Origin of the sequence: Alteromonas sp. K632G (assembly GCF_017653625.1) — a bacterium.
Taxonomy (GTDB): domain Bacteria; phylum Pseudomonadota; class Gammaproteobacteria; order Enterobacterales; family Alteromonadaceae; genus Alteromonas; species Alteromonas naphthalenivorans.
In genome coordinates this window covers 97,005-143,391 of record NZ_JAGGDM010000014.1, presented here as the reverse complement: position 1 = coordinate 143,391, position 46,387 = coordinate 97,005, and the positions used below count along the sequence as shown (strand labels likewise).

General features: G+C 44.2%; 38 protein-coding genes, 3 tRNA genes and 1 pseudogene. 21 read left to right on the top strand and 21 right to left on the bottom strand.

The window, feature by feature from the left end; all coding sequences use genetic code 11:
- A partial coding sequence (locus tag J5X92_RS14595) for a cytochrome b/b6 domain-containing protein (protein WP_208806009.1) occupies positions 1-470 on the top strand: 470 nt, incomplete at its 5' end.
- Between the two features lie 88 nt (positions 471-558).
- Here J5X92_RS14595 and J5X92_RS14590 read toward each other — a convergent pair.
- Positions 559-1,473 (bottom strand): LysR family transcriptional regulator, encoded by a 915-nt coding sequence (locus J5X92_RS14590; protein WP_126873968.1) that lies wholly within the window; start codon positions 1,471-1,473, stop codon positions 559-561.
- Between the two features lie 110 nt (positions 1,474-1,583).
- Between J5X92_RS14590 and J5X92_RS14585 the strand changes: the two genes are divergently transcribed.
- The 3 genes from J5X92_RS14585 to J5X92_RS14575 all read left to right on the top strand — a co-directional run bounded on the left by J5X92_RS14585 (position 1,584) and on the right by J5X92_RS14575 (position 4,444).
- On the top strand, positions 1,584-2,579 hold the full coding sequence (locus tag J5X92_RS14585; protein WP_126873967.1) for a zinc-dependent alcohol dehydrogenase family protein: 996 nt from the start codon (positions 1,584-1,586) through the stop codon (positions 2,577-2,579).
- Positions 2,580-2,913: 334 nt separating this feature from the next.
- Complete coding sequence (locus J5X92_RS14580; RefSeq protein WP_208806008.1) at positions 2,914-3,924, top strand: NAD(P)-dependent alcohol dehydrogenase; 1,011 nt, start codon at positions 2,914-2,916, stop codon at positions 3,922-3,924.
- A gap of 97 nt (positions 3,925-4,021) precedes the next feature.
- Positions 4,022-4,444: a CBS domain-containing protein gene (locus tag J5X92_RS14575; RefSeq protein ID WP_126873965.1), complete on the top strand. Its 423-nt coding sequence runs from the start codon at positions 4,022-4,024 to the stop codon at positions 4,442-4,444.
- A gap of 111 nt (positions 4,445-4,555) precedes the next feature.
- On the opposite strand, the gene J5X92_RS14570 is transcribed toward J5X92_RS14575, so the two are convergent.
- Together J5X92_RS14570 and J5X92_RS14565 are read right to left on the bottom strand one after the other, a co-directional pair.
- Entirely contained in the window at positions 4,556-7,600 is a 3,045-nt protein-coding gene (locus J5X92_RS14570) for an efflux RND transporter permease subunit (protein WP_208806007.1), read from the bottom strand.
- A 3-nt stretch (positions 7,601-7,603) separates the two neighbouring features.
- Positions 7,604-8,677 carry an efflux RND transporter periplasmic adaptor subunit gene (locus J5X92_RS14565; RefSeq protein ID WP_013784835.1) on the bottom strand — a complete coding sequence of 358 codons (1,074 nt, stop codon included), beginning with the start codon at positions 8,675-8,677 and terminating at the stop codon, positions 7,604-7,606.
- Positions 8,678-8,833: 156 nt separating this feature from the next.
- Here J5X92_RS14565 and J5X92_RS14560 point away from each other — a divergent pair, with 156 nt between their 5' ends.
- Entirely contained in the window at positions 8,834-9,451 is a 618-nt protein-coding gene (locus J5X92_RS14560) for a TetR/AcrR family transcriptional regulator (protein WP_208806006.1), read from the top strand.
- A gap of 132 nt (positions 9,452-9,583) precedes the next feature.
- On the opposite strand, the pseudogene J5X92_RS14555 reads toward J5X92_RS14560, so the two are convergent.
- The 6 genes and pseudogenes from J5X92_RS14555 to J5X92_RS14530 all read right to left on the bottom strand — a co-directional run bounded on the left by J5X92_RS14555 (position 9,584) and on the right by J5X92_RS14530 (position 18,704).
- Positions 9,584-12,739: pseudogene (locus J5X92_RS14555) on the bottom strand (efflux RND transporter permease subunit).
- A gap of 10 nt (positions 12,740-12,749) precedes the next feature.
- Positions 12,750-13,904, bottom strand: coding sequence for an efflux RND transporter periplasmic adaptor subunit (locus J5X92_RS14550; RefSeq protein WP_126873961.1), 1,155 nt, complete (start codon positions 13,902-13,904; stop codon positions 12,750-12,752).
- A gap of 167 nt (positions 13,905-14,071) precedes the next feature.
- Positions 14,072-15,181 (bottom strand): GGDEF domain-containing protein, encoded by a 1,110-nt coding sequence (locus J5X92_RS14545; protein ID WP_126873960.1) that lies wholly within the window; start codon positions 15,179-15,181, stop codon positions 14,072-14,074.
- Between the two features lie 10 nt (positions 15,182-15,191).
- Positions 15,192-15,806, bottom strand: a complete 615-nt coding sequence (locus J5X92_RS14540; protein WP_013784830.1) for an ABC-type transport auxiliary lipoprotein family protein — start codon at positions 15,804-15,806, stop codon at positions 15,192-15,194.
- A gap of 124 nt (positions 15,807-15,930) precedes the next feature.
- Positions 15,931-17,565 carry an intermembrane transport protein PqiB gene (gene pqiB, locus J5X92_RS14535; protein ID WP_013784829.1) on the bottom strand — a complete coding sequence of 545 codons (1,635 nt, stop codon included), beginning with the start codon at positions 17,563-17,565 and terminating at the stop codon, positions 15,931-15,933.
- On the bottom strand, positions 17,562-18,704 hold the full coding sequence (locus J5X92_RS14530; protein ID WP_083820155.1) for a paraquat-inducible protein A: 1,143 nt from the start codon (positions 18,702-18,704) through the stop codon (positions 17,562-17,564). The genes pqiB and J5X92_RS14530 overlap by 4 nt, the downstream gene beginning before the upstream one ends.
- A 202-nt stretch (positions 18,705-18,906) precedes the next feature.
- Between J5X92_RS14530 and J5X92_RS14525 the strand changes: the two genes are divergently transcribed.
- Complete coding sequence (locus J5X92_RS14525; RefSeq protein WP_013784827.1) at positions 18,907-20,037, top strand: hypothetical protein; 1,131 nt, start codon at positions 18,907-18,909, stop codon at positions 20,035-20,037.
- 98 nt (positions 20,038-20,135) lie between these two features.
- Here the strand turns inward: J5X92_RS14525 and asnS are convergent, their stop codons facing one another.
- Complete coding sequence (asnS, locus tag J5X92_RS14520; protein ID WP_013784826.1) at positions 20,136-21,533, bottom strand: asparagine--tRNA ligase; 1,398 nt, start codon at positions 21,531-21,533, stop codon at positions 20,136-20,138.
- A 292-nt stretch (positions 21,534-21,825) separates the two neighbouring features.
- Here asnS and J5X92_RS14515 point away from each other — a divergent pair, with 292 nt between their 5' ends.
- Positions 21,826-22,221: a hypothetical protein gene (locus J5X92_RS14515; protein ID WP_013784825.1), complete on the top strand. Its 396-nt coding sequence runs from the start codon at positions 21,826-21,828 to the stop codon at positions 22,219-22,221.
- Here J5X92_RS14515 and J5X92_RS14510 read toward each other — a convergent pair.
- A complete protein-coding gene (locus J5X92_RS14510) occupies positions 22,214-23,182 on the bottom strand; it encodes a calcium/sodium antiporter (RefSeq protein ID WP_208806005.1) in 969 nt (322 codons plus the stop codon). The two genes, J5X92_RS14515 and J5X92_RS14510, sit on opposite strands and share 8 nt — an antisense overlap.
- Before the next feature lie 387 nt (positions 23,183-23,569).
- Between J5X92_RS14510 and J5X92_RS14505 the strand changes: the two genes are divergently transcribed.
- Both J5X92_RS14505 and J5X92_RS14500 read left to right on the top strand, forming a co-directional pair.
- Positions 23,570-25,069: a RimK family protein gene (locus J5X92_RS14505; protein WP_208806004.1), complete on the top strand. Its 1,500-nt coding sequence runs from the start codon at positions 23,570-23,572 to the stop codon at positions 25,067-25,069.
- Between the two features lie 2 nt (positions 25,070-25,071).
- Positions 25,072-26,283: a GNAT family N-acetyltransferase/peptidase C39 family protein gene (locus J5X92_RS14500; RefSeq protein WP_208806003.1), complete on the top strand. Its 1,212-nt coding sequence runs from the start codon at positions 25,072-25,074 to the stop codon at positions 26,281-26,283.
- A 197-nt stretch (positions 26,284-26,480) separates the two neighbouring features.
- Here the strand turns inward: J5X92_RS14500 and J5X92_RS14495 are convergent, their stop codons facing one another.
- The 3 genes from J5X92_RS14495 to bioA all read right to left on the bottom strand — a co-directional run bounded on the left by J5X92_RS14495 (position 26,481) and on the right by bioA (position 28,854).
- A complete protein-coding gene (locus J5X92_RS14495) occupies positions 26,481-26,762 on the bottom strand; it encodes a hypothetical protein (protein WP_013784821.1) in 282 nt (93 codons plus the stop codon).
- 173 nt (positions 26,763-26,935) lie between these two features.
- A complete protein-coding gene (locus J5X92_RS14490) occupies positions 26,936-27,457 on the bottom strand; it encodes a DUF2937 family protein (protein WP_208806002.1) in 522 nt (173 codons plus the stop codon).
- A gap of 119 nt (positions 27,458-27,576) precedes the next feature.
- Positions 27,577-28,854 carry an adenosylmethionine--8-amino-7-oxononanoate transaminase gene (gene bioA / locus J5X92_RS14485; RefSeq protein ID WP_208806001.1) on the bottom strand — a complete coding sequence of 426 codons (1,278 nt, stop codon included), beginning with the start codon at positions 28,852-28,854 and terminating at the stop codon, positions 27,577-27,579.
- A 98-nt stretch (positions 28,855-28,952) separates the two neighbouring features.
- Here bioA and bioB point away from each other — a divergent pair, with 98 nt between their 5' ends.
- Genes bioB through bioD form a run of 4 tightly spaced genes read left to right on the top strand, consistent with a single transcriptional unit; the run spans position 28,953 to position 33,020 of the window.
- Complete coding sequence (gene bioB, locus J5X92_RS14480) at positions 28,953-30,071, top strand: biotin synthase BioB (protein WP_013784818.1); 1,119 nt, start codon at positions 28,953-28,955, stop codon at positions 30,069-30,071.
- A complete protein-coding gene (locus J5X92_RS14475) occupies positions 30,071-31,456 on the top strand; it encodes an 8-amino-7-oxononanoate synthase (protein ID WP_208806000.1) in 1,386 nt (461 codons plus the stop codon). The genes bioB and J5X92_RS14475 overlap by 1 nt, the downstream gene beginning before the upstream one ends.
- Positions 31,453-32,352 carry a methyltransferase domain-containing protein gene (locus tag J5X92_RS14470; RefSeq protein WP_208805999.1) on the top strand — a complete coding sequence of 300 codons (900 nt, stop codon included), beginning with the start codon at positions 31,453-31,455 and terminating at the stop codon, positions 32,350-32,352. The genes J5X92_RS14475 and J5X92_RS14470 overlap by 4 nt, the downstream gene beginning before the upstream one ends.
- Entirely contained in the window at positions 32,349-33,020 is a 672-nt protein-coding gene (gene bioD / locus J5X92_RS14465) for a dethiobiotin synthase (RefSeq protein ID WP_013784815.1), read from the top strand. Before J5X92_RS14470 ends, bioD begins: the two co-directional genes overlap by 4 nt.
- Here the strand turns inward: bioD and pepE are convergent.
- Positions 32,991-33,713: a dipeptidase PepE gene (pepE, locus tag J5X92_RS14460; protein WP_126873951.1), complete on the bottom strand. Its 723-nt coding sequence runs from the start codon at positions 33,711-33,713 to the stop codon at positions 32,991-32,993. The genes bioD and pepE overlap by 30 nt on opposite strands.
- Positions 33,714-33,807: 94 nt before the next feature.
- Here pepE and J5X92_RS14455 point away from each other — a divergent pair, with 94 nt between their 5' ends.
- The 4 genes from J5X92_RS14455 to J5X92_RS14440 all read left to right on the top strand — a co-directional run bounded on the left by J5X92_RS14455 (position 33,808) and on the right by J5X92_RS14440 (position 37,442).
- Positions 33,808-34,275: a low molecular weight protein-tyrosine-phosphatase gene (locus J5X92_RS14455; protein ID WP_208805998.1), complete on the top strand. Its 468-nt coding sequence runs from the start codon at positions 33,808-33,810 to the stop codon at positions 34,273-34,275.
- Between the two features lie 2 nt (positions 34,276-34,277).
- Positions 34,278-35,246 carry an iron chelate uptake ABC transporter family permease subunit gene (locus J5X92_RS14450; protein ID WP_126873949.1) on the top strand — a complete coding sequence of 323 codons (969 nt, stop codon included), beginning with the start codon at positions 34,278-34,280 and terminating at the stop codon, positions 35,244-35,246.
- Positions 35,243-36,016: an ATP-binding cassette domain-containing protein gene (locus tag J5X92_RS14445; RefSeq protein WP_013784811.1), complete on the top strand. Its 774-nt coding sequence runs from the start codon at positions 35,243-35,245 to the stop codon at positions 36,014-36,016. Before J5X92_RS14450 ends, J5X92_RS14445 begins: the two co-directional genes overlap by 4 nt.
- Positions 36,017-36,098: 82 nt before the next feature.
- A complete protein-coding gene (locus J5X92_RS14440) occupies positions 36,099-37,442 on the top strand; it encodes a 3-deoxy-7-phosphoheptulonate synthase class II (protein ID WP_013784810.1) in 1,344 nt (447 codons plus the stop codon).
- A 96-nt stretch (positions 37,443-37,538) separates the two neighbouring features.
- Here the strand turns inward: J5X92_RS14440 and J5X92_RS14435 are convergent, their stop codons facing one another.
- From J5X92_RS14435 to J5X92_RS14425, 3 genes are all read right to left on the bottom strand, one after another.
- Positions 37,539-37,862 (bottom strand): hypothetical protein, encoded by a 324-nt coding sequence (locus tag J5X92_RS14435; protein WP_126873948.1) that lies wholly within the window; start codon positions 37,860-37,862, stop codon positions 37,539-37,541.
- A 2-nt stretch (positions 37,863-37,864) separates the two neighbouring features.
- Entirely contained in the window at positions 37,865-38,080 is a 216-nt protein-coding gene (locus J5X92_RS14430) for a DUF3820 family protein (protein WP_013784808.1), read from the bottom strand.
- 174 nt (positions 38,081-38,254) lie between these two features.
- Positions 38,255-40,057: an ABC transporter ATP-binding protein/permease gene (locus J5X92_RS14425; RefSeq protein WP_013784807.1), complete on the bottom strand. Its 1,803-nt coding sequence runs from the start codon at positions 40,055-40,057 to the stop codon at positions 38,255-38,257.
- Between the two features lie 300 nt (positions 40,058-40,357).
- On the opposite strand from J5X92_RS14425, the gene moaA reads away from it, so the two are divergent.
- Together moaA and J5X92_RS14415 are read left to right on the top strand one after the other, a co-directional pair.
- Positions 40,358-41,326, top strand: a complete 969-nt coding sequence (gene moaA, locus J5X92_RS14420) for a GTP 3',8-cyclase MoaA (protein WP_013784806.1) — start codon at positions 40,358-40,360, stop codon at positions 41,324-41,326.
- A gap of 77 nt (positions 41,327-41,403) precedes the next feature.
- On the top strand, positions 41,404-41,931 hold the full coding sequence (locus J5X92_RS14415; RefSeq protein ID WP_041452953.1) for a GNAT family N-acetyltransferase: 528 nt from the start codon (positions 41,404-41,406) through the stop codon (positions 41,929-41,931).
- Here J5X92_RS14415 and J5X92_RS14410 read toward each other — a convergent pair.
- The 3 genes from J5X92_RS14410 to J5X92_RS14400 all read right to left on the bottom strand — a co-directional run bounded on the left by J5X92_RS14410 (position 41,919) and on the right by J5X92_RS14400 (position 44,290).
- Entirely contained in the window at positions 41,919-43,544 is a 1,626-nt protein-coding gene (locus tag J5X92_RS14410; RefSeq protein ID WP_126873947.1) for a response regulator, read from the bottom strand. The two genes, J5X92_RS14415 and J5X92_RS14410, sit on opposite strands and share 13 nt — an antisense overlap.
- Before the next feature lie 483 nt (positions 43,545-44,027).
- A tRNA-Val gene (locus J5X92_RS14405) sits at positions 44,028-44,103 on the bottom strand.
- A 111-nt stretch (positions 44,104-44,214) separates the two neighbouring features.
- Positions 44,215-44,290: transfer RNA gene (locus tag J5X92_RS14400), tRNA-Val, on the bottom strand.
- A 313-nt stretch (positions 44,291-44,603) separates the two neighbouring features.
- On the opposite strand from J5X92_RS14400, the gene gltX reads away from it, so the two are divergent.
- Both gltX and J5X92_RS14390 read left to right on the top strand, forming a co-directional pair.
- Complete coding sequence (gene gltX, locus J5X92_RS14395; RefSeq protein ID WP_126873946.1) at positions 44,604-46,013, top strand: glutamate--tRNA ligase; 1,410 nt, start codon at positions 44,604-44,606, stop codon at positions 46,011-46,013.
- 85 nt (positions 46,014-46,098) lie between these two features.
- Positions 46,099-46,174: transfer RNA gene (locus tag J5X92_RS14390), tRNA-Ala, on the top strand.
- Positions 46,175-46,387: the final 213 nt, after the last annotated feature.

Here is a 46,387-nt window from a genome sequence, read left to right as displayed (position 1 = left end):
TTTTACTTTTGGCGAAGCAAATTATAACTCTTTACCATGCTGCTCAAAAACCAATCACGAAAGATCAACACGCCTTAGCATTAGCTAGGGTGGCATGGCGAATGAAAAATGGTTGGCCTACAGCGGCAGGGGATTACTCTGCGTTAGTACACGGCGTAGCTAAAGTGATTCATTGGGTACTTATTCTTAGCACGCTGCTAATGCCAATATCAGGGCTTATGACTTCGGTACTGGGTGGCCACGGTTTATCTGTGTTTGGATTAGAGGTATTCGCACAAAATTTCAGTGTAGAAGACCCTGAAAAAACGTTGCCAATAAACTACGAGCTTTCAAAACTCGGCGGCACTGTGCATCATTATTTAGGCTATGTATTGATTGGTGCTGTTGTACTTCACGTTGCCGGTGCGTTAAAACACCACATTATGGACAAAGACGGCACGTTACGACGTATGTTAGGCAAAAGTATTTAGTTAGTAAAATTTAAGACTAACGGCTTCGAATAGACAAAAAACCACAGTTTACTTGCTGTGGTTTTTTTATGACTTTTCTATGCTTTTTTTAAAGACCCGCTTCTCTTAACACTTTATCCCAGTAGGGTTCACCACTATACCGCTCTTTTAAAAAGTCGATAAAGGCGCGCACTTTGGGCGCTAATAAACGGTTGCTTGGATATACAGCCCACAGTGCACACTCAGCGGTTAGGGGGTAATCTTTTAAGACTTGAACCAATTGACCACTTTCAAGATATGGGTAGCTACACCAGGTGGCCGTGAGGGTTAAGCCGTTGCCACCAATAGCAGCGTCGCGTACTGCTTCACCATTATCCATACGAATTCGCGTTTTAGGTTTTATCGATACTACGCCCTGCGGTGTGTCGAATTCCCATGTTTCCAAACCCATAAGATTTACAGCAGCATGTTGAGGTATGTCTTGTGGGGTTTTCGGCGCACCATATTTCTTAATATAGTCTGGTGACGCTACAATAATTCGCTTGTCATCGGCCAGTTTCCTAGCATGCAGATTAGAGTCTTTTAGCACCGCGTCACGAATTGCTACATCAAACCCGCCTTCTATCAGATCTAAAATACTGTCGCTGAATCGAAAGTCGACATTTAGCTGAGGGTAAGAGGCTAAGAATTCTTCCATAGCGGGTACTAAGTGTAGGCGACCAAAAGAGGCTGGAGCGGTTACTCGCAATGTGCCCTGTGGCGTTTGTGAGCCAACCCCAACGGCGGCTTGAGCGATCTCAATACTCGATAGCACCTCTTCCGCATGAGGTAAGAATAGTTTTCCTTCATCGGTTAACGACACTTTTCGCGTGGTTCGGTGAATAAGCCGCACACCCAAATTTTCTTCCAATTTATTAATGTGAGCGCTAGCCACGGCCGGTGAAACATTCAGTTCACGCCCAGCAACACTGATGTTATTGGTATTGGCGATACGTACAAAAAGCTTAAGGTGATCGATGTTCATAATGGATTATCAATAAAATCTATAAACTGTATGTGTTTATAACCTAATTATCATATGCCTGGCTAGTGTCTATTATTAGTCTCGAACTTAACGCAACGAGGCTAACTCACATGAAAGCAATGGTTATTAACGAATTTGGCGGACCTGAAGTATTTACTGCGGCTGAAATAGATGCCCCACGACTTAAAGCGGGCCACGTCATTGTGCGTATTGCAGCAACTAGCGTAAACACTGTAGACACCATGATCCGTGAAATAGGTCAAGACCTACCATTTTCCCCTAAACTTCCAGGCGGTGTTTTAGGGATGGATTTCGCCGGAACAATCGAATCTGTAGGCGAAGGCGTAGAAGACTTTAATGTAGGTGATGAAGTTTACGGTTGCGCGGGTGGATTAGCTGACTTGCAAGGTACATTAACTGAGCTCATTCTAGCGGATGTGCGTTTGATTGCGCCAAAACCTAAATCTCTATCTATGCGTGCAGCGGCAGCGCTACCTTTAGTGGGGATCACCGCTTATGAAGGATTAACCCGCGCACAAACTGCAAAAGGTCAAACGGTGTTGGTCCATGGCGGCGCTGGCGGTGTAGGTCACCTTGCTATCCAAATGGCCCGTCACTTTGGTGCAACCGTTTTTGCTACAGGTGGCTCAGATGAGCAAGCCGCGCTTATTGAGAAGCTGGGTGCTACTTATATTGATTATCGCTCAGAAAAAGTGGCTGATTATGTTGCTAAGCACACCGATGGCGCAGGTTTCGATGTGATTTATGATTCTGTGGGTGGCGGCAATTTACAGAACTCTTTTGAAGCAGCAAAACTATGCGGTCAAGTGGCGACTACTGTTTCATTGATTGAAACTGATTTGAGCCCTGTGCACTTCAGAGGTTTGAGCTTACATGTGGTATTCATGCTGATCCCTATGATCCACGACTACAAGCGTGAAAGTCATGGCGCTATATTACGCGCTATAACCGACATTGTTGATGCAGGTGCATTAACCCCAATCCTGGATAGCGAGGTGTATACCCTTGATCAAGTAAGTGATGCACATGCGCGCTTAGCAAGCGGCAAAGCCATGGGCAAAATCGTTATCGATGTAGCCTCTTAAATTTTCGAGCACAAGCTGTTGAATACGTTCTTGAACAAGCTCTTGAAATAACGACTTGTGCTAACTTTTAGATTTGTACTGTTTACTTTCCCTAAGCGCTACCCTTTGCGCACTTTTACCCTTGGTGATAGCCGTTATGCTCGCCAAGGGGCTTTTATTTTTTCTCTCGCCTTTAATTAATCGTCAATATCCTTATCTCTGTATTAAACCATAGAGCATATTTACTTATGTTCGCATGTTGCGTTGCGAGTTTTTTAGCGCTATTGGTATTTTGTACTCGCAATTGTAAACATCCCCTAAACTATCTTCACTTGCTAATCAGGAAGGAAATTTTATGAAAGTAATGCGTTTGAAAGACAACAGTGAAGGATTAGCATCACTTTACTGCGCAGACGAAGCAGAGCCAACCGTCGTCGGCAACGATGAAATTAAAGTAAGGATCCATGCTAGCTCTCTAAATTATCATGATTACAGTGTAGCGACGGGTGCTATTCCCACAGAGGGCGATCGTATTCCTATGTCTGACGGCGCTGGCGTAGTGGTAGGAGTTGGGGAAGGCGTTACACAATTTGCCCCAGGAGACCATGTGGTTTCTACCTTTTTCCCTGATTGGTTAAGTGGCGCACCTACGGTAGGTGATTTTAGTCGCACACCTGGCGACGGTATTGACGGTTATGCCAGAGAAGTCGTGGTAAAACCGCAGCAGTGGTTTACTAAAGCACCGAGCGGGTGGTCTCATGAAGAAGCGGCTACTATTACTACGGCAGGATTAACAGCTTGGCGAGCATTAGTCGTAGAAGGCGGCTTAAAAGCAGGCGACACGGTTCTGTTGTTAGGCACCGGCGGTGTTTCTATCTATGCGCTTCAAATAGCCAAAGCAATGGGAGCGAAAGTGGCTATTACCTCAAGCTCTGATGAAAAGTTAGAGAAAGCAAAAGCCCTAGGAGCAGATTTTACGGTTAACTATAAAACAGATGAAAAGTGGGGCAAAACCGTTGCCAAATGGACGGGCGGAACAGGGGTTGATCATGTGGTAGAGGTGGGCGGCCCTGCCACACTAGGGCAATCTATTCATGCATGTAGAGTAGGGGGAAGTATTGTACTTATTGGGGTGTTAACCGGTATTAAAGGTGATATTCCAACAGCTACCCTTATGCGCAAACAAATTAGGTTAACTGGGATTATTGTGGGTAGCAATAAAGAGCAATGGGACTTTGTCAGTGCCTTGGAATGTATGAACTTCAAACCTGTGGTTGATACAACATTTGCTCTAGAAAGGCTACCGGATGCGTTTGCTTTTGAGGCGTCGGGTAAACACTTTGGTAAAATTTGTGTGAGTCTTTAAATCAAAAAGTGGGGGCAGCAACATTGCACGCTGCGCCCTTATTGAGCACTATAGGAATGGTTAGGCCTAACGTAAAAATAAGAGTAAAAGGAATACCATGAGTTTGTCCCATATCATGTCTACTCGTGTAGTCAGTGTACATATGGATGATAGTTTAGAGTTGATACAGACTTTGTTCGCCGAAACCGGGTTTCATCATTTGGTGGTAGTGCATCAGAATCAACTTCAAGGCATCATTTCAGACCGCGACGTCTTAAAAGCGACTAGCCCTTTTGCCAATACGGTTAATGAACGCTTTCGCGATAGAGCAACACTGGAAAAAAAAGCGCATCAGATTATGACGCGAAACGTGTTTACTCTTTCTCCAAACGATTCAATTGTTAGCGCCATTTCCCTGTTCAATGAAAATAAGATTTCCTGTATCCCCATCATTGATGAGAAACGATGCCCGGTTGGCATTGTCTCTTGGCGAGATGTTATGCGATTTATGGAAGCGAGGGTGAATGCTAAGAAAGGTTAGAGGCTATTGGTAGAAGTTGTGAAAACCATATAATCAGCGATGCTAACATCAATAAAAAAGGTGCGTATAAACGCACCTTTTTTGATTCTTTCCTAGTTTACAGTAAACAAACTAACTGGCTTTTCGATAGCTTACTTTGAACAAAATGCTATAGAGAACAGGCACTGCAATAAGCGTTAGAATGGTGGCAAAGGTTAGTCCGCCCATAATCGTCACTGCCATATCTGCAAAGAAGGCATCGAATAACAGTGGCGCCATACCTAAAATAGTGGTTAATGCAGCCAACGTTACAGGACGCAAACGGCTTAGCGTTGCTTCTACTATTGCCTTTTTAATTTCTAGCCCTTCTTCAATTTGTAAATCTATCTCTTCAATAAGTACGATGGCATTTTTAATCAACATACCAAATAAACTCAAGAACCCAAGAAGTGACATAAAGCCAAATGGCATATTGGTAGACAGAAGCCCTGTCACTACACCAACTATCGCCATAGGCACCACTAACCAAATGATCAGCGGCTGACGAGCGTGTCCAAATAGCAGTACAGAAATAATGAACATCACTAAGAAACCCACAGGTAAACCTGCACCAAGCGCCGCTTGTGCATCGCTAGAGCTTTCAAACTCACCACCCCATTCAAGGGCATACCCGGCAGGAATGTCCATCGCTTCAATTTGAGGGCGAATACGGGCAAATGCTTTCGCGGCAGTTTCATTGTCGCCTGGCTCAGCCTCTACGGTGATGGTACGCAATCTATCTCTACGATGAATACGTAGCTCTTCTGTCACTATATCTAAACCGCTCGATACCTGGGTAAAAGGCACGTACTGACGTTGCTGAGAAGACCATACTTGGCTCTCTCGGACTGATTGAATGGCGGTGTCATCGGGATGCCCCATTTTTGCCACAATACTGTAAGCATAATCACCGTCTTGCACACTGCCTAAACGCAACCCGCTACTAGCATACTGCACCGTTTGACTGAAGTCTGAGTGAGACACGCCCGCAATACCGGCATTGTAATTATCGTACTGGGTATTAATAGCCACGCCTTTTTCACGCCAATTGTGGCGAATATCTTTAATATTGCCATCAGCGAACATCAAGCCTTTCGCTTCTTCGGCGAGGGTACGTAACACTTCTGCATCAGGGCCTGAGAAGCGTGCTTCAAGCTTAGCGCCAGAACCTGGACCAAACTGCATACGCTCTTGGTAGAAGTTAGCATCAAGGTCAATATTATCGAGCAAGCCGGAAAGCTTTTCTTGAACGGCAGGAATATTCTCTAACTCATTAACCCGTACCATGAAAAATCCATAGTTTTCATTGGCACTTTTGGGCGCGTATGTAAGCGTGAAACGATCTGCTCCTTGACCAATAATGGTGGTGACAGCCGTTACATTTTCTTGCGCTAAAATACGTTGCTCAGCTTCTTTAATGATTTTTTCGGTAGCGCGAATATCACGATCTTGTGGGCCCCAATAATGCACAAAGAAAAGCGGTGCATTTGAGGGCGGGAAAAAGCCTTGTTTTACCATACCGAAACTGCCGTAGGCCACCACGGTAATGACCACCAGTACGGCAATGGTCACCCATCGTAATTTTAATGCCCCGGTGAGGGTTTTGGTGAACCAGCGCTGCAACACAGTAGGTTCATCGCCATCGGTTTGCTTCACGCCTTTACGAAACACTAATTCGCCAAGCACTGGCACTAAGGTAACGGCTAGTACCCAGCTCATCATTAAAGAAACTAATACAACAGCAAATAAGGAATATAAAAATTCACCGGTAGCATCATCAGATAACCCAATTCCCGAGAAGGCCGCGATACCTATTACTGTTGCACCTAATAAAGGCCATTGTGTTCGCTTCACAATAAAGCTTGCCGCATCTTTGGCCGACGCGCCGGTAGCCATTCGCAGCATCATGCCTTCGGCCACTACAATCGCGTTATCTACTAACATTCCCATGGCGATAACCATAGCGCCAAGGGATATGCGTTGAAGCTGAATATCCATAAGCCACATGATAAGAATAGTGCCAAGTACGGTAACTAACAGTACTGCGCCTACCACTACGCCAGAGCGCCAACCCATGAATAGGCACAACGTCAGAGTAACGACGACTACCGACATCACAAGGTTTGAAATAAAGCCATCGACCGACTCATCAACCACCGAGGCTTGGTCGTAAATGGGGGTAAGGGTAATCCCCACAGGAAGGGTATTAAGTAGGTGATCCACTTTGGCATTTACCCGGTTGCCAACATCAACAATGTTCACGTTAGAAAGTGCTGAAACCGATACGGTTAATGCTTCTTCGCCATTATAACGAATAAGTTGTGACTGGATATCTGCAGGCTCTAATTTAAGCGTGGCGACATCGGAAACGCGAATAGAGCGATTGGTACCTGGAATAACTAACGAAAGGTTAGATATTTCTTTAATTTTATCTGGTGCCCGCTCTACGATTAATCGTACATTCTTTTCATCTACCAACACTCTTCCACCATTAAAAGGGCGCAAGTTATCTTCAAACAGCGAGGTTAAATCAGGAAAGGAAATACCTAATCCGGCAAGCTGATAAGGATTCACGTAGGCAACTATCTGTTCGGTTTGCACACCACTTACCGTGACTTTTGCTACCCCATCTGTGGTTAATAAGTCTCTGCGAATTAAGCGCGCAAATTCCCGTAATTCACTGATGGTAAAGTCGGGGGCGCTCAAAGCGTAGTAAAGGCCGTAAACGTCACCAAAGTCATCAAAAACTACAGGGTCTTGTGCACCTGTCGGCAAGGATGTAGCGGCGTCTCGTAAACGTTTCCTAAGTTCATCCCAAATTTGTGGAAGTTCAGTACTGTCATAGTTGCTTTTAACTTCGACAGTAATTTCAGATAAGGCTGGCGAAGAGATTGATGTGAGTTCTTTTAGTTGCGGCATTTGCTGTATAGCAATTTCTAATGGTTCGGTAATTTCCTGTTCCACTTTCTCTGCGCCAGCGCCAGCGTAGCTGGTGTAAACCTTCACCTGTTTAATCGTGAATTCGGGGTCTTCCAAACGACCAATATTGGTCATTGCAATAATACCGCCCAACAGCAGTATTACTACCATTAGCCATACATTTACAGGTTTATCAATTGAATAACGAGCGATATCCATAACTTACTTTTCTCCCTCGTAAGGAAGCACCTTCATGTCTGCTCGCATTTTAGTTGCGCCTGCTGCAACCACCTTTTCACCCAGCGCTAATGAACCACTTAGTACTGCGAAATCTTCGTGAATGTGTTCAACAGTAACGCTAACTTTGTTCACTAATTTGCTGCTTTCGTTATATACCCAAACCCCAAAGCCTGAGGCTTTGTCACCCACTAACGATTGCACTGGAACAACGACACCGTCAGGAAATGGTGAACCTTGTAAGCTCACTTTCACAACCGCGCGAGCGCCTGGCGTAAGAGGTAAATCTGCACGTGGCTCCATAGCAAAAACGACTTCATAAGTTTGCGAGACAGGGTCGGGCTGAGTGTTGTGCTCTACATAATTAACTGGATACCACTGTGTTTCTTCTGTCGTTAACGATGCACTAGCTTGCTCTATTCCACGATTAAGGTTCGCGGTGAGTAGCCTTTCAGGCACGTTAATATTGAAGTAAATTTTAGAGACATCTTGTAACCGAGCAATAGGCGTTCCTGCGGCTACAAAGCTATTATTTTCAACAAGACGCTGAGACACCTTGGCATCGAAAGGGGCATATAATTGGGTGTAACTTAAATCCTGCTTTGCCGTTTTTAGTTCTATTTCAGCTAATTCGTAGGTGGTCTTTGCCGTATCAAGAGTACTCTGCGCAACCAGTTTCTGCGCATACATTTTTTCAATACGATCTAATTCGCGTTTAGACTGTTCCAAGCGAGTACGTTGTTCATCAACACGGCGCTCGAAAGGCTGTCGGTCAATCGTAGCTAACAGCTTTCCTTCTTCAATGTCATTACCAGTGGTTAAATCGGTTTGTACTAACCGACCTGACACTTCAAAACTAAGATCTACCGTTTTCACTGCAGAAACCACTGCCGGAAAGGTAAATTCATCAAATGCAGGAACCGTGCTCACCTCGGCAAGTTTCACATAGCGGGGGGCTACCGTTTTATTTTGTATGTCATCCTCTGATGTACAGCCAGCAAGGGTAAGAACAGACAAGGCAGTAAACGCAACAAGGTGACGAATTCGCGAAATGGGCATAGGAAATTATCGATCCGTATTTGTGGTGAATACAGTATAGACGACTATATTCACCTATAATTAAAGTAAACTGTGCGGTGCATTTTAGAGATCATGCATTGAAAAGTAAACTGCGCAGTGTAAAATGACCGCATATTATTTTTAGACAGTAAAATTATGACTAGTGCTACACGTACCCGAAGTGATGTTAAGCGAGATGCTATTATTCAAGCAGCGAAGCAAGCATTTCAGGAATTTGGCGTTAACGGAACCAGCATGGATAAGCTGGCTGAACTAGCGAACGTGTCTAAAAGAACAGTGTACAACCATTTCTCAGCAAAGGAAGAGCTGGTAATGCACCTAATTAAAGAGCAGTGGCAATCGGCGCTTGTTGATATAGGTGCGCCTTATGATCCTGAGGTCTTGCTGGCCGACCAACTCACCGACCTGATTATGGCCGACATCAACTTTATGAGCGGGGATGAACACTTAGAGTTGGCCCGTGTTGCTATTGGCCATTTTTTTTATGAGCCCAATCGTTTAAAAGATGAAGTTGCCCAACTTCAAGCCCAAGAAAAAGCGATGCATAAGTGGTTAAAAGCCGCAAAAAAAGACAACCGTATGGCTTTTGATGACATTGAGCAAGTGGTTGAAGAGATGGATAGCCTGGTAAAAGGGCAGTGCTTTTGGCCACAACTGTTTAAGTTAGAAGACCCACTTTCTGAAGCGCGTAAGTTGCAAATTGCAAAAGGCGTGACTGAACTGATACTTTGTCGTTATGGCGTGAACACTTAGTTCAAAGCAGATGCAATAAGGCTGCGAAGCTAATCAGCATACTAGTGAACCCCACAATATTTTCTTTCTGCGTCTTAATATTCCCACCGCTATACACCAGTGGGAATATTGTTAGACGTTAAAAAATCTTACCTAGTTGCCATACTCAATCTCAACCTCCACCTCAGAATCATTTGCACGAGATCTACGAAAGATTTTACGTTTTATCCACGAAAACGGTACGGCTAAGTCGAGCATGATTAAGTACAAGCAAGGCACTAAAATTAATGTGACCAGTGTGGCGTAAAGTACGGCAAAACCGAGTGCGGCGGCCATGGGTACGACGAACGCCGCTTGTAGGCTACTTTCAAACATAATCGGCAGTACACCGGCAAAGGTAGTAATCGAAGTCAGTGTGATAGCCCTGAAGCGCGCACTGCCAGCTTCTGTTACCGCTTCTTTAACACTGTAACCTTGTGCGCGGCGTTGATTAACAAAGTCTGTCATTACTAGGGAATCATTTATCACCACACCAGCGGCGGCTATCAGACCAAAAGTAGACATCATACTTAAATCTAGGCCGAGCCAGAAGTGACCCCATATAGCCCCAGTAAAGCTAAATGGAATAACCGACATTATGATAAGCGGTTGCCCGTAGCTTTTAAGCGGTACGGCCAGAAGAATATAGACCATAATCATCGCGGCTAAGAAAAACAATAATTGTTCACTTTGCTGCGCTTGCTGTTCTTCAATATCGCCGCCAAGCTCGGTCATCACTGATGGAAATTCTTCTTGTAACTGAGGAAGTAGTTTTTCCTTAATCTGTTCTACCACTTCGTTCGGCTCTACCGCCTCTTCATCTATATTGCCCCACACATACACGCTACGGTATCCACCTTCACGACGAATGTAACTGATGCCAGGTTTTTCTTCCAATAACGCAATGTCACCAAGCAATACGTCACGGCCTTCAGGTGTTTTGATAACGGTATATTTCAAATCAGCAAAACGCTCACGGGTAAGTTCGGGATAGCGCACCATTACCTTCACTTCTTCGCCATTACGAATAACGCGTTGTGCTTCGCCGCCATAGAAGCTAGCGCCAACTTGAGAGGCAATGTCAGAAAGGGTTAAACCTAGGTCATAGGCCACCGGCAACATAACTAATTGCACTTCTTTGCTGGCAGGATCTATGGTTGAACTAACGTCAAATAGTCCATCTTGTTGTTGAAGCATTTCAATAAACTTCAAACCTGCAGCGTTCAATGTGTTGATATCAGGGCCGAATAAGAGATAGCCAAATTCACCATCATCACCATTTCCGCCATTCACATCGTCTATCACGGTGAACGACTTCATACCGGGAATGTCCGGTATGGCTTCTCGCCAGCGCCTTGCTAACTCGAAGGTATCAATAGGGCGTTTGTCCTCGTGCACCAACGGAGTCAGAATTTGGCCTTGGGTACGCTCATTGTTGAAGGCCAGTCTGTCGCGGATCATACCGGTGCCAAACTCTTCAATAACTTGTTCTTCAACGTCTAAAATAGTTTGTTCTATCGTTTTTAACGCTGTGATGGTGGCGGTATCTGACACGTTTTCATTCATTTCAATGCGAACGCTAGGAAAGTCATGAGGCACTTTCGGATTAGGCACCATTCGCACATAGTTTGCGTTGATTAGCCCGATACTAATCATCAATATCCCAAAGAATAGGAAAAACACCGCCCAACGCCACTTTAACGCGCGCTCAACGGTGCGTTTATAAGGACCGTTTACAAAGCTGTAGAATCGGGTGTTAAATTTATCCCGCCAGCTTCCTTTTTTAATCGGTGTAAAGTGTGTATGGGCAATATGTGCTGGTAGTATTAGCTTCGATTCAACTAAGCTGAACGCTAAGCAAAAGATAACCACAATTGCGATATTGTAGAAGAAGGCACCTTCAGGGCCGCTACTTAGGGTAAACGGAGCGAACACGGCAATGGTGGTCAAAACACCGAATGTAGCTGGCGTAGCAACACGCTTTGCGCCCCGTACTACGTTATCAATGCCGCCGCCTTTGCTTTCTATTTCGGTATAGGCACTTTCCCCTATGACGATGGCATCGTCTACCACAATACCTAGCACCATAATGAAAGCGAATAACGAAAGAATATTAATACTGATGCCAAATATCGGCATTAGCATAACAGCACCTAAGAAGCATACCGGTAAGCCTACCATTACCCACAAGGCCAGCTTGAAACGTAGAAATAGGGTTAGCATCAAGGCGACAAGAATGGAGCCTTGAAACAGGTTTTTAAGCATCATATCTAAGCGAGCATTCAAGTAGTAGGTCATATCTACCAATATTTCTAAGCTCACCCCATTGGGAAGGGTTTTATTTCTTTGCTCGATATAGGCTTTCACCGTGTTAGCCACGGGGATGGTATTTTGCGACTTAGTCGCACTTACCGACATGTAAATGGCGTTTTTACCATTGTATTTAAAGTATCGTTCGCCTTCGGTAAAGCCATCTTTAATTATAGCAATGTCACCCAAAGTGACTTTGGCCCCTGCAGTGCCAATCTTAACGGGAATTTGGGCAAACTCATTTCCGCTGTAATACTGGTTTTCTACCCGAACAGAAATGATGCCTGCATTAGTACGGAGCTGACCGGCTGATATGTTAGTAGAATAGTTGCTTATCGCACGGCTAACATCGGCAATGCTAAGGCTGTATTTACGCAACATTTCTGGCTTTATTTCAATGGCAATTTCATCACTGGGTGTAGACACTTCTACTAAGGACACGTTGCCTAGTTGAAGCAGTTCATCTTCAATCTCATTGGCGATGATTTTAAGCTCTGGAAGAGGTAAATCGCCCACCAATGGCATTTCAATCACGTCTTGTTGAAACTCAATTTGCGATATATTTACCGGCTCCATTCCCGCAGGGAAGGAAGCAATACCGTCAACTCTCAGTTTAACTTTATCGAGTACATCGGTGAGTTCTTCATCGGTATCAATTTCAAGTGTTACGGTTCCAGAATCACGAAAAGCGCGGGCTACTGTTCTTTTAATCTCGGTAACGTCTTTTAGCGCCTCTTCTACTTAAATAAGAATACTTTCTTCTATTTCTTGTGGAGATGCACCAGGATATTGTGCCGACACCGTAATGTAGTTTATTTCGATGTTGGGAAACATTTGGCGCTGAATCGTAAAGTAACTGGCCAAGCCCATCAAAATGATAAATATCATTAATAGGTTCGCGGCTACGGCGTTATTGGCAAACCACGCGATAATGCCCGTTTCTGAATTTGTTTTATTCATAGTGACGCTCCTATTTCGCGGTGTCGCTGCTCGCCGCAAAATCAGCGCTGTTATCGATGACTTTTACTTCCATGCCATTTTGAGGGTATTCAGGTAAAGACATCACCACTTTGTTCGGGTTAAAAGTGCCTTGAATAAGAAAGTCGCTGCCATCTTCACGAATAACCTGAATTTTTTTCGAGACCAACTTACTTTCTTCATCTATTGTCCAAAGCGTGCGGTTGGTGACTAATTCTTGAGGAATACGGTATACATTTTCTAGCGTCTTACCTTCAAAACTTATCGTGGTATAGGTACCGAATTTCACGATAGGTTTAGTTGCATTCAGGGCGTAAGGGTCTTCAATTCTGGCTACAAAATGGGTCATTCTGGTGGCACTGTCGATAACGCCCGTGTCACGATGAATTGTCGCGGTAACTTGCGTTTTGCTTACATCGTCAAGGGTAAGTATCGCTTTTGTTCCTAGGGTGTTTTCATCTAAGAATACCCGGTCGAACCCCGCGATAGGGAAGGTGATTTCTGCCTGCTCAATATTATTGATAACCGCCGCGGTTGTGCCTTGGGTAACATAATCGCCGGTACTGATCTCTCTTGAAATAATAAGGGCATCATAAGGGGCAGCCACTTCGCAGTTATCTAAGTCGCGCTTGGCAATTTTGAGTTGAGCTTCTGCCGATTTAACCGATGCTTGTGCGCTCATAACTTGCGGCTTTCTAAGATACAAGTCGGTGACCCTTGCATCAGGCATAGATTTGGCCTCTCGAGCCGCTACATCCGCTTGAGCTTGCTCTTGTATTAATTGGGCTTGTGCGCTGGAAAGGTTAGCTTGCGCGAGTAATAGCGCTGCCTCGTAGGCATCTTTTTCAACCGAGAATAATACTTCACCTCGTCGAACCAGTCCGCCACTTACAAATTTGGGGTTCCAAGACTCGACTTCACCCGAGACCTGAGCAGCAAGGTTTGTACTTTCTAGTGGCTGCACTTCCCCATATGAAGATAATGTGATGACAGAGCTTTCAACATCAATGTGCTCGATAGTGACGGTGGGACGGGTGTCTACCGCTTCAGTTATGGCTGAATCTGAGGCAGAGGCCTCAATGCCTTTCATTATAAAGTAACTTACTACCAAGATGGCAACGGGAAGTATGAATTTCATCCATTTCATAATCGGGTCTTTTTAAAAAAATTAGCTGAGTGGAGTTTAACGACAAACTGTGTCTAAGTTATTCATCAATTGTAACTAAACGTGAGTCAATAAATGTAAAGACTCAGGGAGACCAATGCTTGCATACGTAAGGGGATTGAGGGAGGGAATATCTTTGGTTGATTAGTCTAGCGACTACTTTTACGCTTGTGCTCTGTTGCGGTACATACTTTATTTCTACCGTCATTTTTTGCTTGGTATAACGCTTGGTCGGCCAAGTTTAACGCAGTAGTGAGTGTCATAGACGGCGTAATCTCGCACACCCCAAAACTTGATGTAACACGGTGCGATTTGTTATCAACCGGAATGGCATTAGCACTCAGGTTTTCTCTTATTTGTTCAGTCACCATTCTCGCATCTTGCTCATTGGTTTCTGGAAAAATAAATAAAAATTCTTCGCCGCCCCATCGTGATAGACCATCTTGAGCGCGCAAGCGACTGCTGAAAACGCTGGCAACCTTTTTTAAAACCTCGTCACCCGCATCGTGTCCGAAGGTATCATTTATAGATTTAAAGCGGTCGATATCAGCGAGCGCGATAGAAAATGGTTTTTTGTTTCTCTGCATTCTGCTGAGTTCTTGCTCAAGCTGCTGCTGCCCGCCTCTACGGTTTAAAATGGTGGTAAGGGGGTCGTATCTGGCTTGACGTTTGAACTGTTCGCTCAGGTACACGGCCGTATTGTAGCTACGTTGACGGCTATATTCATAAACTGCGGATAGGAAAGAAACCGTGATGAAAGTATAAACAATACGCGTTTTAAACTCGAAAGAATACTCTGTCGCCAATAAGGCATTATCGGGTGTAAAAAATATGACAATAATAACTGCGGCAAAACCTGTTAGCGCCATTAGCCCCCGGCGAAAACCGGTAAAAAACATGGTGACGGAGGGAACGGTAAATATCCAAAGAGGCCCCGTATTTTCACTACCACCAGTCACGACTAGTATCAGCATAAGTGACATTAGACAGGCAATTAAAACGGTAGCAGAAATGAAACTGCCTCGCTTTGCCCCTATCATTGCTTGTAGTTTATGAGATATTGCAAACAGTATGGTGGCAGAAAATAACACGCAGGTTAAGAATGTTTCTTGTGCAAACAGTGCCCGAAACCCAAGTAAAAAAGTCACGGTCATCCCAACCGCAGAGAACATGTTAACGACTCTGATTCGACGATTTAGATCGTCAGACAGAGATGCGTCGGTTCCAAGGTCTACAAACTTTTTAATGGCACTAATCATAAAAATAGGGTTATCCCTTTGTGACTTCGCTAGCGATATTTTCCGCCAAGGCATGAATAGCTTCTCGCATCACTTCGATACTTGCAGGGAATCCATCAACTGCAAGGGGGAGTGTGTACTCAAAATCCGTTGCTGACTGCGATTCGTCGATATGTTTTACAGTGTATTGACCGCTCAGAATAATATCGCCTTGCCATGTCGCGATAAAGTCGTCTATCTGTAGGGTTAAATAGTCATTAGCCTCTTTTGCATTCATATTGTGGGTAACTAACATTACACCTTGGGAGCGCAACGATGCTTTTAATGACTTAGTAATACCCTCATCAAGTGGCTCGGCCCAAAGGTGATCAGTCGCGATATGTAAACTGGTAGAGCTGGTTTGATAAACAAGGCCACGCTGTTTTAGATAGTCGGGAAGGATAATCTTATTTATTAATAAACGATGGGGGGGAGTTTCATACTCATTTGCAAAAGACGAAGTCGTTGAATGTAGCAAGTAATATTGCAGTGCGCTGCCAGATGAAGCACAGCCTACTAGTGAAGCGCCAAGAAAAGCAGCGAAAATTAATCTTGCTCTAATAACTTTGCAAACCAGCGCATTCCTATTGTTAATAAAAGTGTTCATTATTATCCTTACAGTACATAGATAGCGCTTAGCTCAGCCGCTTCTAGGTTGGCATTTACTTGCCCACGCAAACCCAGAAGCCTTATACGTATTTTAGTTCTTAGTTGACTAAGTTTCTACTTCGCTAATTTTTCGCTTTTGGTTCAATACCAGAGCTATTGCTATCAGTAAAAATTAAGCTATTCGGTGACTGATTCAGCTTTAATAACAAAGGCTGAAGATTACGCATAGTATCTTGCATAGTATCTACCGTTTCTTTGATTTCAGACTGGCTCAAGCCCCCTTCGCTGTAGTTTTTTAACAAGCTGTCTAAGCTTATCAATACTTGATTTAAGTTAGTGTTAAGCAGCTCTGTATCTACATTTTCAATAAGCAAATCAAAGTCATCACTCGCCGTTTCAACAGACTGCGCAGCCAGTTTCATATCTTCCACGGCCAATAATACGTTTGATACCATGTCACCCAAAGGCAGTTGATTTATCTTGTCTAAAATCGCATCTGCTTTTTGCGTAATTTGCGTAAACTCGTTAGATACAGTTGGGATCACTTCGTAACCGTTCAGCACCGCTATTTCATCACTGTCGTCAGGTTTTGAAACGTGCTGTAAGTCTACAAAAAGACCACCGGTGAGTACATTACCCATTCGGAGGGTAGCCCTTAAATCTTTACGAAGCCAATTGCGTATGGTTTGTTTGATGGCATTCAAGCCTTCTTCTGTGTCCGGCTGTCTGACTTTTCCAGGGTAGATGTTAATAATGACGGGGATGGGATAATCCCGTTCAAGTATGTTGCCTTCCACGGCAGGAAACGAGTTAATAGCCGTTACATTACCGATTTCAATACCTCGGTATTCAACGGGGGCGCCTACGGTAAGCCCACGAACACTTTCATCAACTAAAAGCACATACTCGGCGGTAAGCTTGTACCGTGCATTGGAGGCAGTAGCAATATCGCCGTAAATAGTAAAAAACGCGTTCTCTACCACTTGCTCACCAATTTGAACCCCTTCAGGTACACCAAAGGTAATACCGTTGGCTAACAGGGTTTCTAAACTGCCGGTTTCCATTTTTACGCCGCTTGATTCAAGCTTAAGCTTTACGCCGCTCACATCCCAAAAACGCGTATTCTCGGTAACAAGCTTATGGTAGGGGGCTTCAATAAACGCATCGTAGTACACCACACGTTCTTCAATATTAAAGACCGCATCTTCAAACTCACCGACTTTGAAGCCTTTGTAAATGATGGGGTCGCCTGGTTTATAAGCAAACTCATCATCGCTTTGCAGAATGACGTGTAATCCAGGTGTGCCAGCAGGTGTTACCGGAGGGCGCTCGAGGGCGATAAAATTGAGCTGTTCTTTACCGCTGTCATTCGCAGCCATGGCGATATAACTACCAGAGAGTAAGGTGTTTAGACCGGACACTTCTGAAAAACTAATTCGCGGGGCCACCACCCAAAATTCACTTTTATCGGTAAGTAGGTGAGATGCATTGGCATCGATGCGCGCAGTTACTAATACACCGTCCAAGTTAGGCTTAAGCGTAATTTTTTTCACTTGCCCCACATCTAAATCCCGCACTTTGATTGGGGTTTTGTTAACTTCAATGCCAGTGGCAGATTGTAACTCTATGGTGATTAGAGGCCCTTGGTTTTTCCATTGTTGATAAACCATCCAGCCACCAACCACGACTACTAATATGGGAATGATCCATATACGAGAGATTGATTTTGTGGACGTAACTTTTGCCTCTTCTGTCATGGTAGTTGTTTCCAATGCTGCCAAATTAACCGTGAATCAAATGTCATCGCGGCTATCATCGTAGTAAAGACCACCGCGCAAAACGCAAGCGCTGCGGGGCCAGGGAAAATAGAAAGTGTATTACCCATTTGAATCAATGCAACCAATACCGCGACAACGAAAACATCAATCATAGACCAGCGTCCAATTGCTTCGGTGATGCGGTAATAGCGAATGCGTAATTGTGTAGAGCCTGTTCGGCCCAGTTGAACACTTAGATTCAACCAACACAGAATGATAATTTTAGCGACTGGTACCACTACGCTGGCCACTAAAATAATAATGGCGATGGGGTAGGAGCCCCCCTCCCACAGCGTGATCACGCCGCCTATAATGGTATTTGGGGTTTCTTGACCAAAAAATTCAGTTCGCATGATAGGTAATACGTTAGCGGGGATATACAAAATAGTTGATGTAAGTAGCAGCGCCCAAGTGCGTTGTATACTGCCACTGGCTTGTTTTTCTTCTAAAGGTTTTGGCGGTGGTAAGTTGCCTTCGTGCAGCCACAACGCAAACCCTGTACTGTCAAAGTTCGACATAGAAAGAGCCATAAATGCGGTAAAACCAATAAAAGCGTAAAAAGACATACCAATAGCTACATCGGCGAGTTCGGAGACTTTTATCAAACTAACTAATGTTCCAACTAAGAATATCTCGGCCATACTCCACGGTAGCAAGGCTCTTACCCAATAAAACATTCGCTTAATAAATGGGGTTCTTGCATTGTTTAAATGTGCTAACCCAAGGGTAATAAAACCTAAAAGCACCATGCCGGGTAAAATTAACGTCGCTAATCCGGTAATAATAGCCAACGATAAATAGTCATTTTCCATTAAAACAGAAAGACCACCGGGAAGATCGATACTATGCTTCTGACCACTTGATTTAAAAGTCAAAAAGTTAAAAGGTAGGGATAGGGCCAAGAACACAAACGCACTTATTGAAAACGCCAAAAGCCGCTCGCTCGCATTTCTCTTAAATGTGAGCAAGGTATGATGGCATCGAGGGCATACTGCCCGTTCTCGATGATTCAATTCTGGCAATACAACGCGATGATGGCATTGTTCGCAAACGAGGGTTAACCTATTACCTTCAGCCATAGGGGTAAGAAAACGACTACCTTATTTTAAATGGAAACATCGAACTGTAGATCCAAGCCTTAGAGCCGGAATGTATACCCAAACTATAAAAACGACGGTTAAACCGTTGAATTGTAATTGTTAACAGAATAGCGTATTCCACGGTTAGCGGGAAGCTTCGCTGAGAAGTACAACTAAAAATAATCACAACATAAGACATTACATGAACATAAAAATTCAAATCCAGCGCCGCTTTGGGGTATTTAAGCGCGTAATCGAGCGTGGCTTACTAAAACGATCTTCAAGGGGAACAACGTTTTGGAAAAGCCTGAATTTGGCGCAGCGTTGTTATGCTGCTGCAACCTTGGTGTATTTTAGTGTACTGTTTTTCGATATTCAGGGTGTTTTCTTTAACATCGTAATTGGCGCATTGGTGACGATTGCCATTCTTCATGAATTCTGGCCAAGGTTCATGGTGGTATGGAATAGCTTACCAGGTAAAGCTTTGATCCTTTTCATTTATGCTGTAATCGCCAATTTTGCGTTGGCTTCGGCAAGTGGATTAGTGAATAGCGTTTCGGGTGTCAGCGCAGCATCACTGCCTTACAGTCATAATTTCGCCATTATCCTCATGCTACCAAGCTGGTTTTTTATCACCACGCTCTTAGCGCTGGTACTTGTTCAATTAGTCATGCCGCTGTACTTAATTGCATTACTGCTGCTAAAGCCTTTTGGCGTTCATGGCTTATGGCATGCGCCAGACTACCGGTTTGTGTTCACCACTGCTTTAGTCCGCTACGTATGGACGATATTGATATTGGTAAAGGTGTTAGAAGTGTCGATGGAATCGGGGGTGGTGAGCTTTTTCTCAGACACGCCCTCTGAAGTCGTGTCGACCAGCTCTGAAGTTGAAGATAAAGGTGTGAATGATGCCCAAATCGGCAACGCAAAAAAAACGGTTAGGTTGGCTGACGCTGCTAATAATTTAAAAGGGCTGATTGAGGCGGAATTTGAAGCTGAGCGTAAATCTTCTGCAGTTCTCGAAGCCGATTCAAAAGCATTACCAGATGCTACCTCGCCAGGCTCAACCGAAGATGAAAAAGTGGTTAGCTTTGACCTTGCTGCTCAAAGTGCTAAGTTTCGACTTATGCAGATGCAATTGCTTGCTGAGTTTATCTTCCATTATGAAGCTGATGAGTTCTCTCGCTGCGCTAACCCCGAAGGTACACGAGTTGTGGAATTGAACGACTATGAAATTTTAACTATCAGCCTTTTAGAAAATAATGATATTGGCTATTCCTATACGGTAATACCGTGTCGCTCAGCAGCGATTGGCAATGGCATAACGCCTTAATAAAATAGCGTGAAGTGATGAGTGGTAAGAAACGCTGACTGCAGAAAACAAAAAGCCAGCACAAGGTGCTGGCTTTACATAAACAAGATTTCCGACATTTAGAAGCTTGCGTTACCTGGTGTACGTGGGAATGGAATAACATCACGTACGTTTTGCATACCAGTCACATAAGCAACCAAGCGCTCGAAACCTAGTCCGAAACCAGAATGAGGTACGGTGCCATAACGGCGAAGGTCGCGATACCAAGCGTAGTCTTCTTTCGACAATTCCATTTCTTCCAAACGGGCATCGAAAACATCAAGACGTTCTTCACGCTGCGAACCACCAATAATTTCACCAATACCTGGTGCAAGGACGTCCATAGCTGCAACGGTTTTACCGTCGTCGTTAATACGCATATAGAATGCTTTAATATCCTTAGGATAGTTTTGCATAATGATAGGCGCGCCAACATGTTCTTCGGCTAAATAGCGCTCATGCTCAGAAGATAAATCAATTCCCCATTCAACAGGGAATTCGAACGTCTTTTTGCAGTTTTGTAGAATGTCGATAGCGTCTGTGTAGTCCATGCGAACAAAGTCAGAACTCACTAGCTTTTCTAAGCGTTCAACGGCATCTTTTTTAATGCGCTGAGCAAAGAAGTTCATGTCATCTGGCAGCTCTTCAAGTACGGCTTTACATACATATTTCAGCATATCTTCAGCTAACTGAGCAATATCGCTCAAATCAGCAAAAGCGACTTCCGGCTCAATCATCCAAAATTCAGCCAAGTGGCGAGATGTGTTCGAGTTTTCTGCGCGGAAAGTAGGCCCAAAGGTATAAACCTTAGACATAGCTGTACAGTAAGTTTCAACGTTCAACTGACCCGAAACGGTAAGGTAAGTTTCTTTACCGAAGAAATCTTCTGAGTAATCAACGTTACCTTTGTCGTCTAGTGGTAAGTTCATCATATCTAATGTAGATACGCGGAACATTTCACCAGCGCCTTCTGTGTCACTTGCGGTTAAAATTGGGGTTGATACCCAAAAGTGGCCGCGTTCGTGGAAGAAGCGATGAATGGCCTGTGATAAGCAGTTACGCACACGGGTTACCGCACCAATTACGTTAGTACGAGGGCGCAAGTGAGCGTACTCTCTCAAATACTCGATACTGTGACGCTTAGCTGACATTGGGTAGGTATCTGGGTTTTCTACCCAGCCTAATACCTCAACCTCAGTTGCTTCAATTTCTACCGATTGGCCTTGGCCTTGGGATGCTTTTACCACACCCGTTACCGATAGTGAGCAACTTGCTGTTAAACGCTGTACGTCAGCGTAATTTGACAGAGAACTCAGTGCTACCACTTGAATAGGGTCAAAGCAACTACCATCGTGTAGTGCTATAAAAGATAACCCAGCCTTAGAGTCGCGGCGTGTTCTTACCCAACCTTTAACGGTTACCGATTCGCCAACTGCGTACTTACCTTTAAGCACGTCGACAACGGGCGCATGCGTCATGTTAATTTCTCCGTCTCACTGATTTATGCTGTTTTGTGTCATTATCCACACGCAACAACAATGTGCATTTGCACTAATAATGGTTTTTACGTCAATCTTTTGGATTTTTTGCCGATAATTCAGCATGTTTTAGAATTTTCATCCTGAAAAAGCGAGATAGCACTTAGTCATTTTAAAAACGCGAGAATGGCGTTTACAAGAGGACTAAAAATAAATACCGCTAATAACGCATAATCCAATAGCACGCTAGTATACTCAACCTAAAGCGGGATGCCAGAGAACAGAGTGACAAATGGGAAATAAATATAATCCGTACGGTGTTGAAGAGCGACGTTCAAGACCTAGAACCGAAACGAATTTCTTTCGCGTGATGCTGGCCCTGAATGTACTAGGATGGTTAGCATTGGTCGTAACCCTGGTTCTATTTCACTTCGCGCGCCCCGATTTCATCAGTGGTGTTCAAGAATATTGGGGCATTGAAGGCGACACAGGTTGGTCGGCTGAATATGTGAAAGCCATGCAAATTATGCTGCAAGTGTGTTTGTTGGTGAGCTTGGTGAGTATTGTAATGCGCGCCCGCCGAAGCAGGCGACAGGGCGATCAATTCGGTTTTAATTTGTTCGTATTGGCCAGCATAGCTGTTATTAGCCTTATTACACTGGCCACTACTATGGGAGCCGCTACATAAAGGCGATACTAATAAGCCAATAGGTGTAAATGGCGTAAGCTGCCACAAATGCGCCCCCTTCTACTCGATTTAAGCGCCCTTGGCGCTTGTAGCCAATGCAAAATACAAACAGTGCTACGGTGGCTGCTAGCATCACCACTACATCGCGATACAAGAAATCGGCACTGACCGACATAGGCTGAATAGTACCTGCAATACCCACAACAGCTAACGTATTAAACATATTCGAGCCAATAACATTACCTATGGCTAAGTCATGCTCACCTTTTTTCACCGCTATTAAAGAGGAGGCGAGTTCAGGTAACGAAGTACCAATCGCAATAACAGTTAAGCCAATGATGGTATCGCTAACACCAAAGTAGGTAGCTACTTCAACAGCCCCCCAAACCAGCATGCGAGAGCTTGCCACTAATAGCAGTAGGCCTGTAATTAACCAAATTATATGGGTTTTAATAGTACCTTCTGAGGCATTGATTTCCTCGCTGTATTCATCGGCGAGTTTATCTTTACTGCCTTGCATACCGTGCCAAATACTCCAAGAAATAAGCAATACAAACAGGCCTAGTAATGAGAAAGCATCATCCTTTGATACCGTTTGGTCTAGCACCTGCCAAGAGGCAAAAAAGGTAATGCCCAGTAGTACCGGAATTTCCTTTTTAATAATGTTCGATTTAACCGCTATAGGGCTGATAAGCGCGGTTAATCCTAAAATAAGCAGTATGTTAGCGATGTTTGAGCCGTAGGCATTACCAAGCGCAATACCTGAGTTGCCCTGAATGGCTGCGAAGATTGAAACAATGATTTCAGGGGCTGACGTTCCAAAACCAATAATGAGCATACCAATAAGAAGTGGAGATACGCCAAAGTGATTGGCAACAGATGCTGCGCCACCTACAAATTTACCTGCACTCCATAGCAAAACCGGTAGCCCAATAAGAATGGCTAAACTGGCTAATAACATACAATCTCCTAGTTATTCTACTGAACTCTTTTTACTGAACTCGTTTTACTGAAAATCTATGACAGAGCTCTTTTTAAGAACACTGCTTAACTGTTAATAATATACATCACGGTACGAGCTAGAATTGAAGATTTACCTTAATTTATACTCGTGTTGGGCAAAAATTTTAGCCCAATTAGAAACCTTTAACGCGGGAATATCTACCCAATTCTTTGGATTAGTTTTCGTTGTCTTTACGATGAAAAAAAGCCGTGCTCAATTCACTTTGCAATTTTCACTTTCGGCGTAAACTCAGCGCCATTCTTACTCCAGTGGTGGCGAATATTACGTTCAAATATCACATCACTCGAATTGTAACTTACTTAATATTATTTAGAAGCGAATTACATGCACAATACGTTGATTGTGGCTGACGATGTTGCGCCATTTAGCGAAACAGCGTTATCGGTACTTACTTTTCAAGATTACTTGGCGGAGTTTCCGAAACTTAATGAACCAAAAATACGGGTGATAAACCTGTGTGATACTACCCGCTATTTAAGCCAAGGGTACTATTGTTCATTGCTAGCGCAGGCACGTAACCATTTAGTATTGCCCGGTGTAAATACCATTAACGACCTACGACTAGCAGAAGCACGCAGTGTGGATAGGCTGCCTTTTGCATTGTCGCTACCCGTGGATGAAATTGACATTCCTACTGCACCTTTATTAGTACTTTTTGGTGAAGTTAAAGATCAGCGTTTCAAGCGTGTCGCCCGTCAAGCGTTTGAAAAATATCCGTGTCCAATTTTGCTACTTACCCTGTCGGTATCTGATTCCCGTGCAGACAAAAAGGAAGGTAAAAAAGTAAGTGGTAAACATAATGTGGTTGGCTTTGCTGATATTGCTGCGAAGCCGTTTACCGCGCTAGACAGTAAACAACAGCAACAGTGTATTGCACAGTTAGAAAACTACACTACGAAACAGTGGCGTGCTTCTAAAGTAAGTAAGCGCACTCGTTGGGACATGGCTATTTTAGTTAACCCTGATGAGTCGACGCCTCCTAGCGATGAAAGAGCCATTCGTCACTTTGTAAAAGCGGCTGAGAAGGTGGGTTTTAGAGCTGATGTGGTTTCACGTTTGTCGCCTGAAGATTTGGGGCACTATGATGCGTTATTTATTCGTGAAACTACGGCGATAGACCATCATACCTACCGTTTAGCCAGAGCGGCTGAGCGAGAAGGGGTGATAGTGATGGATGATACCCAGTCTATATTGCGCTGTTGCAATAAAGTGTTTTTACAAGATGCGTTTACTTATCAAAAAGTACCGGCACCGAAAGCCACCTTTGTGTCGAATTCAGATGATGAAACCTGCGATAAGCTTATTGAAGAATTCGGCTTACCTTTGGTATTGAAGTTGCCAGAAAGTTCGTTTTCAAGGGGGGTTCACAAAGCAGAAAGCCGCGATGTGTTAAAAGCCCGATTAGTCGAGATGTTAGCAGAATCTGCCTTAGTACTGGTTCAAGAATATATTTTTACCGAGTTTGATTGGCGTATTGGTATGTTGGGCGGTAAGCCGATTTACGCGTGTCAGTATTTTATGGCGCGAAATCACTGGCAAATTTATCACCATCAAGGCGAGCGTTTTTCATCCGGTGGCTTTACCACTATGCCAACCTTTGAAGTACCGAAGCCGGTATTGCAGGCAGCAATTAAAGCAGCAAAGGTTGTGGGTGATGGTTTATACGGTGTAGACATCAAGCATTCGGGCAATCAGGTATACGTGATTGAAGTAAACGACAACCCGAGCATAGATGCTGGAGTGGAAGATAAGTATTTAGGCAAAGCCTTGTATGAGTTAGTTATGCAAGAATTTGCTGACAGACTAGAGCGGCGAGGGCGATAAGCATGAACAATGCACTTGCGCCTGAATATAATAAACTTGCACCTGAACATAAAGGTGGGGATGAAGCTGAAAAGAATGCCGCTAACAATGTTCAATTGAGAAAAGCCACGTTAGATGATGTGAAACAAATACAACACATTGAAAATACATGCTTTAAAAGCGATAAGCTGAATGTCCGTCGTTTTCGTTTTTACGTTACGGCCAAACATGCTGAATTTTATATTGCCGAGCATCACACCGCACAAGGAGTTACTCTAGCGGGTTATGGATTACTGTTGCTGCGCAGAGGAACACAACTTACTCGGTTGTATTCCATTGCGGTGTTGCCCGAAGCCCGTGGTTTAGGAATCGCTGAAAAGTTGATAGCGAGACTAGGGGAGCAGGCGTTAGCCAGGGGAAAGCGCTTTATGCGCCTGGAAGTGTCTGCAGACAATAAGGACGCTATTTCACTTTACCAACGGCTAGGCTTTAAACAGTTCGGTATGTACGTTGATTACTACGACGATCATTCAAATGCCTTGCGTATGCAGAAGGTACTGGTGACATCGAAAGCCATGTCTCACGCTATATACCCTTGGTATCAGCAAACGACTGAATTTACCTGTGGGCCATCGGCACTGATGATGGCCATGTGTTCGTTGCAAAATAACTATGGAATGAACCAGCAAAAAGAATTGGCGATTTGGCGTACGGCGACCACAATATTTATGACGTCAGGTCATGGCGGTTGCCACCCTATTGGATTGGCGCTAGCGGCACAATTGGAAGGGTTTACGGCAGAAGTTCTGATTAACCAGCCTTTGCCATTGTTTGTAGATGGCGTAAGAAGTGAGCATAAAAAGCATATTGTTGGGCAAGTAGAAGCTGACTTTTTGCTTCAAGCACAAAAAAGCAATATGGCTATTGCTACTGAAGAGTGGCGGGTTGATGTTATAGAACAGGCCCTAGATGCTGGTAAAGCAGTGGTGTGCTTAATAAGCACCTATGCATTTGATAAGAAAAAAGCACCACATTGGGTGGCTATTACCAGTTACGATGAACAATGCTTTTACTTGCACGATCCCGATGCTGACGAAGGCAATAGTCAAAACGAAAGTCAGCGTGTTGAATTTCAACACATTCCGGTGGCAAGAGACGACTTTGTTCGCTTAGCCAGTTACGGTACACGCAAAGTGCGTACGTTAGTGCTATTGTCTACAAAAGCTGCTACGTAAATAACCGGTATATTAAGTACTAATTTCTAAAGCCTTATGTAGCTACAAAGGTATGCCCAATAGCCAAGATTGCTTCAATAATAAAAGGCGCAGTTGTTTTCACAACACTAAGAAACAAAAACTAAGGTAGAGCCTAAAAGCCTTTGTTTGAGAACCTTTGTTTGAGAAGCTTGAGTTAGAAAATAGCAGCGCCTTTGTTAGTGCTTAACCTGCGCAATCGTAACTTCTTCATTTAGCGCGTTCAAGCGGCTAACTAAACCTGATAATTCCTTAACTGAACCAGAGTAGGCAAGTTGCTTGCTGGTATGTTGACCTTTCACCGCAGATTTAAAAATGGCTGTGCTTTCGAAGCAGGCTGTTTTCTTATCAAGTGCGTTCCATTCAGTCTGTAACTCGTTAGGGATGCAATGACGTTTTGCACTAATTTTGTCTTTTATTTGCAACACTTTCCCAATAAGTAATTGTGCGTCAGTAGGCATAATTATTCTTCCTTACTATTTAACTAACTATAATACTTGCGTTTTTTTGTTTTTTTCGTGGGTTATTCACGGGTATACAAGAAAACTCGTATTAAGGTTGTTGCATGGAAAGTGCCAAATTTGCATAGAAATTATTCAAAGCGCTTTTTGCGGCTACAGAGCGGCTCAGCGAGTTAGCGATAGCTGGCGTGCTGAGGCTTGTGCTTCAAGTGCCTGACTTGGCAGTAACAAAGGTAAGGGCTCCACAATAATAAATTAATCAGTAAAGCGGTAATAAAGCTGAAAATAATGGAAGATGGCGTAAGTGGCACTGACGGGCTGAAATTGCCCAACACTTTTTGCAGCGTAGACGCGTTTGAGGGAGTGGCCATATACCAAGCTTTTTCATAATAATGGCCGTGCTCTAGGGTCTTGATCCCTTGTTCTATATGGCTGAGCTTGGTGAAAAGTGCTGATTTACGTTCAGCATCTGCCCTTACCACAGCTTCGCTGTTTTGCTTTAGCGCACTTAACATTGCGCCTACTGATGAATAGCCGTGTTGCTCCGCCAATGCAGACATGGCAGAGACCTCTTCACGGGTGGCATCGTAATAGCCGCTCAAATACTGGCGATAGTGATCGGCTAAAATTGGCACTTGTAGGGCTGCAACAAACAGTGTTGCAAAAACGACTTTATCAAAAATGCGTATGAACATATAAGTGACTGACCTGACGTTATTTTTCAGCGATTAAAAGCATATAAATTTTGTTAAACCAGTCATGACAACCCTGAACTTTTACCCCTATATTTCACCTTAGTTTTTAACCTTTTAAGTCACCTTACTGTCTGGCTTAAATAGGTGTAAATAGCATGGGTGAGTTTGCTGAGCTGGTCTGAACTAATAATGTATGGAGGCATAATGTATACCAGCTTACCGAAAGGCCTTATCCATACGCCTTGCTTTACAAAATGACGCTGAATATCGGCCACGTTCACCGGGTGAACAGCTTCAACCACACCTATCGCACCTAGTACTCTTACATCGGCTACAGAAGGTAAATTGGCACATTTTGACAGTTCAGTGTGTAATTGTTTCTCAATAGCCGGGATTTGTTGCTGCCAGTGATTTTCGTTTATCAATGACAAGCTAGCATTAGCTACGGCGCAGGCAAGTGGGTTACCCATATAAGTGGGGCCGTGCATGAATACGCCAGGTGAGCCTTGGCAAACACCTAATGCAACATCTTCAGTACATAAGGTGGCTGCTAGGGTCATGTAACCGCCAGTAATAGCTTTTCCTAAACACATAATGTCTGGCGAAATGCCAGCATGTTCACAGGCGAATAGCTTGCCTGTTCGTCCAAATCCAGTCGCAATTTCATCGCAAATCAATAGCACGTCGTAATTATCACAAAGTTGCCTACAGCGTTTTAAATATTCAGGGTGATAAATACGCATACCGCCCGCACCTTGAACAACGGGCTCGAGAATAAGCGCCGCCATTTCGTGATGATGTTTTTCGAACAGTTCAGCTAAAGGTAAAATATCGTCTTCACTGAACGTCTGACCGAAACGGGTTTGTGGAGCCGGGGCAAAAAGCTGTTTGCTTAATACACTCTCAAATAAACTGTGCATGCCGTTTACCGGATCGCATACCGACATGGCTGCAAACGTATCGCCATGATAACCATTGCGTGGCGCTACAATACGCGATTTTTCAGGGCGGCCTTGGCAGGCCCAATATTGGATAGCCATTTTGATAGCTACTTCTACCGAGACTGAGCCAGAATCGGCTAAAAAGACCCGCTCAAGACCATCCGGCACCATGTCTAGTAGCGTGCGGCATAAATCTACAGCTGGCTGGTGGGTAATGCCGCCAAACATTACATGGGAAAAAGCATCTATTTGGCTGTGCGCCGCTTGGTTTAGTACAGGGTGGTTGTAACCGTGAATAGCCGCCCACCAACTCGACATGCCATCAACTAAGACGTCGCCCGTTGAAAGCGTAAGTTCTGCCCCTTTAGCGCCAACCACTTCATAGCAAGGCAAAGGGTTGGTTGCTGACGTATAAGGATGCCAAATGTGTTTTTTATCAAAATCTATATTGTTCAAAATTCAACCGTTAGTAAATCTTTTGAAATGGTCAGAGTTGACAACTCGTGTTTGCAGCATAGACTAAGCCAGCATTCTTAATTAGTAAAGGACAGTCAATGACTCTGGCTTCAGCGCCTGACGCGCAAAATAATACAATTCGTCACGATTGGTCACAAGCCGAAGTAGAGGCGCTATATGCCTTGCCATTTAACGACTTGCTGTTTCAAGCGCAGGTAGTTCACAGACAACACTTCAATCCAAACGAAGTACAAGTAAGCACCTTGTTGTCGATTAAAACCGGTGCATGCCCGGAAGATTGTAAATATTGTCCGCAAAGCGCGCGTTACGATACCGGCTTAGAAAAAGAGCGCTTGCTTGAAATTGAAAAAGTGATTGAACGAGCAAAAGAAGCCAAGCAAGTAGGCTCTACCCGTTTTTGTATGGGGGCTGCGTGGCGAAACCCTCGTGACAGAGATATGCCTTATATTGTAAAAATGGTGGAAGAGGTTAAACAACTTGGCCTTGAAACCTGCATGACACTTGGCATGTTAACCCGCGACCAAGCGGTAGCGCTTAAACAGGCTGGTCTAGATTATTACAACCACAACCTTGATACCTCGCCTGAATACTACGGCGATATCATTACCACTCGTACCTATCAAGACAGGCTAAACACCCTTGAAAACGTACGCGCGGCAGGCATGAATGTGTGTTCTGGCGGTATTGTGGGTATGGGCGAAACCGCGGGCGACAGAGCTAGCTTATTGATTCAGTTGGCGAACTTGCCGGAACAACCGCAAAGTGTGCCAATTAACATGTTGGTTAAAGTAAAAGGTACGCCACTAGCCAGTTTAGAAGATTTAGATTATTTCGAGTTTATCCGCACCATCGCGGTAGCCCGTATTATGATGCCTAAATCTCATGTGCGTTTGTCGGCAGGCCGCGAGGCCATGAATGAACAGATGCAAGCACTATGCTTCATGGCCGGTGCAAACTCTATTTTCTATGGTTGCAAGTTACTGACTACGTCTAACCCCGACACGCACGAAGACGTTATCTTGTTTAAGAAGTTAGGTATAAACACCGAACGTACTCGCGATTTTTCTGATGAAGCACATCAGCAAGTATTAGAAGAAGAAATTGCACAGCAACAGGAGCAAGGCTCTGATGCTAGCGATTTATTTTACGATGCTAGTGCGCCGCGTAAACAAAAACAGCAGCCCGCGGAGGCATAATGGCCTTCGATTGGCTTGAAGCCCGCTTAGCCGAGCGGGCTCAGCAAGGTTACCTGCGCAAGCGGGTATGCCAGCAGTACGAAAAAGACAACATCATCTGCATTGACGGTGAGCACTATTTAAATTTTGCCAGCAATGATTATCTTGGCATGCGTCAACACGAAGGTGTGTTGCAAAGTTGGGTAGAAGGCTTGGCGCAATTTGGCGGTGGTAGCGGCGCGTCGCCCTTGGTAACGGGCCATACTCAAGCGCATTTAGCCCTTGAAGCGTACATTGCCGACGGCTTAAATCGAGACGCTGCGTTATTGTTCAATTCGGGTTTTGCGGCTAACCAAGCATTATGTATGGCGCTGTTTAATGGTACTCATCATCAAGGCGCTAATAATCAAAGTGCTAGTAATCAAAACCCAAGTGCCGCGGCCGGCAGTAAACATTCCGGTGAAATTTTTGCCGATCGGCTTATGCATGCGTCTTTCCTTGAAGGCGCTATGGCAACTAAGGCCAAGTTGCGTCGCTTTAGGCATAACGATTTAGCTCACCTATCCAATTTATTAGCTAATTTACAGAACAAGGCCGATACAACCAATAACAGTGACAAGCTAGTCGTCACTGAAGGTGTATTCAGTATGGACGGCGACAGTGCCCCATTGCAGGATATGGTGGCTATAGCAAAGCAAAACAAAGCATGGCTAATGGTAGACGATGCACATGGTATGGGTGTATTAGGTGAAAACGGGCTGGGCAGCATTGAAGCGCAGGCGTTATCTCAAACCGACGTACCTATAGTGATGGGGACGTTTGGCAAAGCCGTGGGAACCGCAGGTGCGTTTATAGCTGGAAGCCAAGCGCTCATTGATTACCTAGTTAATTTTGCCAAACATTATGTCTACTCCACTGCCATGCCGCCGGCCCAAGCAGTAGCAACATTGTATTCGTTAACCCATATTGCCGCTGATTCAAGTCGAACCGACGCGTTGAATCACAATATCGCGTATTTTCGTGAACGGTTTAGTGCCCAAATTGGCCATGATCAACATGGTGATTTAAAAAACGCAGACGAAATTGGACACACACTCCAATCTCCATTGGATAAAGCTCCGTTAAATAAAGACAAGCCAGGCAGAGCCACTTCAAATGTTCACCATGATTTAGTCTTGGCTAATTCACATAGCGCAATACAACCTATTATTGTAGGCAGCCCTGAGCGCGCTTTAGCATTAAGTGATGGCCTAAAAAGTCGAGGCATATGGATCCCTGCTATTCGCTACCCTACCGTACCAAAAGGGGAAGACCGATTGCGCATTACACTAAGCGCTACCCATACCCAGCAAGATATAGACGTACTTGTTGACGCTATTGCCCTTGCGATGGAGTCGATATCATGAGCCCGCAATCTTTAGCTAAACAAGCGCCACAGCCGCTTAAACAAGATTTATCTGAGCCGCTTTGCAAACAGGGCGCGGTTGCAGTGCATGCTGCTAGTCACTCCGATGGTTTATTAGACCCACAATCAGAAAGCGGTATAAGCGAAGCGGTGATCGCGAAGCAATTTTCAAAAGCCGCAAATAAGTACGATAACGAAGCGCATATTCAGTGCGAAATTGCGCAGGCAGGGTTAAACAACTTACCTATTTCTTTAAAAGGCGACTTACTTGATATTGGCTGTGCAACGGGAGCCCATAGTGACGAACTTCAGCAACGTGGCGCTAACGTCACCGGGGTAGATATTGCACCAGGCATGGTACACAGAGCACAAGCCCGCTTCCCTGATGTTAATTTCAAGCAGGGGTCGGCACAGTCTCTACCATTTCAAAATAGCTGCTTTAGTACGGTATTCTCCTCTATGGCATTGCAGTGGTGTAACAGCCCGCAAGCAGTGGCTAGCGAACTTTACCGCGTACTTAAGCCATCGGGCATGGCGGAAATTGCCATTATGGTGAGTGGTTCTTTTTCTGAGCTTCAAAAAGCGAGAAGTGTTGCCCAACTACCTGCTGCGGTAACACGTTTGCCCGAAGCTAGGTTGTGGCTTAATTCGTTTCTTGGGGCTGGGCTGCGGGTTAGCCGTCTTATTAATAAAGATTATGTTGATGAGCACCAAGATGTACTTTCTTTACTTCGTTCAATTAAAAACGTAGGGGCGGGGGCTACGGGCGCTAAACAGCAATCGCTGTCACGTAGTGATATTAAGAAATTGTCGTTGGCCTATAAAAATATTAGCGCTGTCGATGGCGTGCTACCCCTTACTTACAAAGTGTGTCATTTCAGACTAGAGAAACCATGAAGCAGTATTTCATTACCGGAACCGATACCGAAGTAGGTAAAACCTACGTTACTTGCCATCTACTAAAAGCCGCTGAAAGCGCGCAAAAAACGAGCTTAGGTTATAAACCTATTTCGGCAGGCTGTGAAAAAGTGGGAAACGACTGGGTAAACGAAGACGCATCTGAAATTCAGCAAGCAAGTAGTATTAAACTGCCTATTAGTTCTATCAATCCTATTACGTTTGTTCCGCCGATTGCGCCGCACATCGCAGCTAAAGAAGCGGGCGTAACATTAACCAGTGAAGCTGTGGTTGAAGGGCTAGTTCGCCTGCAACAAGAGACTCCAGATCTTTTGTTGATGGAAGGAGCGGGAGGTTGGCGATTACCGTTAACCGATACGCTGTTTCTTTCAGATGTGGTTAGCGACTTAAAAATGGACGTGATTTTAGTGGTGGGTATGAAGCTGGGCTGTTTAAACCATGCATTACTTACCGCGCAAGCAATTCAAAATGACGGGCTTAATATTGTAGGTTGGGTAGCTAACGATATCACCGGTTGTATGTCTAGATATGATGACAATTTAGCTACGCTTAAAAACGTTATGCCAGCACCGCTGCTGCTGGAAGTGCCATTTTCAAGCGCGCCAAGTACCGAAGCGCTACAAACTGCTATTCAAAAGCTCTGTTAAATTTTCATTTGGCGCGATTGGGCGCTTTTCGTTACCTAAAAATATAAACCCGCCTTTCTCACCCACCAGTGTTAATTGCTGCTTGGACAAAGAAAGAGCGGTACCTTCACGAATGGCTACCACGGGTGTGGTGGGGTTTAGCACCGTAAATTCAGCCAATCGCTGATCACGTGTTTCACCATTGTGCCCCGGCGGGTGATAATCGCTGTAGTGCGGATTCAACTGAAAAGGAACTACATTGAGCGCATTAAAGCTTTCTGGCTCAACAATTGGCATATCATTGGTTGTTCGAATGCTTTGCCCACAAATATTTGAGCCCGCACTCCAGCCAATATATGGCGTGCCTTCAGCAATGGCGTGCTGAAGTGGTTCCAATAAGTTTTGTTGGTATATAGTATGCATCAAATGGAAGGTATTTCCGCCGCCTACTACAATGGCTTGATTATTTGCCTTTGCATTATTAATAGCCTTTACAGGGTGATCAAAGGTATGAATCCCTGTCACATTACATTCTGGCAGGGCTGTTGCGACAGCTGAAACATAGTTGTCGTAGCTTTGTGTCACTGCTGCGTAGGGAATAAATAGTAGGTCGCGAATGCCACCTAAGTGTGCAAGAATAAGGCTTCTCGCATGTTCAAGGTACGCTTCGTCGCCCTGACGAGAACTACTTAACATTAATACATGTGCGGTCATTACTGCTCCACAATTTTTTTAAACGGCGTTATTTACGTGAAAGTTAACATAAAGTTTAGCTTAGTGCCGTTATTGGTTTTAAAGGAATTTTTATATGGGTCAGAACACATCGGTGTTATTCGTTTGCTTGGGTAACATTTGCCGCTCACCTACGGCCGAAGCTGTGTTTCTTGCTAAGGCCGCTCGAGCTGGTTTAAAACTAGACATAGACTCTGCAGGAACCCATGGTTACCACATTGGCAAACAACCCGATAAACGCTCGCAAGCAGTTGGCGTAGAGCGTGGTTATAGCTTTAAAGGCTTAAAGTGTAGACGGGTAGATGACAAAGACTTCGAAAAGTACGACTACATTCTGGCGATGGATAATAGCAACTTAGACAATTTGCGTGAAATGTCGCCGCCGGAACACCACGAAAAAATTCACTTGTTCTTAGACTTCGCTAACAGTGAAGATAAAGAAGTTCCCGACCCTTATTATGGCGGAAAGCGGGGCTTTGAATTAGTGTTAGATTTAATTGAAGAGGCCTCTGACGGGCTAATTGCACATATTCAACAGAGCTAGATATGCACACTGTGTTAAAGGGAAGGGCTGCCACCTTCCTACTTTGTAGTGTTACCTTCTTGCTAACCGTTGGTGTGTTAGCCACGGTATGGCTAACCGATTCACCCACGGCATTAAAACAACACATCACACTACAGCTTCAAATTCCGCTTATCATTACCGCTATCTTAGTAGGTAGTGTATTAGCAGTCAGTGGTGCCACCCTTCAAATAGTATTGCGCAATCCGTTGGCAGACCCAGGTATTATTGGTATCACTAGCGGCGCCAGCCTAGTGGCTGCATCCCTGTTGTTACTTACTCCTTTGTGGGCACAGCCTTATCTTCATTACATACTGCCTTTAGGCTGCTTTATTGGTGCGCTAATAACAACGTTTGTTATTTATCGTCTTGCTAGAAAACTTCTGGGTTCTGCGGTTGCTGTTATTTTATCGGGTATTGCTATCTCTACCTTGAGTGGGGCAGTTATTGCTTGGTTGTACATGTTTAGTGATGCCCAATCATTGCGTAATTTAACGTTTTGGCTGATGGGAAGTGTCTATCAAACCACGTGGCCTATTTTATGGGTAAGCGGCCCACTAATTGTTGGTAGTTTATGGTATCAAATACGCCAATCTGCAAAATTCAATCGCCTGTATGCTGGAGATTTAGCCGCGTTAAGTAGCGGCGTGAATGTGCAACGACTTACCGAACGTAGTCTTATTGCTACCGCCGTGGGGGTAGGGGCGGCGGTGTCTATTGCGGGTGCTATTGCCTTTGTTGGGCTGTTAGTGCCCCACATTCTTCGGCTTATTCTTGGCCATGACAATAGAATACTGTTACCAGCAAGCGCGTTATGTGGCGCCAGTTTATTACTTGTTGTGGTGCTCATGTCTGAACTTACGCGTGCGATAACCCTGCCGGTATCGATGATCACTGCCACCCTCGGTGGCCCTTTACTCATTTGGGCATTACTTAAAGGGCAGCTTCGATGAGCCCAGTTATTTCATTGCGCAATATTAACGTGAACAAGCGTTTAACGAATATCACCCTTGATATCAATAAAGGTGATTGCGTCCATATTTTAGGGCCGAATGGTGCTGGAAAATCTACCCTTTTATCGATAATGGCAGGCGTATTACCCGCTGAACATGGCGAGGCTTTACTGCTAAAACAACCCCTACCTCAATGGCCTCTAAGTGCATTGGCAACATTTAGAACCTTATTAGCACAGCAAAGTGAAGCTGTATTTGCGGTATCAGTAAGAGAATACCTTTCGTTTTTTTCAAGTGAGCAGGCGTTCGAACTTCCCAGTTTGTTAGAGGCCACACTGGAAGTAACGGGTTTTTATCAAACGCCCTTAAACCGACTTTCAGGTGGAGAGCGTCAGCGCGTTGAAATTTGCCGTGCACTGCTGCAAGTTTGGCCTGCCATTAAGCGGGGGGAAGCGCTTTTATTGTTAGATGAACCCTTGCAAGGGGTAGATATTCGCCATCAATACGCATTGATGGCGCTGTTTCAAGCCTTATGCAATAAAGGGAATACCTTAGTGCTAAGCAGTCATGACATTTCATTAAGCGCAAACTATAGTTATAAAATGCTGCTCATGAAGTTGGGTACTAGCGTAAGTTTCGGTTTACCCGAGTCGGTATTGTCGGTTAAAAACCTAGAACATACCTTTGATTGTCATTTTGCAGTGAATAAGCGCGACGACTTTCTAGATATTCAAGTTTGCGCACCTATTGTATTAGATCAAATGTGGTAAAATGGCGCGCATACAGATAAGCGCTCATACAACGAGATTAACGTTTGCCTAAACGTAAAAACACTTAAATCAGGAGAACCCCTTGAGTAATTGGCAAGTAGACAGTTGGAGGCAAAAACCTATCCTTCAACAACCAGAGTACGATGATGCGGCACAACTTAAACAAGTAGAGCACACGCTAAGTACATATCCACCGCTGGTTTTTGCCGCTGAAGCCCGTGATCTTCGCCGTCAACTTGGTGAGGTTAGTTTAGGTAAAGGCTTTCTGCTTCAAGGCGGTGACTGCGCCGAATCGTTTGACGAATTTAATGCGCCAAAAATTCGCGATACCTTTAAAGTATTGCTTCAGATGGCCATTGTTTTAACCTTTGCAGGTCGGTGTCCAGTTACAAAAGTGGCTCGCATGGCGGGTCAATATGCTAAGCCTCGTTCATCAAACTTCGAAACCCGTGATGGTGTTACATTGCCAAGCTACCGCGGCGATATCATTAATAGTTTCGAGTTTAACGAAGCGGCTCGCCGCCCCGATCCGAACCGTTTGATTGAGGCGTACCACCGCAGTGCATCGACGCTTAATTTACTTCGCGCTTTTTCTCAAGGTGGCTTAGCCGACCTTCATGAAGTAAATCGTTGGAATATGGCATTTGTTGAAAACAACCCGCTTAAAGAGCGCTATCATGATATGGCCGTGCGTATTCAAGATACGTTATCGTTCATGGATGTGATTGGTATTAATTCCCAATCTAGCCCTACATTGCACGAAACGTCATTGTTTACGTCGCATGAAGCATTACTGCTTAACTATGAACAAGCCCTCACGCGAATTGATACGCTAACGGGTAAGCCTTACGATTGCTCTGCGCACATGATTTGGATTGGTGAGCGTACCCGTCAGCTAGACCATGCCCATATTGAGTTCTTCCGCGGTATTCACAACCCTATTGGTGTGAAAGTTGGGCCTAGCATGCAAGAAGACGAACTTATTCGTTTGATTGATGCGCTTAACCCGAATAACGATCCAGGTAGATTGACCCTTATTACCCGTATGGGGGCTGATAACTTAGCTGATAATTTACCTCGCTTATTGCGCCGCGTTAAAGCAGAAGGTAGACACGTAGTATGGAGTTCAGACCCCATGCACGGAAATACGTTCTCTGCATCAAGCGGTTACAAAACTCGTAATTTTGATGCCATTTTGCGTGAGATTAAACAGTTCTTCCAAGCACATAGCGATGAAGGCACACATGCTGGTGGTATTCACCTTGAGATGACTGGCCAACACGTGACTGAGTGTACTGGCGGTGCATATGAAATTAGTGATGAAGACTTAGCGCAAGCGTATAAAACCCAGTGCGATCCGCGTTTAAACGCCGATCAAGTACTTGAAATGGCGTTCTTAGTGGCAGACCATTTACGCAACGCCTAGTTGAATGAAAGCCTTATCGATGTAGTGGTAAGGCGTCATACTAAAAAGGCTAAATCGACTATCGATTTAGCCTTTTTTAATGTTTCTTATGTTTACTTAATCTTTAAGAACTTCTGCTCGCTCAGCTTCGGTCAAAATTCCCGTAAATATGGTTTCCCGCCTAAGGCTTGCTGTACGTTCATCTTCGGCGAGTAGCAGCGCTGTAAATACCTCAGGTTTATGAATAGTTTCTACAATCCCTTGCCATAACATATAGCTACCGTAACGCATCATGCCACTTTCATAACGAGCCTCTAACGTTGCTTGAACGTTAGTTATGAGTGAAGGTTGTGCAACGACTTTTTTAGCAATGCCTGTGTGCAGGCGCAATATTCGTTGATCGATAGCCTCACGTTTTTGCTTTCTTGGGCGAGCGAACATGGCTAGTCGTCATTAAGTAGAGGCTCAACAACTGACTCTAATCCATTTAGTTTAATTTCGTACATGAGCGCGAGTTGCTGCCCCAGCTTTCCTTCGGGAAAACCTTGTTTGTTAAACCAAACTAAATAAGGTTCTGGTAGGTGAAACAGGCGTCGTCCTGCATACTTTCCGAATGGCATGGTTTGGTTGATTGCACTTTTTATTGCTTCTGGATCCATATTGCTCAAAATTACTTTAATGTCGTTAGGTTGTTAGAGTGCCTACAAGGTGTCAATATTCTCGTCTGCGATGAACAGGTATATGCACTAGTGTTCACGGTTTGAATATGAATGTCGAATATACTGGATGGGTACATTCGGTAAGAGCCTCAAGCCGCATCACTTCTTTAGTATTCATTGGCCCATTTCTTCATGATTTGAATCTCGCTGCTGAGTAGCCCACAGCCGATTGTATATACCTTGTTGTGCTAAAAGAGTCTCGTGGGTGCCATGTTCGGCAATCATGCCCTTGCTTAACACTAAGATGGTATCGGCATCGACGATAGTAGACAGCCTATGGGCAATAACCAAGCTAGTATGCCCCTTTGCGGCGTCTCGCAGCGCGCCTAATATCGCTTGCTCAGATTGACTGTCTAACGAAGAGGTCGCTTCATCGAATATCATTATTGGCGCACCTTTTAATAGCGCACGAGCGATGGCAACTCGCTGTTTTTCGCCGCCAGAGAGTTTTAGCCCACGTTCGCCTACTGTTGTGTCTAGTCCGTCTGGCAAGCTTTCAACAAATTGGGTTAAATGCGCAAGCTTAATAGCATGAGTAACTTCTTCGTCGCTAGCATCAGGGTTGCCGTAACGGATATTTTCTACCAAGGATGTATTAAACAACACGGTATCTTGAGGAACAATACCGATATGGCTTCGTAAACTGTGTTGGCTAAGTTCGCGAATATCCTGCCCGTTTATGAAAATGCCACCCTCGGTGGGGTCGTAAAAACGAAACAGCAACTTCATGATGGTGGATTTTCCAGCACCACTTTCGCCAACCACAGCAATCTTGGCGCCTGATGGCACCTCGAAGCTGATTCCTTTTAAAATAGGCCGTGCTTGCTGATAGTGAAATTGAACGTTACTAAAACGTATGCTCGCCTGTTTTGCTGAGAGGTGGGTAGCATTGGGTTTATCTTCAATTGCGGGTTTTTGGGATAGCAGGGAAAACAAGTTTTGAATGTTCGCTAGCGAGCCACGGATTTCCCGATACACAAAGCCCAAGAAATTGAGAGGCATAAATATTTGCATGGTGAAGGCGTTAATTAGCACGAAATCACCAATGGTCATCTCGCCTTCCATTACGCCATAAGCTGCATTCGCCATCATGGCTGTCATTGCTAGGGCAATAATGCTGGCCTGTCCGCCATTTAAGGCAAACAGTGATAACCGATTTTTACGCCTGGCTTTTTCCCAGCCAGCTAAATCTGTATCGTATCGATTTGCTTCGAAGCGCTCATTGTTGAAATACTTTACGGTTTCAAAGTTAAGTAAGCTGTCTACCGCGCGTGAGTTGGTGGTGGAGTCAGCTTCATTCATTTGCTGCACAAATCGCGTGCGCCAATCGGTAGCTTTCATCGAAAACATGACATAGCTGATGACACTGACCACAATGATCATCGCAAACGACCAGCCAAACTGAATCAATAGCAATATCACGACTAAGCCAATCTCTAAAAGGGTAGGCACGATGTTAAACACCATAAACCGCATTAAGAAACTTACGCCATTTGTGCCACGTTCAATATCTCTTGATAAGCCGCCCGTTCTGCGGTTTAAATGAAAGCCTAAATCTAGATTGTGCAGATGATTAAATACCTTTAAACCTAGCCGGCGCATAGCGCGTTCGGTGACACGTCCGAATAAGGTGTCTCGTACTTCGCCAAGTAAAACATTGGTGAGCCTAAGTGCGCCGTACGCAATAATTAAGCTGATAGGTACGGCAATGGCCAGTGCTTCCACATCCCCATTTAAACTATCTACCGTGTATTTGAGTACATAGGGTAGACCAATGCTGGCAAGTTTAGCGGCGACTAAGCACAGTAACGCTAATGCTACCCTACCTTTGAACTCAAGAAGGTAAGGCCACAACTGCTTGAGCACTTGCCATTTGATAGGCTCATTTTCGTTTAGCGGAAATCGATTTTTTCGCATGGTGTAATATTGTTCTCACTGCATATTTGTGACGGTGTAAAACGAAGACGTTAACGGAAGGCAGGAAGGAAAGCCCCTGCATAAAGGTGAATTGTGATAGATTAACGAACTTTAAACTACATTGTTTACGGTGAACCGTTATATTTATTTAAGAGAAATAAGTTAACGGTACGATAAAACGTTCTAATTTATGCGTTATCAAACATTTCATTCTTATTTGCAGCCGCGTAAACTGGCGAAAAGACATCATAGTCTATTTAATCACATTATTTGTTTTACGTACCCCTAAAGGGAGAAAATTTGTTAGAAGATAGCTTTGGGCGACAATTCCATTATTTGCGTTTATCGGTAACGGAGGCGTGTAATTTTCGCTGTCAGTATTGTTTGCCTGACGGCTACCAAGGTCCTTCCAGTGAGCATTTTCTTTCCTTAGGCGAAATCAACACGCTATTGAGTGCCTTTTCAGGGCTGGGTACGTCAAAAGTCCGCCTTACTGGCGGTGAGCCAACACTTCGCCGCGACTTTCTCGATATTTTAAGTGCAACGGCAAATACTCCCGGCATAAAGCGAGTGGCCATGACCACCCATGGTGGTCGTATGGCTGAACATGCTGCCGCGTGGAAACAGGCGGGTTTACACCAAGTGAATGTCAGCATAGATAGCTTAGATCCCAGGCAGTTTGCGGCAATTACAGGGCAAGACAAATTAAAGCAAGTGTTAGCCGGGCTGGACGCTGCGGTTGAGGCTGGTCTTGATGTAAAAGTAAATTCGGTGCTGCTAAATGATTTTTCTGATGCACGATTGAATCGCTTCCTTGATTGGCTGAAAACGATGCCTGTCACATTGCGGTTTATTGAGTTGATGGAAACCGGCGATACTACTCATTTCTTTAAAGCGCAGCATCAAGGTGGAACCCCACTTAAGCAAACGCTTATAGATGCCGGATGGCAACCCATGGTTAGACGAAAAGATGCTGGCCCTGCACAGGAATTCTTTCATCCTGACTATGCCGGTAAAATTGGTCTTATCATGCCGTACAGCAAAGATTTTTGTAAAAGTTGTAATCGACTTCGCGTTGCCGCCAATGGTAAATTACATTTGTGCTTATTTAGTGAGCACGGTATTGATATGCGACACCTATTAGCCGACCAAGATGTAGTAGGACTACAACAGTTTTTAGTTGAGTGCTTAGGTGAGAAGCATGCAACGCACTTTTTGCATGAAGGTAATACTGGAGCAACGAAGCACTTAGCTATGTTAGGTGGCTAAATTTACGTTCGTTGCGCCAAAAAATACGAAAGCAGCAGTATAAAGTTGCTTGTAATAATGATTGGAAAGGGAAATCTATGTTTATTGAAGATAGCGCGCGCCTGTCTTTCCATTATATCACCGACGCTGATGTAGAGTTCCTGTGGGAGCTTGATCAAGATGAGGAAGTAATGCGATTTATCAGTGACGGTCAGAAAACATCTCGTGAAGATATTACCAACACCTTCGTACCACGCTTTCAAGCATATTCAAATCCAGCCCTTGGCTGGGGATTATGGCGAGTGCAAGAAAAAGAAAGTGAAGAGGATATTGGCTGGGTTTTAGTTCGGCCTTTTGGCTTTTTCACTAAAAATCCTGAGATTGATAATATTGAACTTGGCTGGCGTTTCAAACAAGCCAGTTGGGGGAAGGGATATGCCACAGAAGCAGCGATGCAAGTGAAAGATGCCCTGTATCAAATTGGTATCGACAAATTTTGTGCTATGGCAAAACCTGAAAATTTAAATTCAATCAAAGTGATGGAAAAAATAGGCATGACCTTTAGCCACGAAATTGAATATAAAGATAATCTTTATCAAGAGAAGGTTGTGGTTTACACCACCTGATCTAATAGCCCTTTAACCGTTTCGTAGCGCTGACTTTGTTCTTCAGATAGAGAAGCACTTTCCAGCGTAAAGCGGCACCTCTTCATTACCGCGTTCATATTGCCTTCCGCTTTACCTTCACGAGAGCGTCGCATTGCCGACGCTTGCAGAAGGTTTAACGCAATGGCAGGGTTTCGGGGCATAACCCTAAATGCTTGCTCGAAGGTTTTGTAAGATTTTGCCAGTTCGCCACGCTTATACTGCACTACCGCCACGTCATTGAGGTTTTTAGGGCTTATTGATATTGCTGTTTTCTCTTCAACTTCTTGGTTGATATAACGGCTAAGTAAACTGTTTGGTGCATCCAACTCTTTTTGCCGTAACGTCGCTTTATCGAGTAATTTGAGAGCGCTCCCTCTTAATCCTAAATCGTGAAACGCTTTTGCGGAATCAAGTAGCGTTTCGACAGACTGTTCTTCCAGGTTATCAATATCTAAGGCATCAAGCAGATCTTTTGCTTTATCGTTTTCATCTTTTAGATAGTGAATTCGTGCGCTAATAACTTGCAGTTGGTGGTCAAGATTCACCTTTGGGTAGGCGCTTTTTAATTGGCGCAGATATTCATTGGATTGCTTGATAATTTTGTTTGTTTGCGAGGTTTCTGCCGTCATCGCAAAATCAATACCCGCTCTGGCAACAGACAAGTACATCTCAGGGGTGTCGTGCACTGAATTCTTACCGAAACGAACCACTTTTTTTGCGCTGTTAAATTGCCCTTCATAGTCGTGGGTTAGCCTAGCAAGTTGCACTGCAGTAATATGACGCATCACATTTCGAGGTGAAATGTCGCTGGCCACATTCACACATTCCAGCGCTTCATCATACGCTTCTAACTTAATTTGCAGCTCTGCTAACAAATCATATGCGCTCAGCATACTTTCAGGTTGTAGCGCTAGCTGAATAAGGTCTCGTTCTGCATCATCAAATTCATCTAGGTGAATGTAACATTGAACGAGGCCAAGCTTTGCCCAAGTAAAATTTTGAATATTGATGATTGATTGGTAAAAGAGCTTCGCGTTTTCAAACTGTCTATTCAATAGCAACAAGTCACCCTTCGTTTTTAGGGCTAACGGGAAGTGTTCAGCGTTCTTAGGCTCAACTAAAATAAACTCTAATTCTTTAAGTGCCTGCTCAGGATTCTGCTCATCCATGTAACGATAGACATCGTGAAACATTTTTTTACGGGTGACGACTTTACTAAGTCGTTTATCTAGTTCGTTAACGGAAAATGGTTTTGCTAAGAATTCGTCAGGTTGCATCTCGATTATTGCATGGACAACATCAATGGCAGTATCGGCACTAGTAAAAATAAAACCGGTAGTAAGAGGAATAATCTTTTCGGTTTTCAGCTGCTCAAATAAATTATAGCCGCCTTGTTCTTGCCTTAAGTCATAAGCACAAACAATGACATCGTACTGCCGAGTGCGCAGTGAGGTAAGGGCGTACGCAGCACGGTCTACATAATCGATATGTTGGAAACCAAGTTGCTCCAAAGCATATTTCATATGGCTTTTTGCCAAAGCCTGATCTTCCGCTATTAATAAACGGGTTTGTCTTGCCAACTGTAGGTTCATTACAACCTCGTATATGCGTCAATGCTTACTCGTGTAAACAACCTAGTAGGAGTTTAGTAGAAGAATTAACTTATCACCATTGTTAAATAGTGTCCTAAAGATTGCGGTGCACGGCATGAAAAACAGCTAGAGGGCAGGGGAAATGAGTTTTCTTTTGAAAGAGTGGTGGACGTCTGCTGTGGTTCCTAACGAAGTTATCGTAACGAAGTTATCGCAACGAAGTTGTTGAACCAGTGATTTTTGATTGTATAAAGATAAAGAGAGATGGTGGGCGCTGCTGTGGCTCGTAACGAAGTTATTGAACCAGTGGTTTTTGATTTTATAAAGATAAAGAGAGTGGTGGACGTCTGCTGTGGCTCGTAACGAAGTTATTGAACCAGTGATTTTTGATTTTATAAAGATAAAGAGAGTGGTGGACGACTGCTGTGGTTCGCAACGAAGTTGTTGAACCAGTGATATTTTATTGTATGAAAATAAGAAAGATGGTGGACGCTACTGGGCTTGAACCAGTGACCCTCGCCTTGTAAGGGCGATGCTCTCCCAACTGAGCTAAGCGTCCGATATATCAGATTTGAAGCAAAAAGTGGTGGATGTCTGCTATGGTTCGTAACGAAGTTATCGCAACGAAGTTGTTGAACCAGTGACTCTCGCAGTACACTTTCAAAAAAAGTGGTGGACGCTACTGGGCTTGAACCAGTGACCCTCGCCTTGTAAGGGCGATGCTCTCCCAACTGAGCTAAGCGTCCATCTTGTTTATTATCTTGCCTAAGCAAGTGGGGCGGTATTATAGAGTCGGTTCTCATACTGTCAATAATAAAATGAAAGAAAAATGACTGTATGCCTGAAAAGTGAACATTTTGGGCTTTTTTTATCTGAATTGATGAAATTGTAAGCGTGATGCGACGCCATGCTATCAAACAAGACTTCATTAAAGCATAAATATAAGTTTCTATTGGTAGCTATATACCAAGCAAATGCATCGTGCTGCTTTTGTCGTGAAGCGGAGACTGGTAGAATGCGCGCAATTTCACAATCTAATAAAGATAGAGAGTTTTTATCATGTCGGTTGTAACACGATTTGCACCAAGCCCTACTGGCTACCTTCACGTTGGTGGCGCCCGCACCGCTTTATATTCTTGGCTACTTGCTAAAAACAATGGCGGAGAATTTGTACTTCGTATAGAAGATACAGATATTGAACGTTCTACAGAAGAAGCAAAGCAAGCAATTTTAGATGGCATGCAATGGCTTGGTTTGACTTGGGACACCGGTCCTATCTATCAAACCGATCGTTTCGACCGATATAAAGACCTTATCCAACAATTGTTAGACGAAGGTAAAGCGTATAAGTGCTTTATGAGTGCAGAAGAATTGGATGCTATTCGTGAAGCGCAAAAAGAGCGTGGCGAAAAACCTCGTTATCCTGGCACATGGCGTGATCGTACCGATCACCCAGAAGGCGAACCTTTTGTTATTCGCTTTAAAACGCCATTAGAGGGCACGGTTGTTATTACCGACCACGTACGCGGTAAAATCGAAATTAACAATAGTGAATTGGATGACTTAATCATTCAGCGCACCGACGGCACGCCAACTTACAATTTTTGCGTTGTAGTAGACGATTGGGATATGGGCATCACACACGTTGTGCGTGGTGAAGACCATATCAATAACACGCCCCGTCAAATTAATATTCTGCAAGCATTAGGTGCACCTGTACCCGAATACGCTCACGTATCTATGATTTTAGGCGATGACGGTAAAAAGTTGTCGAAACGTCATGGTGCAGTAAGTGTTATGCAATACCGTGATGATGGCTTCTTGCCTCAAGCGGTACTGAATTATTTAGTTAGGCTAGGGTGGTCACATGGTGACCAAGAGATATTCACTCTTGATGAAATGATTGAGTTATTCAGTTTAGATGCAATTGGCCAGTCGGCTTCTGCATTTAATACTGAAAAATTAATTTGGTTGAACCAGCACTACATTAAAAGTCTACCAGCCAGTGAAGTGGCCACACACTTAAAATGGCACTTTGATGGCTTAGACATAGATTTAACTGCGGGGCCTGCACTCGAGTCTGTTATTGCTATTCAAGCTGACAGAGTAAAAACGTTAAAAGAACTTGCTGAGATCTCTACTTACTTTTATCAAGATTATGAAGAATTTGATGCTAACGCTGCCAAAAAGCATTTACGCCCAGTAGCACGAGGGCCGCTAGAGCGAGTAAAAGAGAAGTTGATGGCTATTGAAGCGTGGGAGCCGGAAAATATTCAGGCTGCTATTAATGCAACAGCTGAAGAATTAGAAGTGGGTATGGGTAAAGTAGGGATGCCATTGCGTGTTGCTACCACCGGAAGTGGCAATTCTCCGTCTTTAGATGTAACCCTTAATTTGCTGTCAAAAGAGAAAGTTGGCGAGAGAATCGACAAAGCGCTTACTTTTATAGCAAACAGAGAAAATTCATAAAAAAACCGTTGACATAAATGGGGTGGATGCCTAGAATGCGCCCCGCTGTCACGGAACAGTCACACAATAGTGACTATGACACAACGGGGCCATAGCTCAGCTGGGAGAGCGCCTGCATGGCATGCAGGAGGTCGGCGGTTCGATCCCGCCTGGCTCCACCAAATCTAACTGCAAGTTTATATTGCGGTTTAGGCTGAAGGTTTTACCTTCGGGCATAAATTGTTTTGTAAGGATAAGGTCGTTCGGTTCGCGGAGCTCACCTCTCCTTACAAAAATGATTGATTGTAAGGATAATGTCGCTCAGCTCGCAGAGCTCGCTTCGCCTTACAAAAAATCTCAAAAGCGTAGCTTTTGAGTTAAGTTAGGCCGGTAAT

Coding starts and splice junctions, on each gene's coding strand:
- J5X92_RS14550 (WP_126873961.1), bottom strand. CDS start 13,904: ATGAAATGGATGAAATTCATACTTCCCGTTGCCATCTTGGTAGTAAGT.
- J5X92_RS14525 (WP_013784827.1), top strand. CDS start 18,907: ATGAACATAAAAATTCAAATCCAGCGCCGCTTTGGGGTATTTAAGCGC.
- J5X92_RS14450 (WP_126873949.1), top strand. CDS start 34,278: ATGCACACTGTGTTAAAGGGAAGGGCTGCCACCTTCCTACTTTGTAGT.
- pqiB (WP_013784829.1), bottom strand. CDS start 17,565: ATGACAGAAGAGGCAAAAGTTACGTCCACAAAATCAATCTCTCGTATA.
- J5X92_RS14585 (WP_126873967.1), top strand. CDS start 1,584: ATGAAAGCAATGGTTATTAACGAATTTGGCGGACCTGAAGTATTTACT.
- J5X92_RS14410 (WP_126873947.1), bottom strand. CDS start 43,544: ATGAACCTACAGTTGGCAAGACAAACCCGTTTATTAATAGCGGAAGAT.
- asnS (WP_013784826.1), bottom strand. CDS start 21,533: ATGACGCATGCGCCCGTTGTCGACGTGCTTAAAGGTAAGTACGCAGTT.
- J5X92_RS14445 (WP_013784811.1), top strand. CDS start 35,243: ATGAGCCCAGTTATTTCATTGCGCAATATTAACGTGAACAAGCGTTTA.
- pepE (WP_126873951.1), bottom strand. CDS start 33,713: ATGACCGCACATGTATTAATGTTAAGTAGTTCTCGTCAGGGCGACGAA.
- J5X92_RS14565 (WP_013784835.1), bottom strand. CDS start 8,677: ATGCCCATTTCGCGAATTCGTCACCTTGTTGCGTTTACTGCCTTGTCT.
- J5X92_RS14490 (WP_208806002.1), bottom strand. CDS start 27,457: ATGTTCATACGCATTTTTGATAAAGTCGTTTTTGCAACACTGTTTGTT.
- J5X92_RS14515 (WP_013784825.1), top strand. CDS start 21,826: ATGGGAAATAAATATAATCCGTACGGTGTTGAAGAGCGACGTTCAAGA.
- J5X92_RS14495 (WP_013784821.1), bottom strand. CDS start 26,762: ATGCCTACTGACGCACAATTACTTATTGGGAAAGTGTTGCAAATAAAA.
- bioD (WP_013784815.1), top strand. CDS start 32,349: ATGAAGCAGTATTTCATTACCGGAACCGATACCGAAGTAGGTAAAACC.
- J5X92_RS14435 (WP_126873948.1), bottom strand. CDS start 37,862: ATGTTCGCTCGCCCAAGAAAGCAAAAACGTGAGGCTATCGATCAACGA.
- J5X92_RS14500 (WP_208806003.1), top strand. CDS start 25,072: ATGAACAATGCACTTGCGCCTGAATATAATAAACTTGCACCTGAACAT.
- J5X92_RS14570 (WP_208806007.1), bottom strand. CDS start 7,600: ATGGATATCGCTCGTTATTCAATTGATAAACCTGTAAATGTATGGCTA.
- J5X92_RS14505 (WP_208806004.1), top strand. CDS start 23,570: ATGCACAATACGTTGATTGTGGCTGACGATGTTGCGCCATTTAGCGAA.
- J5X92_RS14475 (WP_208806000.1), top strand. CDS start 30,071: ATGGCCTTCGATTGGCTTGAAGCCCGCTTAGCCGAGCGGGCTCAGCAA.
- J5X92_RS14470 (WP_208805999.1), top strand. CDS start 31,453: ATGAGCCCGCAATCTTTAGCTAAACAAGCGCCACAGCCGCTTAAACAA.
- J5X92_RS14560 (WP_208806006.1), top strand. CDS start 8,834: ATGACTAGTGCTACACGTACCCGAAGTGATGTTAAGCGAGATGCTATT.
- J5X92_RS14455 (WP_208805998.1), top strand. CDS start 33,808: ATGGGTCAGAACACATCGGTGTTATTCGTTTGCTTGGGTAACATTTGC.
- J5X92_RS14430 (WP_013784808.1), bottom strand. CDS start 38,080: ATGGATCCAGAAGCAATAAAAAGTGCAATCAACCAAACCATGCCATTC.
- gltX (WP_126873946.1), top strand. CDS start 44,604: ATGTCGGTTGTAACACGATTTGCACCAAGCCCTACTGGCTACCTTCAC.
- J5X92_RS14580 (WP_208806008.1), top strand. CDS start 2,914: ATGAAAGTAATGCGTTTGAAAGACAACAGTGAAGGATTAGCATCACTT.
- J5X92_RS14545 (WP_126873960.1), bottom strand. CDS start 15,181: ATGATTAGTGCCATTAAAAAGTTTGTAGACCTTGGAACCGACGCATCT.
- J5X92_RS14590 (WP_126873968.1), bottom strand. CDS start 1,473: ATGAACATCGATCACCTTAAGCTTTTTGTACGTATCGCCAATACCAAT.
- bioB (WP_013784818.1), top strand. CDS start 28,953: ATGACTCTGGCTTCAGCGCCTGACGCGCAAAATAATACAATTCGTCAC.
- J5X92_RS14575 (WP_126873965.1), top strand. CDS start 4,022: ATGAGTTTGTCCCATATCATGTCTACTCGTGTAGTCAGTGTACATATG.
- J5X92_RS14510 (WP_208806005.1), bottom strand. CDS start 23,182: ATGTTATTAGCCAGTTTAGCCATTCTTATTGGGCTACCGGTTTTGCTA.
- J5X92_RS14530 (WP_083820155.1), bottom strand. CDS start 18,704: ATGGCTGAAGGTAATAGGTTAACCCTCGTTTGCGAACAATGCCATCAT.
- J5X92_RS14415 (WP_041452953.1), top strand. CDS start 41,404: ATGTTTATTGAAGATAGCGCGCGCCTGTCTTTCCATTATATCACCGAC.
- J5X92_RS14425 (WP_013784807.1), bottom strand. CDS start 40,057: ATGCGAAAAAATCGATTTCCGCTAAACGAAAATGAGCCTATCAAATGG.
- J5X92_RS14540 (WP_013784830.1), bottom strand. CDS start 15,806: ATGAACACTTTTATTAACAATAGGAATGCGCTGGTTTGCAAAGTTATT.